Below are 57671 nucleotides of genomic sequence, written 5' to 3' on the forward strand. Positions count from 1 at the left end.
TTCAGCCACAGCTTTCGCGATCAAACCGATGCGCTTTCACCGATGGAACGCCAAGCCGCTTGGCGACATCGGATTGAGTGAGCCCGCCGGCGTAATGCAGCCAGGCGGCACGCACGGCAAGCGTGTCATCAGTGTCCGCCATGAGCAGTTCCCTTCTTGTCTTGTGGCCGGATCTTCTGCCGCGCCTTAGGAGGACGACTTTGTAAATCTCCGGATCAAATGTTCAAGTCGGCAACGCCAGTGTCGATGTGAGGCGCCCAGAATGCGACGCTCTCGGCGATTTGCGGAATGACCTCGCGGTCATTAGGCTCCCGCTCCTTGAACGAGAGTTCGAGGCAGATTTCGTTGTCGACGGCGCCGCCTTCGGCAAAGGCTTGAAGGAGGGGGGCGGGCTGAATGCGGCCCTTAGCGTTGAATGCAGCGGTGAGGGACGATGACCGCCCTTGTCCATGAGGCTCTGTTTGATGTGGATGATCGGCGATACCTTGGGAACCGCGCGCGCCCACGCATAGGGATCGTAATCGTCGGGGTTGGCGGAAGTGACGTCGCCGTGATCGACGTCGGCCATCATCCACATCGGAATTGCGAGGTTTGCGGCCGTCAGGCGCTCCTGCAGAGCCAGGCAGGCGGATATCGTCTCTCCGAACTCGCGTCCGATACTCATAGGTTCCCAGAAGACATAGGACAGACCGGCTGCGCGGGCGTGCTCGGCGACCTCTGCCCAGCAGTCGATGGCGATGCTGATCAGTTCTTCGCGGCGAACCGGATCATCGAAGTCCTTGTAGGTGAAGATTGCGAACTGCGTGCGTTCCGACGGACTGGCCGCCGAGGTCGCCGATGATATCGGCAAATGTCTTGAACCAGTCGATATAGTAGCGCCGGACATCCTTGTCCGGGTGGCCAAAGTGGTTGAGGCGACCATAGGGGCCAGTCATGCCGGAGGTCACACGGACGCCGGTTCGCTGGAGTGCTGCATCCATGCTGCGTGTCATTCGGCGAATGACTGGCGCCTGCCAGCTCGGATTGATGAATTCGTGGGTCAGTTGCAGGTCGCGCAGTCGCAGGTCGCGAGCCACTGTATCGATCAGGTCGTCCGGATCCGCAAAGCGATTCACGAGCGGATTGGTATTGAGCGAAAGCGTCAAAGGCATCGGTGTATCCTTCAGGCGGCAACAAGACGGGCCGAGGCAAACCATTCGGTGAAGGCCGCGCGTTCGGCTTCGGTCAAATGCAGATAATGCTTGGTGCGCCGGTACAGGATGTCTTCAGCCGTCTCTGCCCACTCGGTTGCGACCAGATAGCGGGCCTCTGCCTCATAAAGCTGGCCGCCGAAGTGCCTGCCGAGGCCTTCTGCGCTGGTTGCCCCGCGATCACGTTTTTCGCGCGGGCACCGTAAAGGCGACCGTAGTGGTGCACCAGCTTGCGTCCCATCCACGGATAGGCATCGCGCAGGCTGTTGGCGAAGGTCTCATAATCAGCGTTCGGGATTTCACCACCCGGCAGCGGAACACCCTGCGTCCAGTCCCCGCCCATGTTCGGGAAGATATGCTTGAGGCGCTGCAATCCGCGTTCTGCAAGTTCGCGGAACGTGGTGATCTTGCCTCCGAAGACGTTGAGGAGGGGTGCTCCGCCCGTCTCGTCGAGGTCGAACACATAGTCACGCGTCACGGCGGAGGGTTTGCCCTTGCCGTCGTCGAACAGCGGGCGCACACCGGAGAAGCTGTGCAACACGTCCTGCCTGCGGAGCTTCTCCTTGAAGTAACGATTGACGGCCTTCAGCAGGTAGTCGATTTCCTTCGTCGGCCGTGACGTCCTCGGCGCGGCCTTCGTAGGCGATATCGGTCGTTCCGATCAGCGCCTTGTCGCCCTCGTAGGGATTGATGAAAATGACGCGCTTGTCGTGGTTCTGTACCAGATAGGCATTCGAGCCGGCCCAGAACTTGGGCACGATGATATGACTGCCCTTGACGAGGCGCACGTTCCGGCTCGAGTTCGATCCGGCAACCCTATTGATGATATCCGTCACCCAGGGACCAGCGCAGTTGACGAGGCACTTGGCCCGGAACGTCCGCGTTTCACCTGTGCGGCTGTTCTTCGTCGTCACGATCCAGCCGCCGTTTTCACGCCGCGCCGAGGTCGCCGGAGAGCGAGTCAGCACGACCGCGCCTTTCTCCGCTGCGCCGACGGCATTCAGAGTCACGAGGCGGGCGTCATCCACCCAACAGTCGGAATATTCGAAGCCCTTGGCATACTGATCAAGGATCGGCGTGCCTTCCGGATCCCGCAATAGGTTGAGCGTGCGCGTGCCGGGCAGCTTCTTGCGGCCTCCGAGGTGGTCGTAGAGAAAGAGACCAAGCCTTACGAGCCATGCAGGGCGATCTGGCGGGCTGTGCGGCAGCACGAAACGCATTGGCCAGATGATGTGCGGCGCTGCATTCAGCAACACTTCGCGTTCGATGAGCGCTTCGCGCACGAGGCGGAATTCGTAATACTCGAGATAGCGCAGACCGCCATGCACCAGTTTCCCCGATCGCGAGGACGTGCCCTGTGCCAGATCGTCCTTTTCGCACAATACGACCTTCAACCCGCGCCGGCGGCATCGCGCGCGATACCGGCGCCGTTGATGCCGCCGCCGATGACGAAGAGATCCACTGCTAAATCAGTCATGCCATGCTCCTTCGATGCTCCAGCATCAAGACTTGGGTTCGTTGCTGGAAGGCGATGTCACTGCGGGCGACGCGAGTCTGTCCCAAACCGGTGGCATCGCGCGGCGGATATCGGTGTAGGCGCCATAGAGCTGATCGAAGCGAAGGGCCTCCTGGGCGTCTGGAACTTCAACATCGCCGAGCAACGGCGTAACCCAGCTTGCGATGCACTCGTCCATGCTCGGATAGGCACCGATTGCAACGGCAGCCATCATCGCAGCGCCGGCGGCGCCGGTTTCTTCGCGGCGCGACAGACGGATGGGCGCGTTGACAGCGGCAGAAAGAGAACGCCGCAGAGCCACCGAGCGGGTCGCGCCGCCCGTGATCCGAAGTTCGTCGGGTTTATCGCCCATCGCGGCGTAGCAGTCGCGCGTTGCAAGCCCCAGGCCTTCGATGACGCTGCGCAACAGGTCGGGAAAGCCGTGGCGGACCGAGAGGCCGCTAAAGCCGGCGCGCGCGTTGGCGTTGACGAACGGGCCACGTTCTCCGGCCTCCGAGATGTAGGGGTGGTAAACCACACCTCCAGGCTGGCTCTTTGCAAACCAGTCATCGACCCTCGAAACGAGTTCGGCGTGAGAGACGGGCTTGCCCGCTTCCGCCATCAGCGAGCCGGCGATCTCAAGCAGCCAGTCGATGTTTATCGTCGACCCCATATTGGTCTGCACCTGGGTAACGATTCCAGGGATCGGCAGCGCAATGACATAGCCGGTTCCCTCGGCATTCAGGTGTACGTCGCCGACGGATTTTGCGCGCAGATGCACGCCCGTCGATCCGATCGTCGAACAGGCAGCGTTGCGCCCGCCGTCACGCACGCCCGCGCCGAGTGCCGTCATCACCATGTCGACATAGCCGAGGCAGACCCGCGTGCCGGCGAGAAGGCCACAGGCATCGGCCGCTTCCTGCGTCAGCGCATGGCTGACTTCCGTGCCCTCGATGATTTCGGGCAGAAGGCCGCGCCTGCGGGTGAGGCCGAGCGCATCGATCACGACGGGATCATAGCTGCGCGTCCGAAAATTCCCGAAGGTGAAACTTGCTTCGGATGGATCCGTGGCGCGCACGCCGGTCAGATTGAGGTAGAGCCAGTCCTTGCAGTGCAGAGCCACTTCCGCGCGACTGACCAGTTCGGGAAAGTAACGGTCCATGTGCGCGAGCTGGGCGCCCTGCTGGCAGGTATTCAGGCCGGTGCCGGTGGCTTCGAAACGGGCACGATTTTGAGGCTGGTCGGCGAGCGCTGTAACCGTCGAGGCCGCACGAGCGTCAAGCCATAGCCAGGCGTCGGAGATCGGCTCGTTGCCGGCGCCGACAAGCCATGTTCCATCGCCTTGACCGGTGACGGAAATCGCGGCTGTGCGCGATGCGAGACCGTGGACTTTTGCGCTGAGACCCCGCAACGCGCTGACGCAGTCGCGCCACGTCTGGCTCAGCGACTGCGTGGCTGAGCCATCGTTCCCGGTTGAATAGGCGTTGCGGACCGACGAGATGGCAATCTGCGCGCCGGACAGATCAAAGGCGACCGCCTTGATGACCGAGGTTCCCGCATCGATTCCAATAATGATCTGATCGTTTTCAGCCATTGCGTGATTATCTCACCGCCATTCGAAGCGCGACAGTGCGCAAGCCGCTTGTCGTGGGCATCGAAACCTCCCCGGCGGCCGCCGCCGCCCTTTCCTCTTTGACCGAGAGCCTTTGGGTGAATGAAGCCGGTCGTCGGGCCTCCCAGTCAACTCGCCCAGAAATATAACATAAAGATACCATTTCGCCAGTAAATTTTTTCTATCAATGAAAAAATATTCAGGTAAGATTGAATGGTGGGGTCTTTCTGAAATTGGGCGCTCTTTACGTCGTTGAAGGCCACGGCGCCTCCCGACAAGAAATTGGTTGTTTGGAATATATATAGCTATATCCTATAGATAGCTATGATATCGAAATCCGCAAAATGTTGCGCGGCGTATAAGTGAGTACCCATTTTGTTGCATTGCAATGACTTCGATCGTCTCTCAAATTCCGGTTACCCACCCAAATTTGTGAGGAGTCTGCGTTGACAGCGTATGAAAATTATAACATCTTAACTGCAGTTAATACCACAATGCTATCACGAGCCCCAAGGCTGAATGGCGTAGTGGAGTCTGGGTATCGCGACCGGAGGAGATGGTCGCCTGCCTTGCCGAGGAGAGTTTCGTGGACACATTCATTCGTATGTCGAGCCTAGGCGAGCCGTCTGATCGGTCCCGGTTGCGGGGCGGTGATGCGTCCGTGCCCGGTGGTAGTTGCGCGCGACTTTCGATCAGTGTCGTGGCGACTTGCTCGCAACCCTCGAAGACATCCGACAAGTAAGTTCAAAGGCGCCCGGAAATGAGCACGCAAACCGAAACTTCCGCCACTCGCGCAACACGCAGCAATCTCAAGCCGATCCTCGGCGCCGCGCTCGCAATCATTGTCGTTGGCGCTATCGCGATTGATACCACGGTGGTTCGGATCGGCTCCGGGGACGATGTCCGGCAGCAGGCGTTTTCGCCCGAATCCTATGGCGCAGAGCAGTTTCCGAAGATCCAGGCTGCGGTGCAGCAAAAGGCGGTCGCGGCGACCGAACTCGCAAACGCGATTGCTGCCGACAAGAAGGCGGCGGGTGAGAAGTATGGCGTGGCGACGACCACCGGGCCCGTCCTTCCCGTCACACTCAACGGCGTCTTCGGCGAGAGGAAGTCCAATTACAACGAACTCAAGGTCGACGGATTGCCGGCGGATGTAACCGTCCGCGTTCAGACTGGCCCAGCCGTGAATGGTACGGACCTGCGTGATGCGACCGGGACGATCGAGTTCGGCCAGTTTACCAACCAGATCCAGTTTCAGGATGCCGGCTCGGCCATCAACAACGAGATGAAGAAATCCGTTCTGGCCAATCTGGATCCGGCGACACTGACAGGCAAGACGGCCTCGGTGGTCGGCGTTTTCAAGCTCGTGAATCCGAAGAACTGGCTCGTGACGCCGGTGAAGGTTGAAGTGAAATGAGCCAGCCGTCACAAATACCTCAGGCGCAGGGCGAAGTCGTCCTTGCTGCTCGCAACATCGCGAAGTCCTACGGCAGCGTCCACGCTCTGAAGGGTGTCAATTTCGACATTCATAAAGGCCAGGTGACGACCTTGTTCGGCGAAAACGGCGCCGGCAAGTCTACGCTCATGAAGATCCTTTCTGGCGTTGTTCAGCCGAGCTCGGGAGAAATCATTCTTGACGGCCAGCCGATCAGCTTCGCGTCGTCTACGCATGCTCGCGAGAATGGAATTTCGATCATTCACCAGGAGCTCAGCCTCGCACCCAACTTGAGTGTGCGCGACAACATCTTCATGGGCCGTGAGATCATCACCGGCGGGGTGGTCGACTTCGCAGAAGAGGAGCGCCAGACGCGCGCCTTGATGCAAGAGCTCGAAGAAGACATCGACCCATTGACGCCCGTTGAAGATCTTCGCCTGGGACAACAGCAGATCGTTGAGATCGCCCGTGCGCTGTCGGTAAACTCGCGCATTCTCATCATGGATGAGCCGACTTCGGCATTGAGCGCCGCCGAAGTGGAAGTTCTCTTCAAGGTCATCCACGATCTGAAGAGCCGCGGCGTCTCGATCGTCTATATCTCGCACCACCTCGAGGAAGCGCTTCAGATCACCAATCATGCCGTTGTCCTGCGCGACGGCAACATGACCGCCTACGCCGAGCGCAAGGACATCGATCTCGAATGGATCGTGCGCAACATGGTCGGCGACAATTTCGACCTCGGCAATCCGCCCGACGGATACGACTTCGGCAATGTCGCGCTCTCGATCGACAATCTGACCGTCCCCGGCCCATCGGGCGCCGCCTACAATGCGGTCGATCGGCTTTCGCTCAATGTGCGAGCCGGCGAGGTGGTGTGCATCTATGGTCTGATGGGAGCCGGCCGCACCGAACTGCTCGAATGCGTTGCCGGACGGCTGCACGCCCGCGGTGGCCATATTCTGCTCGACGGCCAGGATGTCAGACATTTGAGCATCGCAGACCGGATCGCCAGCGGCCTGGTGCTGGTTCCCGAAGATCGTCAGCGTGACGGCCTGGTCCAGACGATGACGGTCGGGTCCAACCTGTCACTTGCCAGCATTCGAACCTTCACGAAGGGTCTATTCACCTCCAGCCGGCGTGAACGTGAACTTGTCGGAGCCTCGATCCGCAAGGTGCATGTGAAGACGGATGGCGGCGATGCCGCGATCGGCTCGCTCTCTGGCGGCAACCAACAGAAGGTCGTCATCGGCAAGATGCTTGCGACCGAACCCAAGGTCATTCTGCTGGACGAGCCTAGCCGCGGTATCGACATCGGCGCCAAGGCTGAAGTCTTCAAGCTCTTGGCCGAGCGCGCCAAGCAAGGGCTTGCCGTCATCTACTCGACTTCGGAAGTCAATGAATGCCTCAGCATTGCGCATCGCATCATCGTCATGCGCCGCGGCAAGATCTCGGCCGAATTCGGTTCTGATGTCACCAAGGAAAAGATCATGGCCGCCTCGGGCGAAGCCGTGGTCGCGCACTAGCCGGAAACATGGAGTACTGATTATGTCAGTCACGAACGTCACAGAGAAAAAATCAGTATCCAACGGCCAGAAGCGCAACAACAATATCGTGCGCCTGATCCTGGAAGGACGAGCCTTCTTCGCGCTGATCGTCATCATCGCGGTATTCTCGTTCCTGTCGCCTTATTACTTCTCGCTCAGCAACTTCCTGATCATGGCGTCGCACGTCGCGATCTTCGGCATTCTCGCCATTGGCATGCTGCTGGTCATTCTCAATGGCGGCATTGACCTCTCCGTTGGATCGACGCTCGGCCTTGCCGGCTGCATCGCGGGCTTCCTGATGCAGGGCGTCACGCTCAATGCCTTCGGTGTCATCCTCTATCCGCCGGTCTGGGCCGTTGTCATTATCACCTGCGCTCTCGGTGCGCTCGTCGGCGCCGTGAATGGCGTGCTGATCGCCTACCTCAAGGTGCCGGCCTTCGTTGCCTCGCTCGGCGTGCTCTATGTCGCACGCGGCATTGCCCTCCTGATGACCAATGGTTTGACCTACAACAATCTCGGCGGCCGCCCGGAGTTGGGCAACACCGGCTTCGATTGGCTGGGCTTCAATCGACTGGCTGGTGTTCCGATCGGCGTCATCGTGCTTGCTGTCCTGGCAATCGTCTGCGGCATCGTCCTGAGCAAGACCGCGTTCGGTCGCTGGCTATACGCCTCGGGCGGTAACGAGCGCGCCGCTGATCTTTCGGGTGTTCCCGTCAAGCGCGTCAAGATCACAGTCTATGTCCTATCGGGCATCTGCGCAGCAATCGCCGGCCTGGTCCTGTCGTCACAGCTGACCTCCGCTGGTCCGACGGCCGGTACGACCTACGAACTTACGGCCATTGCTGCCGTCGTCATCGGCGGGGCAGCACTGACCGGCGGTCGCGGTACGGTTCGCGGGACAATGCTCGGCGCGTTCGTCATCGGCTTCCTCTCCGACGGTCTCGTGATCATCGGCGTGTCGGCCTACTGGCAGACGGTATTTACGGGCGCGGTCATTGTTCTCGCCGTCCTGATGAACAGCATTCAATACGGCCGCCGGGTCAAGACGTCCTGACGGCCTAGATCGAAACTTGTCCACGACGTCAGGCTGCATCGTGCAAAGCCGGTTGGGGAAAGCATGGCCGGTTGACCGGCAGATAACTGAGCTCACTAAAGGGAGAGAGACTATGTTTAAGAGAGGCATGCGCATTCTTCTGGCCGCCGCTGCAGTGGCACCGATCCTCGTCAGCACCGCTTGGGCAGCGGGCCAGATGACGATCATCGTCAACGATCCGTCCAACCCCTACTGGCTGACGGAAGGCAATGTCGCCAAGGCGACCGCGGAAAAGCTCGGCTACACCGCGTCGGTCAGCGCTCACAAGGGCGACACCAACACCGAAAGCAATCTGATCGACACGGCAATCACCAACAAGTCGGTTGCGATCATTCTCGATCCCGCCAACGCTGACGGTTCGGTCGGCGCGGTGAAGAAGGCGGTCGCTGCGGGTATTCCGGTCATTCTCGTCAACGCCGAGATTAACCAGGAAGGACTAGCCAAGGCACAGCTCGTTTCCAACAACGCGCAGGGTGCCGCGATCGGCGCGCAGCAGTGGGTCGAAGCCGTTGGCGACAAGGGCAAGTACGCAGAACTGTTCGGCGCACCATCCGACAACAATGCAGCTACTCGCTCCAACGGCTACGAGACCGTTCTGACGCAGTATCCGGACCTGCAGAAGGCAGCAAAGGAAGTGGCTAACTGGGATCGTACCCAGGGTCACAACAAGATGCAGTCGATGCTGCAGGCAAATCCTGACATCATCGGCGTGATCTCCGGCAATGACGAAATGGCGCTTGGCGCGATCGCAGCGCTCAAGGAAGCCGGCAAGCTCGCTAACGTCAAGGTTGGCGGCTTCGACGGTTCGCCGGATGCTGTTGCCGCTATCAAGGCAGGCGAATTGCAGTACACGGTGCTTCAGCCGGTCGCCATCTTCTCGGAAGAAGCTGTGAAGCAGGCTGATAACGTCATCAAGAATGGCAGCACGGGCGCCAAGAGCGAGAAGCAGCTGTTCGATTGCCTGCTGATCACCAAGGACAATGTCGACAAGTATACCGGTCCCTTTGTTCTCTCGCAGTAAGCCGTAAAGACGGTTCTCCCAAGCTGGAAGCGGGCAGGCAACTGCCCGTTTCCAATCGATTTTGCCTCGAATCCGCAATGGCTGTAGGAAGCTGATATCTGGAAATTTCAGCGACAGGGGTAACCCGTGACACAGAAGACAAGCCAAGGCGAAAACCTGTTGGACGAACTGACGAGCGACAGTCGGCAGACGCGCCAGATTGCGCGCCGCCGGATGATCGCAGAGGCGGTCATGAGTGAAGGCTCCATGCGGATCGAAGATCTGACGGATCGCTTCGGCATCAGCCTGATGACTGCGCATCGCGACGTGGACGAACTGGTCAGCCGTGGCCTGTTCCGGAAAACCCGCGGTATTGTCACCGCCGCCGCAACCAATCTCATCGAATCCAGCGATGTCTATCGAGCGAACCGTCAGGCCGCCGAGAAGAAACTGATCGCAGAAGCTGCCATGCAGTTCGTGGAGCCGGGCCAGGCGATCTTTTTCGACGACTCTACCACGGTTCTGCAGATGGTGCCGCATCTGCCTGCCAAGGTGCCGATTACCGCAATCACCAATTCCCTGACGCTGATGAACGCCTTGACCGGCATGCATGACGTAACGCTGATCGGTCTCGGAGGGCAATACTACAACTGGTGCAACGCATTCATGGGCCGCATGACGATCAACGAGATCAAGGCGCTCAGGGCCGATATCGCGTTGATCTCGATGTCGGCGATCAGCGACGGCACGGTGCTGCATCAGTCACCTGAAACCATCGACACGAAGCGAGCGATGTTCGATTGCTCGGTCAAGCGCATCCTGCTTGCCGATCACACCAAGTTCGAACGGCGAGCGCTTCACAGTTTTGCCGCGCTGGAGGACTTCGACGTCGTCATCGTCGACGACAAGATATCTCCAGTTCACATCGACCGGATGCGGTCGAGAGACATTAATGTTGTCATTGCTAGACCGAGTGGCGCGCGTTCATGACGAAGCGTGCGCTGTCGGTTCCAGCGGAAGTGAGAGTTTATGCCGAGTCTGCTTGGGATCGATAGCGGCCTGACCGTTACCAAGGCCGTCATCTTCGACATCGACGGAACGCCAATTGCCGTCGCGCGCCGCAAGGTCACGCAATTCATGCCGAAAGCGCGTCATGTCGAACGCGATATGGTCGAACTCTGGAACGCCACAGCTGACGCGATCCGGGAAGCGATCGCCCTCAGCGGTCGACCGGCTTCCGATATTCAGGCAATCGGCGCCACGGCGCATGGCGACGGCATCTATCTTCTTGATGGAAAGCACCGACCCCTTGGGCGCGGGATACTATCATTGGACAGCCGCGCCGGCGCTATTGTCGAAGCGTGGAACGAGAGCGATGTCGCGGAGTGTTCGATAGAGCTTACCGGTCAGGTTCCCCACGTGTCGGCGCCATCGGCGCTTCTTGCCTGGATCAGGAAGATGGAACCGGAGCGTTATGGCCGGATCGGTCACCTGATGAGCTGCAAGGACTGGCTGCGTTTCTGCCTGACGGGAGTTGCGGGGACGGATCGAACCGAGGCCAGCACCTCATTCACGGATGTCCGGACCCAGGAATATACCGGGGATGCACTGCGTATGTTTGGGCTTTCCGATCTTGACCACGCTTTGCCGCCGGCGGCTCGCTCGGACGAAGTCATCGGTGCTGTCAGCAGAGACGCGGCTTCATTGACCGGCCTTGTCGAAGGTACGCCTGTCGTTGCCGGACTGCACGATGTGACCGCGTCCGCATTGGGAGCAGGCGGCTATGCGGAGGGCGTTGTAGCCGTCATCGCCGGCACCTATTCGATTAACGAAACCTTGTCCTCAGAACCGCGCGTCGATCGCCGATGGTTCTGCCGCAACGGCATCACGCCCGGCACCTGGAACAACATGTCGATCTCGCCGGCATCGAGCGCAAACTACGAATGGTTCCTGGATCGCCTGTGTGCCGCCGAACAGACGACCGCTGCCTCGATCCATGCTTTGCTCGGACCGGAAATCGAGGCGGCGCTTTCCCGCCCGTCGACGGCGCTTTTCCATCCCTATCTGTTCGGCTCGCCTTACGGTTCTTCCGCCAGCGCCGGCTTCTTCGGCCTCGGCGGCTGGCATGATCGCGGAGATTTGCTGCGCGCCGTGCTTGAGGGTATCGCGTTCAATCACCGCATTCATGTAGACGCGCTCAAGGACGGCTTCAGCTTTTCGCAGGTCAGGCTGGCCGGCGGTGTTTCCCGCAACCCGTCCGTCGTCCAGATCTTTGCTGATGTGCTTGGAATGCCGGTAACGACGTCCCAGACCGATGAGGCCGCCGCCTGGGGCGCAGCGCTTTGCGCCGGTCGTGGCGTCGGGATCTTTGCCGACCTCCAGAGCGACCAGGGCACTGCGGCGGCGACGCAGGTTTATCACCCCGATCCAGCCCGCAGGGCGCAGTACGAGAAGCGCTTTGAGGTTTTCCGCGAGATTGCAGAGGCGATGAAGCCGCTGTGGCCGAAAATCGCCGATCTCGCATCCTCGCCCGAACATTGATTGTGAAAGACCCGCAGCGTATCGCGGGACATAGGAAGACATGACGATGACTGCCGACATGAAACAACGCCTTTCGACAATCGAAGATGGTGAGACTGACGTCCTCATCATAGGGGCAGGTATCAACGGCGCCGGGCTGTTTCGGGATTTGTCGGCGCAGGGCATCAATTGCGTTATCGTCGACAAGGCCGACTTCGGCTCCGGCACCAGCGCCGCACCTTCTCGTCTTATTCATGGTGGCTTGAAATATCTGGAGACAGGGGAGTTCGGCCTTGTCTCGCAGTCGACGCTCGAGCGGAATCTTTTGCTCAAGAACGCGCCGCATTGCGTCGAAGCTTTGCCGACGTTCATTCCGGTATTTTCATGGACGCGCGGCATATGGGCCGCGTTGCGCACGCTGTTCGGCTCGAAGACCGCGCCGAGAAGCCGCGGCGCCGTGCTCATCAAGATTGGTCTTGCGCTTTATGATTTCTTCGGTTCTCGGGATTGCACGATGCCGCGCCATCGGTTCATCCTGAAGGGTCGTGCCCGCCGGGAGATGCCGCACGTGACGTCGGCGATCGTTGCCGGAGGAATTTATTACGACGCCAAGATCAGCCGTCCCGAGCGTCTTGTCTACGAGCTTATCAGCGATGGACTTCAGACCAACCAGCGAAGCTTCGCCACCAATTTCTCGACGCTGATCTCCAGCGACGGTCGGATAGTGATTTTCAAGCAGGCGGATGGATCCGAATTTTCCGTGTCTCCGAAAATCGTTGTCAACGCGGCAGGGCCATGGATCGACAATGTCAACGAGGCGCTTGGCGCTCCATCCCGCTTGATCGGCGGTACGAAGGGATCGCATATCCTGCTCGATCATCCCGAGCTCGTCCGCAGCCTCAATGGCCACATGATCTATTTCGAGGCCGACGACGGGCGCATCTGCCTCGTCTACAGCTATCTCGGCCTCGCGCTGGTGGGATCGACCGACATTCCATCGAACGATCCCGACGGTGTGCGATGCGAGGAGCCCGAGCTACAGTACTTCCTTGATAGTCTGCGTTCGCTCCTGCCGACCCTTCGCTTCGATCGCGATCAAATCGTCTATAGCTATAGTGGCATCCGGCCTCTTCCGGCCTCCGATTCGACGGCGCCAGGGCTGATCAGCCGCGATCATTCGGCCCCAGTCAATGAACCTGCGGGTGACCGGCTATTCCCGATCATTTCGCTGGTGGGCGGCAAGTGGACGACGTTCCGCGGCTTCGCCGAAGAGATCGCCGATACGGTTCTCTCGCGTCTCGGCCGGTCGCGTGCGGTATCCACCCGCTATCTCGCGATCGGCGGCGGGCGTGAGTTTCCGGTGGATTCCAAGCAGCGGCAGGGTTGGGTCGACAAGACAGCAAGGGCAACAGCGACCGATCCAGCGCGGGTCGACGAACTTCTCGGTCGCTATGGCACCACTGCTGCAGCGATCGTGAAGTTTGAATCTCGCTATAGCGACGCGGAGCGTTTGGAGGGTGCGCCGGATTACAGTCGCAAGGAGATCGACTGGATCGCGAGGCAGGAGCTGGTCGTGCATCTCTCCGACATTGTCTTGCGGCGTACCACGCTTGCGATCGAGGGACGCCTTACAATGAAAGCCCTGCGCGCGATAGCCGACGTTGCACACCAGGCGCTTGGCTGGGACGCGGATCGGACTGCAACCGAGATCGCCGACGTCGTTACGGTGCTGCGCGATTTTCATGGCCAGGCGCTGACCGACGATGCCGCGTCCAAAAGGGGATCCACTGCTTACCCGGCAGCCAGTTAGGCGGCGCTTCAATGGCTGGTTGGCCGATAGCGATCGCCCAACCCTGAGGTGGTCGATGGAGCTAGCACCTCGCCTTCGATGTCGCCCAAACTCGCATTTACGAGTACCGTAGCGGTCATGCCTTATCCCACATTCGCATCAGTCGCGACGGGACATGTTGCGCTGCGTTGATCGTCTCCAATTGCTACCCACCGCGGCACCGCAGATATTCGATCTCCTGTCGACAAAAAATATATTATTTGAAGTCAAAAGCGGATTCCGCTACCAATTTAGGTCGCCGATGACGGCAAAACGACTTGAAACGAACGGGATTGCTGGCGTGGACAAGAGAGACAAGCAACTGACGCATAAGCGGGGGTTTGGCGTTTCGACCGTCTATGAGACGCTGCGAAACGAGATCATCGAACTCAAGCTGGCGCCGGGCAGCGCCATCGATGAACAGCAGCTGTCGGATCGGTTTGCCCTGTCGCGCACACCCATTCGCGAAGCGCTCGTTCGCCTTGCGGCCGAGGGGTTGATCATGACCCTGACCAACCGCGCGACGATCGTATCCAATATCGACTTTCTCCGGCTGCCAGAGTTTTTTGATGCATTGACCCTGATGTACCGGGTGACCACAAGGCTGGCGGCTGCCAACCATATGCCTGATGACATCGAAAAGATCCGCTTGCTACAGAAGGCCTTCGAAGCGGCGGTTGATCGGCGCGATGTGCTGGGGATGATTTCGACCAACCGTGACTTCCACGTTGCGATCGCCCAAGCCGGGCGGAACCGCTACTACGTGGAATTGTTCACCCGCCTGCTCGACGAGGGGCGCCGCATTCTTCGCCTCTATTACTCGTCATTCAATGACGTCCTGCCCCGGCAGTATGTCAGTGAACACGAGGATATGATCCGGGCAATCATCAACCGCGACTTGTTGCAGGCCGATGCCCTGGCGGCCGCGCATGCGGACCAGATCGTCAGTCAGATTCGTTCCTACATCAGCACGGACTCGCGTCAGAGCAGCGATCTCAGCCTCTAATCGAGACTTGAAAAGCATTGCCGACACCCATGATTGCGCTGCCTGTTCACGATCACTCCTGACGGGAGCCGTCTGCCGGCCGCCGACGCGCGTTTATGTGGACGACCTCGGCTCGGCTCGCCGCCGGTGCAGGGCTGCGAGCACGGATCGCTCGGATTGGACGAGATAGTGATCGAGCAACGACAAGGCTTCGGCGGTTCGACCCTCCAGAAGCAACTTGCACAGAGACGCGTTGAGCTCGACATAGGGCTCGTGCAGGTGGCCGGTATCGGTCAATTGACCGAACACAAGCCGAAGCTCGGCCATAACAAGATCGAAACAGGCACTCAGCCGAGAGCTGTCGCAGAACTCGACCATTGCGCGATGAAAATCCATGTTGAGTGTGCCGACGGCTTGCCAGTTGCCGGCGTCGCGCATGTTCTCGGCTTCGGCAATAAGCGCCTGCATTCTAGCAAGCGCTGGGTGGCCGAGCGCAGCGGCATGCACGGCACCTCGCTGGATGACGCGACGGGTGCGATAGATATCGATGACGGCGGCCTCGTCGGGTGCCGCGACAAAGGCGCCGCGATTGGGAACATGGATCAGCAGGCCCTGGCTGGCGAGGATCCGAAACACCTCCCGCAACGTGTTTCGCGAAATACCGAGTTGGCTTGCGACCTGTATTTCCGAAAGCTTCTCTCCCGGTCCGAAGTGTCCTTCGATCAGCATGTTGCGGATCTGAGCCGCCGCCTTGGAGGTGAGGGAGCCTTCTTCAATTTCGGCAAGCATGACTATCGGGAGGCTCCTTGCAAAAAGATATTGTTCAACAATCTATATTGAGTTATTGAACAATTCAATGGCCATCCGGCAAGGAGACGTTGATATGCCAAGCATCGATCTCAACAGTGATCTCGGCGAAAGCTTCGGCCCGTGGCCCATGGGAAACGACGCTGCCATGCTCGAGCTTGTCACGAGCGCCAACATTGCGTGCGGCTTCCACGCGGGTGATCCGGCCGGCATCCTGAATGTGCTGAAAATCGCGGCGAGCCGAAATGTCGTGATCGGCGCGCATGTCGGCTACCGTGATCTGGTCGGCTTCGGTCGGCGCAATATGGATCCGTCCAGCGCCGAACTGGTCGCGGACACGATCTATCAGGTCGGCGCCTTGCAGGCGCTTGCTGCCGCGGCCGGCACCAGCGTCCGGTACGTCAAGCCGCATGGAGCGCTCTACAACACGATCGCCAACGATCCGCGGCAAGCAGCCGATGTCATTGCCGCGATCAAAGCGGTCGACCCCTCCCTGACGCTGATGGCGCTAGCCGGTGCGCCGATCGTGGCACGGGCGCGCGATGCGGGGCTAACGGTGGTCTGCGAAGCATTTGCTGACCGTTCCTACAATGCCGACGGCAGCCTCGTTGATCGCCGGCTGGCCGGGGCCGTCATTCACGATCCCGAGGAAATTTCCAAGCGAATGGTGCGAATGGTTCGCGATAAGCGGATCACGACGATCGATGGAGCCGAAATCGAGTTGGATGCGCAATCCATCTGCATTCATGGCGATACGCCGACGGCGGTTGCTATCGCACAGGGTCTGCGTCGCGCGCTCGACGCGGAAGGCGTGACGCTGCAATCCTTCGTCGGCGCGTTTCATGGTTGATCGGGCAAGGATTCTGCCGGCCGGTAGCGATGCCTTTCTCGTTGAGCTCGAGGATCTGGACGCCACCCTTTCGCTGATGGATTCCCTGCTCGCACGTCAACCTGTGGGCGTGTTGGAGCTGATCCCGGGCGCTCGAACGGTCATGGTGCGTTTCGATCCCTTCAGCACCTCCCGCTTGGAACTGACCGACTTTATCCGTGGTCTCGACCTGTCGCGGGGCAGCGCTCGCGCCGGAAAATCCATCGATATTCCCGTCGTCTATGATGGCGAGGACCTGCAGGACGTGGCGGATCTGCTTGGCTGGTCGATCGACGAGCTTGTCCGCCGTCACACCGAGGCAACCTACACCGTCGCCTTTACCGGCTTCGCCCCGGGCTTCGCCTACATGACATGCGATGACCCGGAAATAGAGGTGCCTCGCCGCAAGAGCCCGCGCGTGAAGATACCGGCGGGATCGGTCGCCATAGCCGGAAAATTCGGCGGAATTTATCCGTCGGACAGCCCCGGCGGCTGGCAGTTGCTGGGCCGTACGCCGCTCGCAATGTGGGACACGACGCGCAACCCGGCTGCGCTGCTTTCGCCAGGCGATACGGTGCGATTTCGGCGCGCTGAGGCTGGCACCCACACAACGAGGGCCGCAAAGGTAGCGCCGCCCGTGCCGGCAATCTCCGCGCCTGTTATGACCGTGCTTCGCTCGGACCGGCCGGCTTCGTATCAGGATCTCGGGCGACCGAACGTGGCGAGCCAGGGAGTTGCACGGTCAGGTGCGCTTGATCGTGACGCACTGCTGTCAGCCAATCGCTGCGTCGGCAACGCCCGCGATGCCGCAGCAATCGAGATCGCCTTCGGCGGGTTGGGCGTCAGGGCAGACATGCCGGTCACTGTGGCAGTCACCGGTGCGCGTTGCCCGCTGAACATCCGCACCGCAGACGGCCGCGAGATCCCGGCGCCGTTCGCCCTGCCGTTCGCTCTCGATGCAGGCGATGAATTGACATTGGGAATGCCAACCGATGGCATGGTGAGCTATCTGGCATTGCGGGGCTGCTATGCCGTGGCTCCGGTGCTTGGGTCAGCGGCGACGGATATTCTTGCAAAGATAGGACCCGCGCAGATCGAGGCTGGGTCCGTTCTGGGTACGGCGGGCTCGGCCTCGTCTGCGGTCGACCCGTGGGGACGGGCGTTGCGGCACCTGCCGACCTCGAAGGAGATCGTCACTCTGGACGTCGTCCTCGGTCCCCGCTTTGATTGGTTTACGTCGAAAGGTGCGGAGACCTTCTGCAGTCAGGAATGGCGCGTTACCCCGCAATCCAGTCGGGTCGGAATAAGGCTGTCGGGGCAGGAGGCGATCGAACGCTCTATTTCGGCCGAACTACCCTCCGAGGGGACATTGCAGGGCGCGATCCAGGTGCCGGCGGACGGGCAGCCGGTTCTCTTCCTGGCGGATCATCCTGTCACAGGCGGCTATCCGGTGATTGCGTCGGTGGCCGAACACCACCTCGATCTCGCTGGCCAGATTCCGATTGGCGCACGCATCCGCTTCCGGCCGATCACGCCATTTGACGGGGAAGCGATCGAACTCAACGCACGCGGTGCCGTATAATTTCAGAGAAGGAAGGCCGGTCCGATGAAGAAACTCCTGATCGCAAACCGTGGCGAGATCGCCATACGCATCATTCGCGCCGCACGTGACTATGGCGTGTCGAGCGTTGCTATCTACGCCGATCCGGACGCATCGTCGCTTCATGCCGCAATGGCGGACGAGGCTTTTGGCCTTGGCCCTGGTCGGCCAAGTGAGACCTATCTCGACATTGAGAAGATCATCGACATTGCACGACGCGCGGGAGCTGACGCTGTTCACCCGGGCTATGGGTTCCTGTCGGAGCGGGCGGAATTCGCAGAAGCCGTCATCAAGGCGGGGTTGACATGGGTAGGCCCGCGCCCGGAGGTGATCCGGATGCTTGGCGACAAGGTCGAGGCGAGGCGGATTGCGCAAAAAGTTGGAGCGCCTTTGGTCAAGGGGTCCGACGGCCCGCTCGGATCGGCTGCCGAGGCCGTTGCCTTCGCTCGCACGGCCGGCCTTCCGATTGCGATCAAGGCCGCCTTCGGTGGCGGTGGACGCGGCATGAAGGTCGCTTATCAGCTCGACGAAGTCGGTGAGCTCTTCTCTTCGGCGGTGCGCGAGGCAACCGAAGCTTTCGGGCGCGGCGATTGTTACGCCGAGCAGTTCTTGAGCAGGCCGCGCCATATCGAGGCGCAGGTCATGGCTGACACCCACGGCAACATCGTTGTGCTTGGCACGCGCGATTGCACGCTTCAGCGCCGAAACCAGAAGCTTGTGGAAGAAGCACCCGCTCCCTTCCTGACTGAGGACCAATCGGACGCCATTCACACCGCGGCGCGAGCAATATGCCAGGAAGCCGGCTACACGGGCGCCGGCACCGTCGAGTTTCTGATGTCGGACGATGGCCTCATCTCGTTCCTTGAGGTCAACACCCGCCTCCAAGTGGAACATCCAGTGACGGAGGAGACAACCGGCGTCGACATCGTCATCGAGCAGCTTCGTGTTGCCGACGGTCTTCCGCTGTCTGTCAGCGACACACCGGTCGCGCGAGGCCACGCGTTCGAGTTTCGCATCAACGCTGAAGATCCCGGACGCGGCTTCCTGCCGTCGCCCGGCAAGATTTTGAGCTTTCGTCCGCCTTCGGGTCCGGGAGTGCGAATTGATAGCGGTGTGGAGTCCGGATCCGTTGTACCTGGCCTCTACGACTCGATGATGGCGAAGCTGATCGTGACGGGTGCCACCCGCCAGCAGGCCTTAGTGCGCGCGCGCCGCGCGCTTGCGGAGTTCAACATCGAGGGCGTCGCCTCGGTGCTGTCCTTCCACCGCGCAGTCGTCGATGAGCCGGCTTTCGCATCGGAGGACCGGCTGGGTGTCTACACCACCTGGATCGAGCAGGAGTTTGCAGGCATTCCCCCGGCTCCGCGGACCGAGCCTGCCGATGCCGAGTATGTTCGCGGCTTTATCGAGATCGATGGCAAACGGCATACTGTCGCCATTCCGGCAAGCTTCCTAACGCTGGCACCGGCTTCGTCCATGAAGGTAACGGGTCTGTCAGCGGCCGAAAGCAACGCGTTGAGAGCGCCGATTGCCGGCGTCCTCCGTCAGTGGCTGGTGGACGATGGTGCTGAAGTCGCCAAGGGCGACCCAGTGGCGGTCATCGAAGCCATGAAGATGGAGACACGGATCATCGCGGAGCGCTCGGGGCGGATCAGCCTGCTGGCGGAGGTCGGAGCCTTCGTCGAACCGGACGCCGATTTGGCGATGATCCAATAAGCGCTCATCGAACCCTAGTACGAGTGGAGAAACAGATTTGAAGCCGCAAGCCATAACGCCGACCCCGATTGACGCGGATGCCCGCAAGTCTATCGCACCGGTTATCTGCTACCCGGTCGAGACGCTGCCGCGTCCTGACCTGCGCGCCTATCAGGCCGTTCGCGACGATCTCGAGCTCGTCGACCGTGTTACGGTTCCTGCTCGCGATGCCGCAACCTGGATCGTTCCGGCCGGCCATTTCTGCCGGCTTCGATGCGAGGAAGGGCCGCAGGTCGGCGATCTCAACCTGTTCAACGCGAACGATATCAGCGAGCGCCTCTACACCGGCAAAACGCGGGCCCTGAACGGCACGCATGTCGGGCTAGGCGACCAGCTTTTCTCCAATTTCCCCTATATGCGACCGATCGCGACCATTACCCACGATACGCTCGATTGGTACGGCTTCGACGAGTTCGGCGGTTCCGTCCATGATGTAATCGGTACGCGCTGCGACCCCTATACCCATAATTTGCTCAGCCATGGTGGTCAGTATCATCATTGCTGCCACTCAAATCTCACGCGCGCAGTTGCGCGACACCTGGACATGCCGCTGACGCAGGCGGAACAGCATGTTCACGACGTCCTGAACGTCTTCATGTGCACCGGTTTCACGCGCGATACCGGGCAATACTTCATGAAGGCAAGCCCTGTTCGGCCGGGAGACTACCTGGAGTTCTTTGCCGAGATAGACCTGCTGGGTTGCATGTCCGCGTGCCCGGGCGGCGACTGCTCCGCGCAGCATTCGTCCGATGTGGCGCAATGCTACCCACTTGAGGTCGAAGTGCTCCGCCCCCGCCGCGTGCCCGAAGGCTGGGCTCCGCCCGCGATTAACGGCTATGACCGGACCCATGGCGCCTAACGCCCATGCTGCCACGCGATTTCCGTATGGTTTGAGGCTAGCCAAGGAAAGAGAATGAATCACACTTAGGTATAGGTGCGATTGCTCCATCGAGCGGATAAGGTCTCGCCAAAATAGACTGGGGGAACAATGTCTATAACGGCAACCATATTTCGCTCACGCGATATCGACGGTGGAGCCCACCATCGCGCATTCGGCCTGGTGGCGATTGTGCTCGCGATGGCGGTTTTCTACGTCGATACCTATACTGACATCGAAGGCGCTATTGCCGTTCTATACGTCGTTACGATGCTGCTTGCCGCGCAGGCCACAACCCGCATTGGCTTGATTGGGCTCGCTTCCGTGTGCGCGGCATTGACCCTGATATCATACGGCATGACGCATGGTGACGACGCGGACCTTCAGTCCACGGTCCGCCTCGTCGTCGCCCTAGCTGCTCTGGGTGTCACGACCGTGCTCCTGTTGAAGACGGAGGCAGCGCGGCTGACGCTCCTGTCGGCAAACTCGGCCCTCAAGGAGAGCGAGGCGAGATATCGATCGATCTTCGACCGCACGCGCGTTGCCCTTTGGGAGCGCGATTACTCGAAGCTGCGAAGCTATCTGATGGATGTCCGGGCGCAGGGTATCACGGACCTCAAGGCCTACGGGCGAACCAATCCCGCCATGGTTGACTACTGCGTGGGACTGATCCGCGTCGTCGCTGCCAACGAAGCGGCTCGCGAGATGCTGGGGCGCGGATCCGTGGGTGTCGGGGCTTTGAGCCGCTCGATCATACCCGGGCAGGAGCGTTTCCTGGAAGTCTTGCAGGCGATCATGGACGGAGCCCCGGTCTTTGAAGACAAGGTAGAGATTCGGGCCGACAATGGCGAAGAGAAGCTTGTTCTTCTCAGCATCAGCTTTCCCGAAGATCCCGCAGCCTTCAACCGCGTCGTCGTGAGCATGGTCGATGTGACCCAACGTGAAATGGAACTGAAGGCACTGGCCGAAGCGCAGGCCGAGTTGACCAAGGCCTCGAAGGCGGCAACCGTCGGTGCCATGTCCGCATCGCTCGCACACGAACTCAACCAGCCGCTCGGTGCGATCGTCGTCAATTCGCAAACGCTGCTGAGGTGGCTCGACCGCGACCCTCCGGACCTGGCGGCTGTCCGGCGTTCGGCTGAACGCATGATCCGCGACAGCCAGCGTGCGAGCGAGATCATCCAGAACACGCGAAACCTGCTTTCGCCGTCCAACAACAAGCTTGAGGATGTCAGCGTCGAAGGGCTCATCGATGAGACCATGGCGTTGATGGAACACGAGCTCCAGCGGAGTGGTACAACGCTGTTGATGGAGACATCCTCTCGTCTGCCCTCCGTCTCTGCCGTGAAAATCGAGCTGCAACAGGTGCTTATCAACCTGATCACCAACGCCATTCAGGCGATGGACGAAGCGGCAAGTCCGGAACGCACGATCACCATCGCCGCGGAGCGTCCCGATGTCGAGCATGTCTGCGTGGCGGTGCGTGACACCGGGCCAGGCATCACCGATGATGCCAAGGAAAAGCTGTTCGCGCCGTTCTTCACGACTAAGGAAACAGGAATGGGCATGGGTCTGTCCATTTGCCGCACGACTTTGGAAGCGCGTGGCGGAACGCTGGATGGAAACAATCATCCCGAGGGTGGCGCGGTCTTCGAAATGCGCCTGCTGATCAAGCCGGAGGTGGAATATGCCTGACATACGCAAACAGACTAAGGAGCCGCCTGCGCCTGTCGTTTTCATCGTCGATGACGATCTGTCCATGCGCGAGGCTCTCACGGATCTTTTCCGTTCCATGCGGTTCGACGCCGAAGCATTCGAAAGCGCGACAGCCTTCATGGAGACGGCAAACTTCAATCGCCCGGGCTGCATCCTCCTCGACGTTCGGCTGCCGGGTGTCAGCGGTCTCGATTTCCAGGTCCAGCTGGAGCGGATTGGCAGCAGGATGCCGATCATCTTCATGACGGGCTTTGGCGACATCCCGATGAGTGTCAGGGCAATGAAGGCGGGCGCGGTCGATTTCCTCACCAAGCCTTTCAAAGACCAAGACATTCTCGATGCCGTGTCCGCGGCGATGGAGCGCGACAGCGCGCGCCGGCAGCAGACGGCTCAAAGCGAAGCCGTAGCCTCCCTTGCAGACAGCCTAACGCCGCGCGAGCGCGAAGTGATGGGCGCGGTGGTCAAGGGGCTGATGAACAAGCAGATCGCCTTCGAACTTGGCATCAGCGAAGTTACCGTGAAGCTTCATCGCGGCAACGTCATGCGCAAGATGGAAGTTCGCTCGGTCGCGGAACTCGTCAGGAAAGCCGAGATGCTCGGCGACGGGGTGCGGCTACCTGTCTCTTAGTATGGTATCTTTGATCTGGGCGCAGGCGCATAAGAACGTTAGAAAACAAGCAGAAAAGGTCATCGCATTGCCCCCCGTTCCCACCATAGCCGTCGTCGACGACGACCAGGCGATCCGTGAAGCCATGGACGACCTTGTCAAATCGTGTGGCTACGAATGCCGCCTGTTTGCGTCGGCGGAAGAATTTCTGGCATTCGAGCCGCGATCGGCGATTGATTGCATGCTGGTCGATGTCAAAATGCCCGGCCTCAGCGGTATCGAGCTGCAGGCCGAGCTGAACAAGCGCTCCGATCGCCCGCCAATGATCTTTGTCACATCATACCGGGACGATCGCACGCGCAACAACGCCATGAACGGCGGCGCAGTTGCCTTCCTGGGGAAGCCTGTCGATATCGAGAAGCTGATCGGCTGCCTGGAATCTGCACTCGATCGTTAAGCGTCGCGACATGCACTGTCTCGACGTGAGAGGCGTTCAAAGGTGGCTCTTTTGCTATCCGGCAATACGCCTGTTTCGAAATGCCGGTTTCACGCAGCCGCGCGCCTGACATTGCGGCAGGCAGGCTTAGCGATGCATCGAACCGCCGTCAGGGGAACGGCGGCCGAGTTTACATCAGCTGAATCTATGCCGTCTTCTTTCGTAGCGGCTCTTCACCGATCTCAACTTCGCCGTAGGGCGCCGGGCGACCGAACAGGAAGCCTTGGAGTTCATCGCAGCCCTCGGCTGTCAGCACCCGCATTTGCTCTTCCGTCTCGACGCCTTCCGCCAGGACCGATACCTCAAGGCTCTTGCCAAGCGCTACGATCGCCCGCACGAAGGCTTTCGACTGCCTGCTGTTCTCCAGATCGGTTGTGAAACTACGGTCGAGCTTGATCTTGTCGAACGGGAAGGAGCGAAGCGTCTCAAGTGACGAATAACCCGTTCCGAAATCATCGATCGCAACCGTAACGCCGAGTGCCTTGATCTGCCGCAGGATGTGCAGAGCGCGCGCCTTGTCGCCGATGATGGCGCTCTCCGTCACTTCCAGTTCAAGCCGTGACGCCGGCAAGCCGGTCTTCAAGAGAACTGTGCGCACCTTGTCGACCAGCGCGGTATTACCGAGCTGAAGCGGAGACAGGTTGACGGCTATCTTGTCCTTGTTTGTCCAGAGGGCGGCTTCCGCGCATGCGTGCTCCAATACCCAGTCTCCGATCGCGGAAATCGCGCCACATTCTTCGGCGACCGGAATGAAAGTGGACGGAGGGACAAGCCCGCGTTCAGGATGTTGCCAACGCAGCAGAACTTCGTAACCCGTGATCGCGCCCGAGCGCGCGTCCTTCTGGACCTGGTAGGCCAGGAAGAACTGTTTTTCGCTCAGTGCGGTCCAGACATCGCGCGCAAGGGATCGCCGCTCGCGAGCCGCTTCATCCATTCCAGCCTCGTAGAAGCTGATCCTCTCGTCCGGACTTTCCTTCGAGCGGTACATTGCCATGTCGGCGTTGCTGAGCAACTTTTCCCTGTCGGTCGCATCGGCGGGGTAGACGGCGATGCCAAGGCTTGCGCCCGGCAAGATATCGAATGAACCGATCTCCGCCTTTGTGGTAAGCGCACCCATCAGGCGGTCGGCGAAGTCGCCGAGCTCGGCATCTTCGTTGAACGATTTGAAGCCTACAAACTCATCGCCGCCGAAACGTGCAACGAATTCGCCGTCGTTGGTCGCGGCGGACATGCGAGTGGAAAGCACCTTCAGCAACTCGTCGCCGACGGCGTGGCCAAAACTGTCGTTGACGTCCTTGAAGCGATCGAGATCGATGCAGATCGCCGCCACGCGGGTCTGTGTGGTTTCCGCGCGAGCAAGCACGGCATCCAGGCGCTCTTCGAAATGAGCCCGGTTTGGGAGGCCCGTCAGGGAATCGTGGCTCGCCAGATGGTTGATCTTCGATTCCGATTGGACCCGCTCGGTGATGTCTTCGATTGTCGAAACCCAGGATCCGTCGCCGATCGGTCGATGAATCGTGCGAACGGTGGTGCCGTTCTTCAGTTGTCTGGTGAGTTCGCCGCCGTCTCTATTGGTAAACAGCGAGCGGTTTTGCGCGTAGAAGCTTTCGACTTCCGCGATGGTTTCGAGGCCATGGCATGCGCGGTATTCGCAAAGTTCGCGGAAGGACTTTCCGACCAGTGGCGTGCCTTCGGGGATGTCGAAGATCTCGAGGAGGCGCTTGTTGTGGAGGACAAGCCGTTCTTCGGTATCATAGAGGCATATGCCATTCGCCATGTTGGCGAGCGCGAGCGACAGGTTGTCCGATGCCGCCTTGAGACGTGCGGCAGCTTCCATCTGCTCGGTGCGGTCGCGCGTTATCTTCGCAAAGCCGATATGGCCCTTCCGCTCGTCGTAGATCGCGTCGATGACGACATGCGCCCAGAAGCGGCTTCCGTCCTTTCGAAGACGCCACCCTTCCGACTCAAACTTACCGTCCCGTAGCGCCGTTTCGAGGCCACGCTCGGGCAGACCGGCCACGCGGTCCTCATGTGGATAGAACTCTGAGAAGTGCTTTCCGACGATTTCGGAAGCTACGTAGCCCTTGGCACGCTGAGCGCCTGCGTTCCAGTTGGCAACGCGACCGTCACGGTCGAGCATGTAGATCGCGTAGTCGGTGACGCCCTGGACGAGCAGCCGGAAACTCTTCTCTCCGGCAGCCACGGCCTTTTCCGATCGGATCGCAAAGAGCGCTGCCGTAAGGCCGGCTGCGAGCAGCGAGAGGGAGACGGTGGCAATCGTGACGATCATGATGGTCGGCGACAGGGCGGACGCCGGGAAGGCCTCTGCAGGGCCGGGCACGACTGTCACCGCGCCCATTGCAGTAAAGTGCATGAGGACAATGCCGAGCGTCAGCACGACGCTTGGGATGATGAGCCCCATCTGTCTCCGCCCCCGCCCGCAGGCAAGATGGAAAGCCGGGATCGCAAGGGCGACCGCAATGACGATGGCGCAGATCACCAAGGTTCGGTCGAATGCGATATCGCCCGGAAACTCGATCGCAGCCATCCCGGTGAAATGCATGCTCGAAATGCCGAGACCGAAAAGCAGACCTGCGGCGACATAGGCGCGCTGGCCAAGGAAGGTCGCGCACGCCGTTGCCGCCGTGGTTGCTGCCATCGCAAGCGCGAGCGAAGAGAGTGTCCGGCCCAGCTCATATTGGAAGACCGTACCGGCGTCATACGCCAGCATGGCCACGAAATGTGTTGCCCAGATGCCGAAACCTCCGGCCGCGCCGCCTGTCGCCAGCCAGGTCCATTGCGCCGCGCCTGAGGACTGCAGCGCGCGCCGCAACAGCATGACGGCCACGAAGCACGACAGCATGCAGAGCGTACCCGCAAGAACGACGAGGCGCAGGTCGTGGCTGAGAAACAGGCAGGAGATGACTTTGGACATGGATTTCTGCTGGCTGGAGGGAACCGCAACCTATGTCTACGACTATTGATCGTCGCTTAATGAAAAAACGGCATCGTTAGACGTGGTTAACGCAAGATTCCTTGGTGGCTGAACAGGGTTATCCCGACCGAGATTCTTCCGTTCGAGCAGTGCAACTCCAGGTCTGTCAAAATGGGAGGCATCGTTTTGATGGAGCGTCGAAGCCCATCTCTTTAAACGGCACTCGAAAGATACCGAATGCCATGTCTAAAGAACCCGATCCACTCCGCGAATACATGCGTGTCGTCCGCATGCTTACGATCTGCAAATCCCGATTGCTGTTGCTCGAGGCCAAGATCGAGAGCTCCATCGGCGCCGGGCGTGCATTGGCCACCAACCGTGCCAGGGCTACTGAGGCGGAGATCGAATTCCTGCTCGACGAGGGAGATCGGCATCTGGGGGATTTGCGTAAACGCTGGCAGAGGCTTCGAACCTCCGAGTGATCATTCCCCTTCGATCTGTAGTCGAAGCGAGGCGAGCGCCCGCTGGGTCTCTTCGATCTCCTTGAGGACGACGGCCTGATTGCGATGGTCAAGCCCGCCGCCTGCGATCGAGGCGTCGACGATCTCGAGTACGTCGGCAGCGCCCACGACCACCCGCGTCGCTCCTCTTTGTATCGATGTGGCCGTTTCTCGAGGTTCGGGACGCTTCGATGAAGTGAGAGCCGTCAAGAAGATAGGAGACGAGGCGTGGATCGGGAACAGCCCTGACAAGGTCGCGGATTTCGTCGGCCGAGAAGCTTGTTCTGCCGATCAGTCGCGAATGCAGTGTAGAGTAGTTCATCCCGAGAAGTCGCGCCGCAGCCTTCACCCCCGGACGCCTGTCGACGACAAGCACGGTGTAGGCGATGCTGGCGAACTCCTTGCCTCTATCTCCCATTCATCCCTCCTGGGCTCGACGCCAGCCTCGATTCAGTCGCGGCGCTTGTTCGCAATGCTCAGAGCGCGCCTGGGGCGGCCACCTGTAAGCTCTTGAAGCTATCTGCCCGCAATTCCGGAGGCGTCCAACATTTCGTCCACCGCAGCGTTCAAAATCTGCAATCAAAGCTTACCGACATCATCTTGTGCCATGCGGCGTGGCCTTGGCTCAAGGGAGGAGGGGCTGGAAGAACCGCGGGCGGGTCGGCACTGGTAGCCGTCTTGGACGGTGCCGCGCGACCCGCTCGGATGCCGTGCTTTAGGCGGTCTTCGACGGCATCATCGCTTCTGTGTTTTTGGCCGTCTTGGCAAAGCCATATCGGCTTATGGCGAGTCCACTGGCCTCGATCTCCGTCCGCCGGCCACTGACGAGGTCGGCGATCACCCGGGCGGACCCGCTGCTCATTGTCCAACCAAGTGTTCCATGGCCAGTGTTCAGGTAGAGGCCCGCGATCTTCGTCGGGCCGATAACAGGGGTGCCATCCGGAGTCATCGGCCGAAGACCGGACCAGAAGGTCGCCTTCGAGACGTCACCACCGGGGAAAAGATCGGTGACGGAGTATTCGAGTGTGCGCCTGCGAGCCTGGCCGAGGTCGTTGGTATATCCGGAGATCTCCGCCATTCCCCGACCCGGATACGATCGCCAAGGCGCGTAATGGCGATCTTGTAGGTCTCGTCCATGACCGTCGATTCAGGAGCGCGAGACGCATCCGTGATTGGAATGGTCAGAGAGTACCCCTTGACCGGATAGACGGGCAGCTTGATGCCGAACGGTTTGACCAAGAGCGGCGAGTAGCTGCCCATGGCGACGACCACGGCGTCGACAGCAACGTTCCCGGCGTCCGTCAGGACACCGCGAATCCGTCCGGCCTCCACGTCCAGACCGCGGATATCAGTGCCGTACGAGAAACGCACGCCGAGTTCTTCGGCCTTCTTGGCAAGGGCGTTCGTGAACTTGAAGCAGTCCCCTGTTTCGTCCTTGGGCGTCAGCAGGCCGCCGACGATCTTGTCGCGAACATGCGCCAGGGCCGGTTCGTAGCGAATGCAGCCGTCGCGATCGAGCACTTCATGCGGAATGCCATCCGCTGCAAGCGCTTTCACATCCTTTGCCGATGCGTCGAGCTGAGCCTGCGTGCGGAAGAGCTGCAGCGTGCCCTGCATGCGCTCGTCATATGCAATGCCCGTCTCGTTCCGCAGGTCTGCCAGCGCATGGCGGCTATAGTCGGCCAGCCGTAGCATGCGGCTCTTGTTCAGCGCGTAGCGTTCGGATGTGCAGTTTGCCAGCATCCGCGTCATCCACGAAAGCATGGCTGCATCGAACTTCGGGCGAAGGATCAGCGGGGCGTGCTCCATAAAGACCCATTTCAGGGCCTTTTGAGGGATGCCGGGGGCAGCCCATGGAGAGCAGTAGCCAAAGGACACTTCGCCGGCATTGGCAAAGCTGGTTTCCAGCGCAGGGCCGGTCTGGCGATCGATGACCACAACGTCATGCCCGGCCTTCGCCAACTGGTACGCGGAAGTAACGCCGATAATGCCTGCGCCTAGAACTGCGACTTTCATGATGCCCTCATTGGACGTGGCTCTTTCGGCCACTAGCAATACTACGATATTGACGATGATAGCGATGACCGAGCGCGGTCAAGATTTCATATGAGATCGTCCCAGCGTCCCGGGCGACATCCTCGAGTGTTTGGTTGGGACCGAGCAGCTCAACGAGAGAGCCCAGGCCGATCGCGCCTTCGGGCAAAGCGCTGATGTCGATCGTGATGCTGTCCATGGAGACACGACCGACGATCGGCAGGCGGATGCCGCCAAAATAGACCGCGCCGCGGTCGCTGAGGGACCGGGGCAAGCCATCCGCATAGCCCGCGGAAATGGTAGCGAGACGGGTCTGCTTGGATGTGACATGCACGCCGCCGTAGCCCACCTTTGCTCCCGCCGGCACGGTGCGCGTTTGAATCACGGCCACGTCGAGGCGCACGACTGCTTCCATCGGGCTTGGCTGTCCGGACGGAGCGCCGTAAAGTGCGATACCGGGGCGAGCAAGGCCGACGTTAAAGGCATCGCCAAGGAATAATCCGCCCGAATTCGCGAAGGACAGCTTGTAGCCCGGAAATTCCTTGGTGATGGCGCGGAGTTCTTCCAGTTGTTCCCAGTTCTGCGCGTTTTCCCCGTCGTCGGCGGAAGCGAGGTGGCTCATCAGGAACAGGATTTCGACGTCCGGCTGTTCGGCAATCTCCTGGGCAAGCAGGGGCCGCTCCTCGGGAGAAAGTCCCAGACGCGACATTCCGGTATCGAACTGCACGACAACAGGCAGCCGGCGTCCGAGCTTGCGCGCCGTTCTTGCCCAGTTACGCCATTGCGGAATCGAATTGATGACCGGGATGATGTTTTCGTACGCGCAGATGTCTTCACTGCCCGGCTGCAATCCGTTGAGGACGAAGATTTGCGCGTCCCGGGGCAGGGCGGGGCGCAATTTGCTCGCCTCCGCGAACTGCGCGACGAAAAAGTATCGGCAGCCGCGCTGATAGACGGTCTCCGCGACGCGTTCGGCCCCCAGGCCGTATGCGTCGGCCTTAACGACGGCTGCGGCACCCGCAGGCCCAGCCTTATGTGCGAGAGCCTCGTAGTTGCGCCCGAGCGCCTCGAGATCGATGGTGAGATAGCCGGAGGCACCCTCAGCGCCTCCCACTTCGTCTATACGCAGCTCGCCCAATCTCACGGTTTGCAAGTGTTGATCCTCCACGCTCGGAACATGGTGGAATCATATTGAAACGATCGTCGAATTTCTCATCAAAGAGTATTCGATCGTTCGAAAAACATATAAGAAGAAGAGGAATCGATTAAGTTTTAGAGGAATTCACGATGCCGTCCCTGGATGCTATCGACCGCAATATCATCCGGCTTCTCCGCCTTAACGCTCGCACGCCGAATGCGAAGCTTGCCGAGGAAGTCGGGTTGTCGCCTTCGGCTTGCATGCGCAGGATACGGATCATGGAGGAATCTGGCGTGATCCGCGGCTACACGGCGCTGGTGGATACCTCCAACGTCGAGTCGTCGATTGCGGTTATCATCAACATCACACTGGAGCGCCAGACGGAGGAAGACCTCGATCGCTTCGAGGCCGCCGCCAAGAGATACCCCGAGATCCGCGAGTGTTTTTTGATGACGGGAGGCTACGACTACCTCCTGCGTGTCGAGGTCGCGAACGCGGGCGACTTCGAACGGATCCACAAGGAAATCCTATCGACGCTGCCGGGCGTGCTGCGGATACACTCGAGCTTCTCGATCCGGAACGTCCTGGCGACGAAGCCAAAACGCAACTAGTAGGTCCTTTAGCCAGACACGCCCTACCGGGTGGCCTTCAGTGGACCAAGAGCAAACCTCGCGGTGCAGAGCGAGCATTTTCCGATTGAATTAGCAAGGATCGCTCGCTAGGGAAAGGTGACTATTCGAATCCACTTTTAATCCCGCCCCTGATGCATCGCCCTTCCACGTTCGTTTTTCAATGACTGCCGATATCGCGCGTCTCGACGAAGCATTCTTCGCCGTGCGGCTGGCATTGCACCAACGCGTCCTGCGCATCGTTCGCGACGGGGCGGTGGCCGATGAACTGACACAAGAGACCTACCTCAGAGCTCGCCGGGCAATAGCGTCGACCGTGCCAAACAATATGGAAGCGTTTCTCTGGCAAACGGCGCGTAACCTCGCGCTCGACCATATCAGGTGGTCAAAGGTACGTGCTGGCGTCCAGCCTATCGACGCGCTGGACGATAGGACCGCAGCGATCGCCGATCCACAGCCCTCCATCGAGGAAAAGCTCGTCCACCGAGACGACCTTCGCGCGTTGAGCGAGGCACTTCGAAAGCTGCCGGCAAGAGCCCAGCGTGTGTGGATCTTAAGCCGGGTCGAAGGCTGGCCATATCCTCGTATTGCCCAACACCTGGGCGTTTCGCCCAACACTGTGTTCAACGACATCAAGATGGTGATTGCCGTGCTCTACGACCTCCGAAGGAAGGATTCCCTATGACGGCATCGTGCCCTATGAGGATGACCGTGATCTGTTCGTTGCGCTGTCCGCAAACTTTATTTGTGAGAAACGCCGGCGTCGAACGTCTACATCGATGCGGCAGCCTTGCAACTCGAAGCGCGGACAAACTCGATGCGTGAAAGCTCGCGTGACGAGGACGAAATCTATCAATACGCGGACCCCATCGTCGATGAGGCCTTGAATTGGCTCGTCCGTATGGAAGCTGGCGGCACGGTCGAAGCGAGCGAGCGTGCTGAGTTCGAAGTCTGGTTGAATGCGGATGCGGCACACCGAACCGCATGGAACGAGGTACGCGATGTGTGGAGTTCGCCAGAGGTGGTCACTGCCTCGCGGCAACTCGATGCTGCCACGCCCGTAACCTCCGTCATGTCGATCCGCCGTGCCCGCCCAGGCAGATTGAAGACTTGGGCGTTGCCCCTTGCGGCCTCGCTTGCTCTCATAGTCGGGGCCTCGCATTTCGCTATGCAGCTCTTTCCGCGCATCTCCTCCGACTATTCGACGGCTGCCGGCGAACGTCGCGAAGTGACACTGCCCGATGGTTCGCTGATGGTCCTGAACACGGGCACGGCGGTCGATCTCGACTTCTCCTCTGGCCGCCGTGGCGTTCGGATCATCCAGGGCGAAGCGTGGTTCGACGTCGTGCATGACGCCGCGCATCCCTTTCACGTCGTCGGAGACTACGGTGAAGTTCAAGTGAAAGGTACGGCGTTTTCCGTCGAGGTCGAGGGGGATTCCGATACGGCGGCGCTGCAACGCGGTTCGGTCGATGTCGTTCACAGATCGGTAGAGGGACAGACCGCCCGCCTCGTTCCCGGAGAAATGGTCATCGCGTCAAAGCAATCGCTGTCGCCGGTGAGCGAATTCGATGTGGATGATCGGTTCGCCTGGCTTCAGGGTCGCATCGTCATCGAATCCCAGCCGTTCGATGCTGCGATAGCCAAGCTTGAGCGCTACTTCGGCGGCAGGGTGCTTGTTCTCAACAATCGCCTTCGAAATATCGTGGTGAGCGGCGACTACAGGACGGATCGCGCGGAGACGGCGATCGACGGTCTTACCGCTGCGGCCGGTGGAACCGTGACACGACTTCCTGGCGGCATACTGGTGATCCATTGAGAGCCAACCACGACGTAATTTTGTGAGTGGAAGTCGGCCGCTCGCCGCCCCGCATTCCGCCGCCGCGAAAATTATGACAATTATTATCAACTTTATTTGTGAGATCCAGGCGGGTCGAACGTCAAGCACTACGGGAAGGCCATCAGGAAACTGTCGGCCGGGCGGGCAGGGAGGGCTCGTCGACGTGTTCAGGTAGTGCGATCGCCGCAAGGCGAGGCGTTCAGGAGTTGAAAATGGCAGTGCAGGCAGGACCTCAACGCGCAATCAGACGCGGATGGAGGTTGGCAATTCTTTTGGCTTCGTCGACCCTGATTGCGTTCCATCCCATCTCGTCGATGGCGCAGGCGCCGATATCCTCAGTGACGGCGCAGGATATCGAGTTCTCCATTCCGGCACAGTCTCTTGCAAGCGCCATCAAGCTCTTCATCCGCATCACAGGATGGCAGGTCGGTTATCCTTCTGCTCTGGTCGACGGTCTTCAGTCGCGCCCGGTGTCCGGTCGTCTGTCTCCCCAGGCGGCCTTGGCAACGATGCTTGCCGGCACGGGGGTGAGCGTGCAGGTGACCGGACCTGAGACCGCGACGCTGGTCGGGGGCGGGTCCGAGAGCGGTTCCGCCGAGGAGGACGGTTTCGTCCTCAATCCCATTATTGTCAAAGGCGTCACCAAAGGGGTTCGTCTCGGATCGGACAGTGTCGCGGATACCGGCACGACCACGATCAGCGGCGGCCAGATCGAAGCTCGTTCGATCGGCAACGACGCCAACGACATCCTTCGCGACATGCCGAACGTCCAATATCAGAACGACATCGATGACGATGCGGGAATTACCGACCAGAGCGTGATAGATTTAAAACCGCGCGAGGTCCGTATCTCCGGAGCGCGCGTATATGAGAACAACTTCATCCTTGATGGAATGCCCATCAATACGCTTACCGGTACTGCGGAGAGCGCCAACAAGGAACTTGAGGACAGCTACACTCCCCCCGATCAGGATCAGATCTTCGGCCTTCATTCGCAGTCCGTCTACGTGCCCACGGATTTCGTCGAGAGCGCGACCCTCATCGACAGCAATGCTTCGGCGAGCTACGGCAATTTCCAGGGCGGCGTCGTTTCCTACAAACTGCGCGAGGCGGCCAACGATCGCTGGCACGGCAGCGTCTCCACCGACTTCACCACGAGCGACTGGGCGGGCTACCATATCGGAACGGAGGACGGGCTCAATCCGAACAACGTCCAGCGCCAGGACTATCTGAAGCGGCGCACAGCCTACGAAATCACGGGTCCGATCACCGACAATATCGCAGTTCTCGGGCAGTACAGCACTCAAAGCGCGTCGACCACGAAGGACAAATATTATCGGTACACCGAGACAGATAGCGTTCGAGAAGATTCCAAGAACAAGTTCTACCGCGCGCAGGTGAAGGCCGAGACCGACATCGGCGACTTCACCCTGGAAGGCGCCTATACCGATTACGATCAGGTTTGGGAGAATGCCGGCTGGCGCAACATGCAGGTCAATCAGGCCGCACGCGGCCTGACCTCGAAGCTTGAGCATAACTATGATTTCGCCGACGGCAGCCTGGGCGGTGTCGAGTTCTCGAATATCAAACTGAACTCGAAACTCACTTATGGGAGTTCCAGAAGCCTCAACGACGTCAACGGCAATATCGGCCGCGCCTACAAGCAGTCGGTGGTGAAGAGCAAGGTCGTGACATGGGAGGCGACTGAGCTATCCGATTGGTGCCGGACCGATCCGTCCGTCACGATTAACACCATCTGCTACGAGGGTGCGACCGGCGACAAGGACCAGGGGCAGAACCAGGTGAGCTGGTCGCAGGAACTGACCGCCGATGTCTGGCAAGGCAGCCTGAAGCTCGGAGCCTCCTACACTTACACCGACGCGTATCGTCGTCGCTCCGAGGACGCGATCTACTACGGCGTCTATACGACCTTGGGCGATGTAACCGGCATATCCGCATTCAACTGCAACACGCAGGATGAATGCAGCAACGAGATGTTCGCGAGCAACAAGGCCGTCTACAAGGCCTATAACATTCATGCCTATCTGAACGAGTTCTCCACGTATGGGGAGCTTGAGCAGACCTGGGACTGGTTCAATATCCGCGCCGGCACCCGTCTATCCTACGACGACTACATGAAGAACCTCGATATTTCTCCACGCGTCGTCGCGACCATCACTCCATGGGACGACTTCTCGATCTCCGTCGGCGCCAACCGCTACTACAACGCACAGAGCCTGGCTTACGCGATCCGCGACCAGAGGCCGCGGTCCCAATCCTATACTCGAACCCAGACCAGCGGCACCGTGAATGACTGGAAGATGGCCGTGGTGACGGGCAATCTCGGAGACAGCGCGTCGGGTCTCAATACGCCCTATACCGACGAACTCGCTTTCAGCATATCCGGCGTAGAGTCCCTGTTTGACGGCGAATGGAGGATCCGCTTCCTCGATCGCCGGTCGAAAGACCAATATGCCTCCACGAAGACCGGCAATAACTATACGCTGAGCAACGATGGCACCGGAGCCTATCAGTCGGTATCGGCCGAGTACTCGAAGGACCTGGAAGCGCCTGATGTCGCCGGTCTCGAAAACCTTCGCTTCAATGCTTCGGCGACCTGGTCTCGCAGCGAGGTTTCCAACGACAGCTACTTCGAGGATTCCCTTGAGGACGACTACATCTGGTACAAGGGCAAGTCCTACACCCGTGCCGGCTTCAGCGTCGTGACCGGAAACATGGACATTCCGATCCGCCTGCAAGCCGGTCTTTCCAGCTCTTGGCTGGAGGACGCGCTCACCGTCGATGTCGCTGCAAACTACAATCTCGGCTACACCGGTGCCAAATACACCGACGAGAACGTCACCGTCGACGGCAAGAGCCACGAGATCTACGAGGACTTCGATTTCGACGCCTTCGTCACGTTCAATCTTTCCGCCAGCTACCAGGTGTACAAGTCTGATATGGCCGGCCTCAGCCTCAATGTTCGTGTCGACAACCTGTTCGACAATCTCGGCAACGCCACGGCATCGACGACCAATCCCTGGCTTATCGGTCGCACCGTGTGGGTCGGCGCAAAGGCAACCTTCTGATGATAGGCTTCATTATTCGTGCGGTTTTTGCCGCTCTCATCCTCCTTTCCGTTTCTTGCGCCATGGCGGATGACGCCCAATGGGATCCAAAGCTGACCAGGGGAACGCTGGACAACGGTCTGAACTACGTCCTCTACGACAGTGGTCGTCCTGAGGACCCTTTCAACATTCGCCTCATCGTGCATGCAGGATCCGTCGATGAGGACCAGCCTAGTGGCATCGCCCATATGCTGGAGCATATGGTGTTCCAGACGACCGAAGCGCATCCGGAAGGCATGCACCGCTATATCCAGTCGATCGGCTGGCGACAGGGCGTGCAGGTCAACGCGGTCACCCGCGAAAGCGAGACGCAGTACATGGTCCGAACGCGCCCCCACGACGCGCTCGACCTTGTCGGGTCGCTGGCATTCACCGCTGACCTTGCGTTCGGCGCGGAACTTCGTGCCGACGACTGGTCGCGGGAGCGTTCGATCATTCTCGAAGAACTTCGACAGGGAGATAGCGTCGCGGATCGTATCAGCCGGCGGAAGAAGGCGGCGCTCAGAGTCGGCTCACGCTACGTGGAGCGCTCGACGATCGGAACACGTCAGAGCATCGAGACCGCGTCCATCAAGGACATTCGCGCCTTCTACGATCGCTTTTACGTCGCGTCGAACATGACGTTGATCGTATCCGGACACATCGACAAAGCTTCGGCGGAAGCCGCCATCAAGCGTTTGTTTGGAACCGCTCCGAAACGGCCGAAGCCGGATCGATCCTATGTCGACCTTCCGTTGAAAAACGGCCTCAGCGTCGGCATGGTACAAGATTCTGCAGGAACATCGTCACAGACCACCTTCGCCTTCCGCATGGCCATGCCGGATCGAACCAGTGAGGACGGGCAGTTCGCATACTTGCAGAAGTACCTGCTGACACGCCTCATTCGCGATGCCATACGGGATCAGGAGCCACACTATGCCAAAGCGGTGAAGAGCATGGGTTTCGTCGCGCAGGAAACCACCGAGCATCGGCTCATCCTGGCTTTCAGTGCTGGCGGCCAGGAGCATGATTCCGCGCTGAAGGTCGTGCTCGAAGTAATCGAACGCCTGCGGCGAAACGGTATCGATGCCGACCGGTTCGAAAAGGAACTCGCTGCGGCGCGGCGCGTCAATGAGTCGAACATCGCGGCCGCAGCCAATCGGACCTACGCCGAATGGGAGGATCGGATCGCGTCGGCCGTCCTTATCGGCTCTGTCGTCGATGATCCCGCCGCGCGGTCGGCGCGCACCCGCAAACTGCTTGATTGCATGAGATTGGCTGATCTCGAGCGCCGTATGCGCGAAATGCTCAGCACGCCGGACCAGGTTCTGTTCTACCAGGCTCCCGGCAGCGTCCAGCTCACATTGCCTACGGTTGCAAAGGTTGAGGAAATGCGTGACGCGCTATCAGGCATGGAGAAACTTCCAGCGCTTCCGCCAGTTGAGAAGATCGTGGAGGCTCCTGAGGCTCCAGCTCCACGCTTGCCTTCGACCGCGGTCGTTGCGAACTCCGGGTCAATTATCTCCGAACGCCGCTTGAAGGATCCGGAGATCATCGAATGGTCGTTGTCCAACAGCGATCGCGTCGTCTGGCTGGTGCGAGATACACCCGATCACAAGGTCTATTTGTCGGGCCAAACGCAGGCGGGCTTCGACAACGCCGAATTCGGCAGCCTTGTCTCGCAGACCGCCATTCAACTGTGGACGCAGAGCGGCTATCGCTTCTGGACGCAGGACGAATACGAGCGTTGGAAGAAGGCCCAGCCCGCCGGTTTGGCGTGGAGCTACGCGCTGAACTCCAGCGTGCTCAATGTTGCCGGTGTGGCAAGCCCGGAGATGCTGCCTGAGCTATTCAAGCGGTACGCGATGGATGTCGCGTTCGGCGATGTGCGCGAGGAAGCGATGGAAGAGGTCCGTGATGACCTCGTTTCGCTCGACCATCGGCCCGATGATTTTTCCCGGTTGCTTTATGGGGAGGTCGAGAAGCCGGGAGCGGAGCAGTTGGCGTCCATGACGGCGGATCGGCTCAGTGTTGCTGCAAGGGCGCTGTTGGCGCAGCCCGTCCATTGGTTCGTCGTCGGCCCGGCGCCGACAGACGAGACACGCGGTGCTTTCGCGCAAAGGATCGGCTCGGTCGCGCGGGCGCATGCGCTGACCCCGGCTCCGGCTTTGCAGAGGCAGGGGTATCGGGTCGAGCGCGTCAGCTCCGATCGACCCGATCGGTCGCAGGTGCGGATCTCCTTCTTCACCCCTCTGGATTGGACACCCGAGGCGAGCTTTCTCGCTTCCGCGCTGACGCCCGTGACGCAGCAGGCGCTGAAGAACGAACTCCGCTACGAGCTCGGTGGTGTCTACACCCTGAAGTTCGAACTGGAATTGGACGCAGCGACAAACCGGGCCATCGGCACTCTGTCCTTCTACTGTGCACCGGGGCGGGAAGAGGAACTAGCGGATGCGGCAGTGAAAGTCCTGGCGGGGATGCCCGGTATTGCTGCCGGCACGGATACAGCGCGCATCAAGGCGGACATAGACTTTGCCGAAACCGGGCGCCTTGCGGATCCGAATACCTGGTTGCGGCGGTTGGCGTTGAGTTATCGCAGATATGGCGATGCCGAGTATCTGCAACGGATGCACGGATTGTCTCGCCAGCTGACGAACGCTGTGTTTGCCGCGCAGGCAAAGGAGATATTCAAGACCTCAAATCTGGCCCTGTCCATCGCTTCGCCGGGCGGCGATGCGCAGGAGCCGTAAGAGGCTTCTATTGCCTGCAGGCATGCCGGTTAGCATTTGCGTCGCGGCCAGAAGCGCTCAGGCGGCATGGATTTCCTCGCTAGTCGAGGGGCGGCGCGATGCCGCCCCTCGACGGTTAGACCTGAGCCTGGCCGCCATCCGCGAACAGTTCCGCACCGTTGACGAAACTGGAGTCGTCGGATGCGAGGAAGAGGGCGGCCTTTGCGATTTCCTCCGGTTCGCCAACGCGACCGAGCGGGATACGCGAAGCGAGGTAATCGAGGAGGCCCTGCTGCTGTGCCTTGTCGTCACCGGCCAGCTCGACCAGGCCGGGCGTGCGTGTCGCACCGGGCGAGATCACGTTGACGCGGACGCCGGTGTCCTTGAGGTCAAGCGCCCACGAGCGAGCAAGGTTGCGGACGGCTGCCTTGGAGGCGGAGTAGACGCTGAAGGCGGCAGTGCCTTCGGTGCCGGCCGTCGAACCGGTCAATACGACCGAAGCCCCCTTGCCGAGGAGCGGCAATGCCTTCTGAACCGTGAAGATTACTGCCTTCACGTTGCGACCGAAGGTGTCATCGATCTGCTCTTCGGTGATCTGACCGAGGGGAAGCATTGTGCCGCCGCCGGCATTGACGAAAAGCACATCCAGTCGGCCTTGCTCTGCTTTTACCTGTGCGAAAAGCTTGTCGAGGTCCTGGTTGTTGCTGGAGTCTGCCTGAACGCCGATGGCAGCGTGGCCGATCTCGGCGGCAGCCTTGTCGAGGGCGTCCTTGCGCCGACCGGTGATATAGACGCGGGCGCCTTCAGCCGCGAAAAGTTTGGCGGTTGCGAGCCCGATGCCGCTGGTTGCACCGGTGACGACGGCGATCTTGTTTTCAAGGCGGTTGGTCATGTTGGTCTCCTGTTGTTGGACGTGTTTGAGGGTTCGTCCGAGCACGCGCGGACGGTTGGGGTTTCAAATCTGTTCGGTATGGGGCGATGGCCTGAACTCTTAGCCGCTTCGTCGCCGTCCGATGACTAGGAAATATGCCGTCAGGGCGGGGGTGAGAAGTCGCCGGCCATGGAGAGATTATCCATGGGTATGGATGATCTCCAACGTCTTCGGGACGCGTGAGTCATATGCCTCGAAGATGCCAGCGGCCCAGTCGGAAAAGGCTCTCAGCCTTGGGTTCGGAAATCTGTCGGCCGGGTAAACGAGATGCAGCACGTGGTTCGCGGGCTTCCATTCGGGCAGCAGCTCGATAAGCGTACCGTCCTTGAAGTGCGGACGGGCGAGAAAACCGAAGGTCTGCCCGATCCCGAGGCCAGCAAGCAGCGCGCTGAGATGCGCCGTGCTTTCGTTTACCGCAACCCCCGCAGTCGCCAGCAGCTCGTTGCTCTCTTCCGATTTCTGAAAGCGAAGCGGAAAGCGTTTCCCGCTTGATGCGGAAAAATAACTGACGACCCTGTGTTCCTCGACGTCGCGCGGGTGTGAGGGCCGCTGTCTCGATTGAAGATAAGACGGTGCGGCGCATAACACGTAATCGAGTTCGCAGAGCCGTTTTGCCTTGAGGGACGAGTCAGCCATCTCGCCACCTCGGATGACGCAATCTATGCCTTCTCCGATCAAATCCGCGGAACGATCGCTTACCCCAAGCAGAAGGTCGATTTGCGGAAACCTTGCCTGGAACTCGTCCAGCGCCGGTATAAGGATCTGGTTTGCAAGAACCGATCCGATATCGACACGAAGACGTCCCTTTGGCGTGCTGTGCGATCCTGCTGTCGCCCCATCCATGTCATCGAGGTCCGCCAGCAGGCGAAGCGCCCGTTCATGGTAGGCGACGCCTTCCTGCGTCATCGTCACCGCGCGCGTTGTACGTGTGACGAGTTTCGTCCCGAGATGCGCTTCCAGATCCTGCAGCATTTTGCTAACCGAGGACCGAGGAAGGTTCATCGTGTCGGCCGCCTTGGCAAATGATCCTGCTTCGGCAATGCGAACGAACGCACGTATGGCAAGTAGCTGATCCAACGAAAAATCCTGTGCATGTTCGACTGGGGTTGAAACAAGCGGCAGCGCCACAAATCCCACGCTAACCTCTCTTAGCCAGGTTTCCCATGCAAGTTCTTGTGCGGGATTAACGCTGCCTTTGTTCAATCAGCCGATCGCCGGAAAGGCCATCAATGGGGATGCGTTCGTAGGCGAGGGGCAGGCCGCTCTGATGACCGCGGCCTGCCCGGTGATTGGTTCTACTCAGCTGCGCGGCGTTCACCGCCAGCTGTACGAATGCTCCTTTGGAAACGGTTCGGTCGCAACCAGAAAAATAGAGGAAGAGCGACAGTAGCCCTTGCTCTTGTGTTTTGAAGCAGTAGAGGAGACCGTAACCGCCGACGTGACGGAACCTCTGGCTGCCGAACTGGACCCTGTCCGGGCGAAAATCATGCCTGAACGCCTGCTTGTGTTGCGATGACAGGCGCCACCGTTTCAATCATGTTGCAATGGCAGCAGCGCCGCAGTTTGCCAGGTCAAACACCTTTGCGCTTTCCCTTTGGCTTGAAATCCACCAGCAGTGATTTGAGTTCCAACTCGCGCACCCTCCGAGCAGCTTCGCCAGGCTCGACCCAAGCTATCCGGCGCTGTCCCTTCTCCTTGAACGCGTCCTTCTGTTCCGCGACCTCGATCTGGAATAGGTCGACGATCGTTGGAACAACATCACCGTTGTCGAGAAACTTGAGGTAAGTATACCGACCTATGGCGGTCTTATGCACGGCACCCTTGACGCCAGCTTCCTCCCAAGCCTCGATCGCTGCCGCCTCGTAGGGCTTTTTCTTTTTCATCGGCCAGCCTTTGGGCACAATCCAACGGCCAGTGTCTCGCGACGAGATGACGAGGATCTCAATCTTCGATGACCCGCCCACGTAGCGAAAACAGACCGCACCATATTGCTGCCGGAAAGCGCCGGAGAACAACTTCTCCGGCTCGTCAGCGAGTTGCGCTAGCAAGGAGGGCCGCGTCTTCTTTCCTGGCATAAGCATCATCCATGAACCGCCAGGACAAAATCCGCAGGATCGGAAGTACGATGGCGGTTTGGTGGAGACGAAAACTGCGTGATTCTTGATTTTCCTCAGGGTTGGCGTTCGTAGCCGACACTGTCTGTGAAAGCCGCCTCTTATGCGCTGCGATATATCAGATCCGGTGAAACGATCCATTCGCCCTGACACAGCGCCGTAACATCAAGGCGACCTCCGTGGTCGCGCCTCGCAATGCCCACAAAGCGGTATCGACGTCCACGTCGATCGATGACGGCTTCTCGGACCGAGCGGTCTCCTAGCTGCGCGATCACCGGTCCGCTATGGTTTGCGACGTCGAGCACGAAATACTCGTGCGGCATGCTACGACTGACCATCAGGTGCGAGCCTTCGCTTTGAGCGCTTCGCGTTTTGATTGGCCATAAACGCGGTTCTCCCCTTTCTTGATCACCTTACGTTTCTTCCTAATTTCGACGACAAACTGTCTGGCTTGGGTATTCATCATTCGTCCTTTTATGACTGAATTGGGCGAAGGTTTGGCCGTACCGAAACCCGTGGTGACAACTGTGTGAGAAGATGCGCAATAGCGCATAGGCGTTCCATTCGATGGGACGCTTGCGGAGATTAAAATCTCATAGGCAAACGCTGGCTTGTCGCGCTTGACAGAGTAGTCAGGCTTTGAGAACTTTGCGTCATGGGGCAGCGATCGCCCCACGAGGCTACGGCCGAAGAATCGCGTCCTGTAAACCCGCTTCAACGGAGGACGCGCCATCATGCCGTCATTTCTTGAAATCACATCAGATAAACTCAGCCGCATCGTCGGAACGCCCGGCGCCCCGACGCTTGTCGACGTCCGGATCGGCGAGGACTTCAATGCCGATCCGCGCCTTCTTCCCGGATCGATACGCCGCGACTACCGCACTGTGGAGGAATGGGGGGCGTCGATTGGCGACCCTGCAGTCATTATCTGCCAGCAGGGCCGCAAGCTGAGCCATGGCGTTGCCGCCCATCTCCGACACGCCGGTATCGGCGCCGAAGTGCTTGAGGGTGGCTTCGAGGCCTGGCGGCACGCGGAGGGACTGCTTGTTCCGGAAGACAAGCTGCCGCGTCGCGACGGTCGGGGCCGCACTGTCTGGGTGACGCGCTCGCGTCCGAAGATCGACAGGATCGCTTGCCCATGGTTGATCCGACGCTTTGTCGATCCGAATGCAGTCTTCCTCTTCGTTCCTGCCTCCGAGGTATCTCTGGTCGGCGAACGCTTCGGCGCGGCTCCCTTCGACATCGAGGACGTGTTTTGGTCCCACCGGGGCGAACTCTGCACCTTTGACGTAATGCTTGAGGAATTCGGGTTGAAGTCCCGGCCTCTCCTGCATCTGGCCGCTATCGTACGGGGCGCGGACACCGGACGGCCCGATCTGGCCCCTGAAGTTGCCGGACTGCTTGCGGCCTCGCTTGGTCTGTCTCGCATGTACAACGACGATCTGGAGCAGTTGGAAGCGGGCCTGACATTCTACGACGCCTTCTATCGGTGGTGCCGGGACGCGACCAGCGAAACCCATAACTGGCCCAATGCCAAGGCGGGCCAGTGACATGGCGACGATCATCAACGAAGGCGCGGGGACGCCCGACACGGACGAACATGCACTGCCGTTTTCCGAAGCGCTGAAGGTCTGGGTAAGGGTAGCAGCACTGAGCTTCGGCGGACCAGCTGGCCAGATCGCTATCATGCACAGGATCCTCGTCGAGGAGAAGCGTTGGATCGGCGAGGAGCGGTTTCTCCACGCCCTGAACTACTGCACGCTTCTACCCGGCCCCGAGGCGCAGCAACTGGCCATCTACATCGGCTGGCTTCTGCACAAGACCAAGGGTGGCATCGTCGCCGGAACGCTGTTCGTTCTTCCCGGCGCGGTCGCAATCATGGCGCTGAGTTGGATCTACGCCGTTTTCGGAAACGTCGGCGCGGTGCAGGCGCTGTTCTTCGGACTGAAGGCGGCGGTCCTTGCCATCGTACTCGGGGCAGTTCTCCGTATCGGCAGCCGTTCGTTGAAGAACAGGGTCATGATCGGGCTTGCCGCCGCTGCCTTCGTTGCCCTCTGGCTCTTCCAGGCACCGTTCCCTTTGGTGGTTGTAGTGGCGGGCGTGATCGGCTTCATCGGCGGCAAGATGGGTTGGGCTGCGTTTTCCGCGGGCGGAGGTCATGGGAAGATCGGCGGCAAGCAGGTCGCCGATGCCGACAGCTTGCTTGGCGAGAGCGTGCCTGCCCATACGCGTCCGAATGCCGTCTGGTTGCTGAAGGTAGCAGTCTTCGGTGTGATCTTATGGTTTGGACCCATCATTTTCTTGTTCGCGTTCCTCGGTTCCCACAACGTCTTCTCCGACATAGCAGTGTTCTTCTCGAAGATGGCGATGGTGACCTTCGGTGGCGCCTATGCGGTCCTCTCCTACGTGGCGCAGGAGGCGGTCAACCACTATGGCTGGCTGAGGCCTGGCGAGATGCTCGACGGCCTCGGCCTTGCGGAGACGACGCCCGGCCCGCTGATCATGGTGACGCAATTCGTCGGGTTTATGGGCGCCTACCGTGCGCCCGGCGGTCTCTCGCCATTGCTCGCCGGAACGCTCGGTGGCCTACTGACAACGTGGGTCACCTTCGTCCCTTGCTTCCTGTGGATTCTGCTGGGCGCTCCGTTCATGGAGACATTGCGCCGGAACAAAGCTCTGTCGGCAGCGCTCGCGGCCATCACCGCGGCTGTGGTGGGGATCATCCTGAATCTGGCCGTTTGGTTTTCGCTCCATGTCCTGTTCTCCGACGTCAGGAAGGTGAACGGCTTCGGAATGACGCTCGACGTACCCGTGCTGAGTTCCGTCAATCTGCCTTCATTGATCCTCACGCTTGCGGCCGTCGTCGCCGTCTTCCGATTCAAAGTCGGAATGCTGACGGTATTGGCTGCAAGCGCGCTTATCGGGCTGGCCTATGGCCTGACGTTCGGCGGTCATGCCTAACCGTTGACATATTGTGGGCTTGGAAGTGACTGGAAATCCATTGGGCAGTTCATCGCCGAGATAGAGATGGCTGATATGTCGCGACGACGCCACCACGCTGGCCCGCGATTGGGTCGCCACCGGCTTTATCTTCCATTTCGAGCGTGAGGTATTCGCCGATGGTTGGCCTGATCGCACGAGAAGCGACAGCATCAACGCGGCGGCAATCAACACGGCTCCCAACGGCACTGGTACGTCCCAGGGATGACGCGGCGCCCACATGGCCCGATCGGCACGATGAGCTAACATTCGTGCCGATTGGTTGCTGTCGAGCTTAATGAGCTCCGGCTCCACCGCCTGCCTTCGGCTTCTGCGTGAAGAGCAAGGCGATGGCCGCCGTGGCAAGCACGATACCGATCACCGCGAAGGTGTCGCTGAAGGCGATGATCAGGGCCTGGCGCTTGACGATCTTGCCGAGCGCCACGACCGCCTGGGCGGCAGCCTTGGTTTGGTCGGAAAGGCCATGCGACAGGAAGTATCCCGTAAGCTGATCGAGACGCGCCTTCACCTCTTCCCGGCCGACCGACACCGATTGGCCGATGATGTTCGAGTGAAACTGCTCGCGCTTCGTCAGGACCGTACCGAGCGTTGCGGTGCCGACGGCGCCACCGAGGTTTCGCAGCATGTTCGTGAGACCTGAGGCGGCTGCGGCGTCGGAAGGTGCGATGCCAGCGGTGGTGATGGCAGTGATCGGCGTCAGCACAAGTGCCTGACCGATGGCGCGCACAATGTTCGGGATCCAGAACTGGTCGCCGGCATTGTCCGCGGAGAGCATCACGTTCATGAAGCAGCTGACGGCAAAGATACTGATGCCGAGGAAGCCAATGTAACGGGCGTCGAACCGTTTCATCATGATCGGCACGAGCGGGATCAACAGAAGCTGCGGCAGGCCGGTCCAGGCAAGCACGTTGCCGATCTGCTCGGCATTGTAGCGCTGCACCTGGCCGAGATATTGCGGCAGGATATAGACGGTGCCGAAGAGCGCCACGCCCACCAACACGTTGACCAGAACGCCGATGCCGAAGTTGCGTTGCTTCAGCAGTCGCAGCTTGACGAGCGGCTTTTCGACCGTCAGCTCGATCCAGATGAAGGCAGCCAGGAATGCAATTGCGACAATGCTGAGCTTGAGGATGAAGGGCGACGAGAACCAGTCGTCCTTGTTGCCCTCTTCCAGGACCGTCTGCAGTGCCGACAGGCCGATCGCCATTGTCACGATACCCGCCCAGTCGCCTTCGCGCAGCAGCTTCAGTTGCATCGGCTGTTTCTCGAGCGTGGCGGCGAGTGCGATCGCCATGATCGCGCTCGGGATCGTGTTGATGAAGAAGATGGTTTGCCAGCCGTAATTCTCGGTCAGGTAGCCGCCGATCGTCGGGCCGATTGCCGGCGCGAAGGTGACGGACAGTGCAAAGATCGCAAGACCTGTCGGCTGCTGTGCCTTCGGCAGCTTGGTAAGCACCATGGTAAAGGCCATTGGGATGAGCACGCCGCCAGCAAAGCCCTGCAGCCCGCGCAGCACGATCATGGAATTCAGGTCATGCGCGAAGGCACAGGCCATCGAAAACAGCGGGAACAGGATCGTGTTCACGAGCATGTAACGACGGAACGAGAAGACCGAGCTGAAATAGGCCGTCAAGGGAATGACGATGATTTCACCGATAAGATAAGAGGTTGAAATCCAGGCGCCGTTGTCGACGCCGGTACCGATGCCGCCCTCGATGTCGAGAAGCGAGGCATTGGTGATCTGGATGTTGAGGATCGCCATGAAGGCGCCGATCATGCCGGCGAGTACGGCGATCCATTCTCTGGTCCCGGCCTTTGGCGAGACAGCGATCGGCCTTGCGGTCGCAGGTATTGTGGCAACGGTGGACATGACACGGCCCTCCTGGCCATTCGCGATCAGCGATCGCGGTTGTCGTTTGCCTATTTCGTATCGATGCTCGGCTGAACTGACATGCCGGGCCTCAGGTCGCCGGAAGCGGTGCTGTCGGCATCGAGTACGATCCGAACCGGAATACGTTGCACGACCTTGGTGAAGTTGCCGGTGGCGTTGTCAGGCGGCAGCAGGGCAAATTCCTGGCCACTTGCCGGAGCGATGCTGTCAACGCGACCGTGGTAGGTGCGGCCCGGATACATGTCGACGTCGATATCGACAGGCTGGCCGGGACGAACGTCCGTCAGCTGCGTTTCCTTGTAGTTCGCGACAACATAGGCCGCGCTGGTCGGAACAACCGTCATCAACTGGGTACCGGCCTGTACATACTGGCCGACCCGCAAGGTACGATTGCCGACGACGCCGTCGATCGGCGCAACGATGCGCGTATAGGAAAGGTTGAGCTCTGCTTGGCGGGCCACGGCTTCGACGCGTGTGACCATGGCTTTAGCCTGCGCCAGTTCGGCGGTGAGCAGATCGAGCTGCTTCGTCGCACCTTCAAGAGAGGCAGTATCGCGGGCAGTGGTCGCACGGATCGCGGCGATCTGCGAAGCGGCCTGTTCGGCTGCCTGCACGGCAGCATAGCCGTTGACGGCAAGACGCGAATAACGCTTGTCGTTCTGCTCCGCGAAGGCCTAGTTGGCGGCATCGATATCGATCGAGGCCTTGGCTGCGACAATCACCGACTTCTGCGTTTCGAGGGCTGCAGCCTTTGCCTGCACGGTCGCCTTGGCTGCATCGACGTCGGCGCGAGCCTGATCGACTGCCGCCTGATAGTCCCTGTCGTCTATCGTCGCCAGCACCTGCCCTGCTTTGACGGCCTGGTTATCGCCGATCGCGACGTTGGAGAGGTATCCGGAAACCTTGGGGGCGATCGCGCTGCTATCGGCCTTGATATACGCGTCATCGGTTGAGACATGGAAGCGCCCGACTGTCCAGTAATCGTGACCGTAATAGGCCCGGCGGCGATGACACCGAGCGCAACGGCACCGAGAAGCGCCGTCTTGAAACCAGATCTGCGCTTTTCGCCAGTCGCCGGCGAAGGAAGCGTGGGCGCTTCGGTGGTTGCTGGCTGTCTCGCTTCGAGGCTCTCTGGCAGCTTCTCGGCGGTAGGCGCCGTGCGCTCCGTCTTGGTCGTGAGGGTGACGACGTTCTCGTCCATTTTCGTGTGCTCCGATGTGCGTGGCGGCCATTCGTCACGATTAGGAAAACTATTCTTTTCCAAAATACGCCGAGTTTTGGAGGCGTCAACACATTTTGGAAAATAATCGTCTTCCTATTTTGACGAATCCGTGAATGCAGCGTTCGAAATTTTGGAAACTTGATATTTTCCGAATATGCCGTACGCTCTGCAGAACGAAAGCGGATGTGAGAAGCGATGCAGGACGCAGGTACGGAAAAGCGCCCGAGAGGCAGGCCGCAGGTCAGATGCGACGACGATACCCGGCGCGTCATCATCGAGGCTGCCAATGACCAGTTCAGAAAGGCTGGCTATGCTTCGGCAAGTATCAGCGCCATCGCACAGACTGCCGGCGTCTCCACGAAAACGCTTTATCGCCTCTTTCCGGCAAAGGCTGATCTGTTCTCGGCGCTTATTTCAAGTCGGATCGATGGATACTTCCTTGGCCTGGATCACGACACGCTTTCCGGCCTCGGCCTTGAGGAGGGGCTGGAGCGTTTGATCCTTGCCTATGGCCGCCTGACACTTTCCACAGACACCATCACGATAACGCGCCTGGTTCTCGGCGAATCCGACCGCTTCCCGGAGTTGGCCAAGGTGTTCTACGAAAAGGCCATGATGCGCACCAGCCATGTGATGGAGGCTTGGCTTGCGCTGCAGGTCGAGCGCAATCTGATCCACCTGGACGATCCAGCAGCAGCCACCGGTATGCTGCGTGGCATGATGACCATGGAACCGCAGCGCGCCGCGATGATCGGCATGATCGACATTATATCGGACCAACAGATCGTCCAACGGGCACGCGACTGTGCCACGCTTTTCCTAAAAGGGTGTGTGGTCAAGCGCCAGATCGTGAACGAGTAAAGTCTTGAGGGCTGAAAGAGGTCGCTGGTCGACCTTTTGAAACCGCTCAAGCTGAACGGTTTCGCAAGAGCCACATGAGGCCTGGTATAGAGCACGACCTCGCCCAACAGGCTGTTGAGCCAGACGTTCATACCCTTCAGACCATCGCGAACTGCAAGATGCAGAACGAGAAGCCGGCGCGACTTCGCCCCGGCGTTTTATCTTCGATCTCTGTTAGGCTGGACGGACGTTCTCGGCCTTGGACTTTCCGGTCTTGCGATCCTGACCCAGGTCGTAGCTGACATTTTGGCCATCGCGTAGCGATCCGCCCTGGACTGCAGAGATATGCACGAAGACGTCTGGGCCGCCATTGTCCGGCGTAATGAAGCCGAAGCCCTTGTCCTGATTAAAAAACTTTACAGTGCCATTTGCCAAGAGCTGCTCCCAAGGTTTGGTTTTTTGGAGGCGCAGTCATAGACCGAAGGGTGATCGCAGGCAAGCGGCGCTGCCGTCTGCTCGATGGAGCGCGCGATATGCTGGCGCTCTTGTCGGCCACTGCCGAGAAAAATCTCGACGCGGACAACACGCACGCCGATCCGATGCTTGCGATCTTCATTTCCGTTGCGCAATGTCCTAGCTCATCCACCTGCGATGCTCGGCAAAACGATCCGCCAGCAGATCGATGAACAGACGGACCTTCGTCGGCAGATGGCTTCTGTTCGGATAGACGGCGCTAATCGTGAACTCCACGCCCCGGTAATCCGGGAGCAGGGGGACAAGACGGCCTTCGGCCAGATCGTCGGACACCAGGAAGCTCGGCGCGAGGCTCATGGCACGGCCGTTGACCGCAAGGTGGCGTAGGGTTTCGGCGCTGTTCGTTACCACCGATCCGCTTACTTTCACCCGGCTTCGCTCGCCCGCCTCGTTCTCGAACGTCCAGTCGTCGCCGTAGGGATAGTAGGTGTAGCGCGTGCAGTCGTGCCCGGCGAGATCGGCGAGCGTCGTGGGTGCCTTGTGCTTTTCGAGGTAGTCGGGCGAGCAGACGAGGATGTGCCGCCACGGCGTGAGCTTGCGCGCGATGAGGCTGTTGTCGGCGAGCGGAACGGTCCGGATGGCAAGGTCGTAGCCGTCCTCGACCATGTCGACCATCCGCTCGCTGATGCCAAGGTCCAGCGTTACCGATGGATAAAGCAGCAGGAACTCGTCCAAAACCGGAAGCAGAAATCTGACGATCGCAGCCGTGGAGTTGAGCTTGAGGATACCCCGTGGCGTCGTCGTCAGCGCGCCAGCCGCCAGGTCTGCTTCCTCGAGATCCGCAAGGATCTGGGCAGAACGGTCGTAGTAGAACTTGCCCGTCTCGGTCAGGCTTACCTTGCGGGTCGTGCGGTTGAGGAGCCGGACGCCGAGGCGTTCTTCCAGCGACTGGACATGGGTGGCAACCATGGTCACCGACATGTTCAGGCGACGGGCTGCCGCGGTGAAACCGCCGTATTCGACTACTTTGCCGAAGACCGAAAGACTTGTGAGCCGATCCATGCTCGCCCCCTGATTATCCGCTCTGAGCGTATGATGCTTACCGATATAAGCGGATTATCAATCGATGAACAGCGGGGCATCTTTACTCCATCGGAACAGACTCGCGCCCCACGCGCAAAACCCTAGGAGAATTCGAAATGGTCGAACTGCCCCGCAAGGAAGTGTTCGAAACGTCTGCCGAAGCAGATCGCAAGATCAACGACGTTCCGCCAGCTCCCGCTGAAACTCCTACAAAACCTACTCCGGCTGCCCCCGGACAATCTAGCAAGGCGGGCCTCAAGAAGGGCGTGCTCGCTCTTGGTCTCCTGGCAGGCGCTGCTTACGGCGTGCACTTCGGTCACGATTACTGGACGGCAGGCCGCTTCATCGAAGGCACCGACGACGCCTATGTGAAGGCCGACTATACGACTATTGCGCCGAAGGTAGGAGGCTACATCAAGCAGGTCCTCGTCAACGACAATGACGCGGTCAAAGCAGGGCAGATTCTTGCGCGTATCGATGACCGCGACTTTCAGGCCGCCCTCAACCAGGCACGTGCCGACGTAAAGGCTGCCGAAGCAGCCATCACCAACATCGATGCTCAGATCGAGCTTCAGCAGTCGGTGATCGATCAATCCAAGGCCGCGGTAAACGCCTCGAACGCCTCGCTCGTCTTCGCGAAGTCGGAGGCCGCCAGAAACGCCCGGCTGATCGTCAGCGGTGCGGGTAGCCAATCCAAGGCCGAGCAAACGCAATCGCTGATGGACCAAGCCTCTGCCGCCGTGGAACGCGACCAGGCCGCGCTCGTGACCGCAAAAAACAAGGTTCCGGTCCTCAAGACCCAGCGTGACCAGTCTGTCGCCCAACGCGACCGCGCGGCGGCAGCTGCAAGCCAGGCGGAGCTGAACCTCTCCTACACAAACATCGTCGCCGCGGTCGACGGCACGGTCGGCGCGCGCTCCATCCGCGTTGGCCAGTACGTCACGTCAGGGACGCAGCTGATGGCCGTCGTTCCCCTGCATTCCGTCTATGTGGTTGCCAACTTCAAGGAAACCCAGCTGACCTACATAAAGCCCGGCCAGTCGGTCGAAGTGAAGGTGGACAGCTTCCCCGATTTGGAAGTTAAGGGGCACGTCGACAGCATCTCGCCCGCAAGTGGCCTCGAGTTTTCACTGCTGCCGCCGGACAATGCGACTGGCAACTTCACCAAGATCGTCCAGCGCATCCCGGTGAAGATCGTCATCGACAACGACGAGATTGCCGGCAGCCTGCGCTCCGGCATGTCCGTCGAACCAGAGATCGACACCAAGGACGAACAGCAGTCGGCAAAGAGGTGAGGATTATCCGGTCCTAGCGGACAGTCCTCCCGATCCTTTCCCGATTATCGGCAATGCACCGTCATGAGAGATTCCGGTCAACCCGGAAGGAGATAAGTCATGGCTACTCTTCAGCTAGCAGTGAATAACGACAAGCCTGAGCCGAGGCCGGCTCCACAAGCCCTCGCGAAATCCGAGATGAGCGCGTTGCGCATGTGGTGTGCGGTTGTTGGATCCACGCTCGGGGCCTTCATGGCCGTCCTCAACATCCAGATCGTCAATGCCTCGTTGGCCGACATCCAGGGCGCGATCGGCGCGGGCAAGGACGACGGCGGCTGGATTTCCACCTCGTATCTGATCGCGGAAATCGTGGTGATCCCTCTCAGCGGCTGGCTTGCACGGGTGTTCTCGGTCCGCAGCTACCTGCTCTTGAACGCGATCCTGTTCCTCGTGTTCTCAATAGCCTGTGCGTTCGCCGTGAACCTGCAGCAGATGATCGTGTTGCGCGCCATCCAGGGCTTCTCCGGCGGCGTGCTGATTCCGATGGCCTTCACCATCATCATCACGCTGCTTCCCAAGCCGAAACAGCCGATTGGTCTCGCGCTGTTCGCTCTATCGGCGACTTTCGCTCCGGCCATCGGCCCGACCATCGGCGGATACCTCACCGAAAACTATGGCTGGGAGTTCATCTTCTACGTCAACCTCGTACCCGGCTCCATCATGGTTGCCATGCTCTGGGCATCGCTTGACCGCTCACCGATGAACCTTGGCCTTCTTGCCAAGGGCGACTGGCCGGGCATCGTGACCATGGCGATCGGCCTCGCAGCGCTTCAAACGGTGCTCGAGGAAGGCAACAAGGAAGATTGGTTCGGCTCCGATTTCATCGTCCGCTTGTCCGTCATCGCAGCCGTATCCCTGACGCTTTTCCTTATAGTCGAGCTGAGGGCCGCCCATCCGCTGTTGAACCTGCGCCTGATGCTCCGCCGGAATTTCGGTTTCGGCATCGTCGCGAATTTCCTGCTCGGCATCGCGCTTTATGGTTCGGCCTTCGTCCTGCCGATCTATCTCTCCCGCATCCAGGGCTACAATTCCGAGCAGATCGGCATGGTGCTGGCGTGGACGGGGATCCCGCAGCTCCTCCTGATCCCGCTGGTGCCCCGGCTGATGAAACGCTTCGACGTCCGCCTGTTGATCATCGTCGGCTTCGCCCTTTTCGCTGCCTCGAACTTCATGAATGTTCACATGACGGGCGATTATGCCAGTGACCAGCTCTTCTGGCCGAACGTCGTGCGTGCTGTCGGCCAGGCCTTGGTGTTCACGCCACTGTCGGCGATCGCCACGGCTGGCATCGAACAAGAGAACGCGGGATCGGCTTCGGCGCTCTTCAACATGATGCGCAACCTCGGTGGCGCGGTGGGCATCGCCTCGCTCCAGACCTTCATCTCGAAGCGCGAGCAGTTCCACTCGAATATACTGACCAACTCGATCAGTGTGTTCGAGGAGGCAACCCGGCTCCGTGTCGCCAGACTGACGAACTACTTCGTGACTCACGGCGTCAGCGATCAAGCTGTCGCCACCCGTAAGGCGGTCGTTGCTATTGCGGGCAGTGTCCGCAAGCAGGCCAACATCATGGCGTTCAGCGACACGTTCTTCCTGCTCGGCGTGGCACTTGTGGTGGCCCTTCTTGCGACGCTTCTTCTGAAGAAGCCCGGCCACGTTTCCGGCGCGGGCGCTCACTGAGGAGTTCGGCGATGACCATATCGAAACAGGAACCGATCGCACGCACAGAACATGGCCCGCGTGGGCAGGGCGCTGATGCATCGTCCATTCTCTCCGTGCTTGAATGGCTGGCTGGCGACGAATGCCACTCCATCGACGAGGCCGGCCTTCTTGCCGGTCTCGGAAAGCGACTTCGACAGATCGGACTGCCGGTCGACAGGCTGACACTCCACCTGATGACGTTGCATCCCGAAATCCTGGGGCGCACGCTCGCATGGGCGCCGGGCGAGCCGATCGAAGTGCACGACAGGGAGCACGGCATGAAGATGGCTTACGCCACGAGCCCACTCCGCAAGGTCATGGATTCCCGCGAACCGATGATTGTTGACGCAAACGACAAGATGTGGCCCTGGCAGCATATCGACGTGTTCGAGGGCAGGGGACTGGTCCAGCTCATGATCGCGCCCTTGTGCAACGCCGACGGGCCGGTGAGCGCAGCCGTGTTCGGAACCCGGCGTCCATCGGGCTTCACGCTTTCCGAAATCCACGTCATCGAACGGATACTGCCAGCGCTTCGCAACACGTGTGAGATGCGCGTCATGCGACAGGCCGAATTGTCCCTCCTTGACGTCTATATCGGCCCAATGACGGCGCAGCGCATTCTGGCTGGACGGATCAGGCAAGGGGAGATCGAGACGATGGAAGCAGCGCTTTTGCTCTGCGACCTGCGCGGCTTTACCGAGTTGTCGAACCGTTTGCCGGACGAAAAGGTGCTCGAACTTCTGAATGCCTATTTCGACGTCGTGGTGCCGGCCATCACCAGCCAGGGCGGCGAGGTCCTCAAGTTCATGGGCGACGCTGTGCTGGCGTTCTTCCCAAATTCCGACGCGGCCACCGCATGCGAACAGGCGCTGGCGGCGACCGGCGAAATTCTTGAGGAGCTCTCCCGGTTCGTGCTGGATGGTGTCCGTATCGATGCGGCAGTCGCGCTCCACTACGGCCGCGTCAGCTACGGCAATATCGGATCAGGCCGACGGCTGGATTTCACCGTGATCGGTGCGGACGTAAACCTTCTTAGCCGCATCCAGACGGCATGCGGTACACTCGGGAAGGCAATCCTCATGTCGGACGCCTTCCGCCGGCACTCGGGGAGCGAGAGCGTCGTGAGCACCCAACTCCACCATTTGAAGGGTTTCCAGGATCCTGTCGAACTTTTCACGACCTCGAATTCCCGGGGGAAGCACCGGACGCTGCTATGAGGCTGCTTCACATACTCGACCGCTGGAGGCGGCTATCCCTCAGGAGGGAGTGGCCGCCGTCTGTGCGGGTTCATCCACGATTGTCGGTGGTCAGGAGCGGCTGATCCTTCCAAAGTTTCGGAAAAAGCTTGTTTAGGGCATCCACTTTTGGCTGTTCGACAAACGCAACGTATGGCTGGGTCGGGTTGTGAACCAGGTAGTCTTGATGGAAAGCCTCGGCTGCGAAAAACGCTTTACCCGGCTCGATCGTTGTGACGATTTTCGACTGAAACGACTTGTCGGCGTCCAGCTGCTCTATGTAGCTCTTGGCCACTTTGGCTTGGTCAGGGGTCTGGGGAAAAATTGCAGATCGATACTGTGTTCCGACGTCTGAGCCTTGCTTGTTGAGTTGCGTCGGGTCGTGAGCTACCGAGAAAAATACCTGCAGCAACTTGCCGTAGGTGATTTTCCGGGAATCGTACACGATCTGGACCGCTTCAGCGTGTTGTGTTGTGCCGGTTTCCGTAAGCTCGTAGGTTGCGGTTTCTGCCGTGCCACCTGCATATCCCGCTTTTGTCGAGACGATTCCGGTTACATGCTGGAAGATGCCTTGAGTTCCCCAAAAGCAGCCGCCGGCGAAGACTGCAGTTTGCAGCGGCGCGCGGTCGATCACATCATGGACCGGCGTTGCCAACACCTTTGGCTGCTCGGCCGCGGCGGTTCCGTGCGTCAACCAGTATGCATAGAAGGCTCCCAGCAGCCCTCCGGCGAAAATAAGCGGTCGGACTGGTCCCGCCCGGCGAGCACATGACATCAGAGTACGCAATTTTTCTCTCCTCAGCGAGATGGATGTTAGGACGCGCTCTGGAACAGCGCTCGTTCGCTGAGAACTCACACTGTTGATGTATCGTTGATGTGTTGAGCCTTCCGACGTTTTGTAATCCAACCCTTTCGATGGCTAGCCAGATACAATAGGCGACAATTCACCCGCGCGCTTGCCTCAATAATCGGTCGTCAATCTGGCGGGCTGATCGCCCTGCTGCCCTTGCTCCGGCAGCCCCTGACATTTGTCCATTTGATTGGTGGAGCCGCAGGCTGGCAACACTGAAACTGCTGTGTAATCCACTGTAATATCGTCGTGGCAAGACATCTGCCGATACAATTCGTCAAACTTCAGCACACATCCGAGATACATCCATCTCGCACACCGTGGGGGTACATTTTCAAACCCCATACGGAGTTTTCCGATGACGTCCTTCTCTCTCAATATTAACCGGCGCAATTTCATGGCGACAGCGGCGATTGCCGGCGCAGCTACTGTGCTCAAGCCCGCGATGTCTTTTGCGACGGCTGCTGCATCAGATGAAATCCGCCCGTTCAAGGTGAATGTGCCGGACAGCGCTATCCAAGACCTGAAGCAGCGCATCGCGAACACGCGCTGGCCCGCGAAGGAAAATGTGTCTGATGACTCCCAGGGTCTTCAGCTTGAACGCCTGCGGAACCTCGTTGACTACTGGGGCACCGATTACGATTGGAGGAAAATCGAGGCCAAATTGAACTCACTCCCGATGTTCATTACCGAGATTGACGGTTTGGACATTCATTTCATCCACGTTCGGTCCAAGCATGAGAATGCCCTGCCGCTTATCATGACGCACGGATGGCCGGGCTCCGTCCTTGAAATGCTCAAGGTTATCGATCCGCTGACAAATCCGACCGCGCATGGCGGTACCGAGGAAGATGCGTTCCATCTGGTTGTCCCGTCGATCCCGGGATTCGGCTTCTCCGGCAAGCCGGCTGTACGTGGCTGGGGATCCGACCATATCGGCCGCGCATGGGCGACGCTGATGCAACGGCTTGGATATGAGAAGTATGTTTCCCAGGGCGGTGACTGCGGATCGGTCATTTCCGAGCGCATGGCGCACCAGAACGTCCCAGGATTGCTCGGCATTCACCTCAATATGCCAGCGGTGGTTCCCAAGGAGATCGTCCGTATTCTCGCGGTCGGCGATCCGGCCCCTGCTACCCTCGATGGCAAGGAGAAGGCGGCGTTCGACAAGCTGGCGGAGTTCTACAGGGATAACGCAGGCTACGCACAAATGATGGTCACGCGTCCTCAGACCATCGGCTACTCGCTGGACGACACGCCGGTCGGAATGGCTGCCTGGATGTACGACAAGTTCGTTACCTGGACCTATAGCAACAAGCAGCCCGAGAAAGTCCTGACCAGGGACGAGATGCTCGACGACATCTCTCTCTACTGGTTCACCCAGACAGGGACATCTGCCGCTCAGATCTACTGGGAAGACAAGACGAACAATTTCAATGCTCTCGGCACCATCCCCTCCGTTCCAGTGGCCGTCAGCGTCTTTCCGGGTGAAATCTTCCAGGCGCCCAAGTCCTGGACCGAACGCGCATTTGGGAACCTGATCTACTTCAACGAAGTGAACGACGGCGGACACTTCGCCGCCTGGGAGGCCCCGGATCTATTCACCAAGGAAGTCCGTGCGGCGTTCCGCTCGCTGCGCTCTGCCTAACCGGATGGCCGCCCTTTTGCGGCGGCCAACCACTTCACACCAACAAGTTGCCTGCGGGAAGCTATCAGCTGTCGACCGCCAATTCCCCGAGGCATCGACGTCAACCGTTGGTCATTGCGCATTCTGCTGGCGAGGCATCGGGCAAGGCAGCTGTCTAGCACCGATTGGCGGCCTCTAACCGGCCGAGGGTCTTGTGGTTGACCACGCATAAGATGTTCAGGCGATTGTTCATATCGTGCACAAGCGCGGTGGCCACGCACACATTCCCACAGAGAAGGATCGCAAGGACACCCATCGACCTCTTGACGCGTCTCCATCTTTGAGAAATGCTAAGATGTCAGACCAATTTAAGAGTCCGGCTGCCTATAAAAATCTGGGGAACCATGAAGGCATCAATCAGCGACAGGCCGCTTATCCGGCCGCTTCCGGCAATGGATCGGGCACGCCAGGTGACCGATGCACTGGCCGAGTATGTGCAGAGCGCGCAGCTGAAGGCAGGCGATCGGCTGCCGGCGGAGCGTGAGCTGATGGCGGCGCTGGTGGTTGGCCGTTCGACGATCCGCGAAGCGATCCGTCATTTCCAGGCGCTCGGCGTCATCGAGACACGCAAGGGCAGCGGCACCTATCTGCTGAAGCCGGTTTCGAAGGCGACGATTCACATGCCGCTGTCGCTCGATACCGGTCATCTGCGCGACGTTCTGCTGCAAACTCTCGAGGTCCGCCGAGGGATCGAGTGCGAGGCCTGCATGGTCGCTGCGCGCAAGCGTACCGACAAGGATCTCATCCTGATCGAGCAGAATCTCAACGAGATGGAGCGCGTCCACATCGAGAAGGGTACGTCGGGCCCGGAAGACCTCGCCTTCCATCTGGCGATCTATGACGCCACCCACAATCCGCTTTTTCGCCAGCTTCTCGAGCAGATGCGCGAGACGTTCTGGCAATTCTGGGAGCACCCGTTCGAGCGCGAGGATTTCGCCCGCCGCTCCTTCCCCTTTCACCGCACGCTCT

At 59.8% G+C, this 57671-nt stretch carries 42 protein-coding genes and 5 pseudogenes (1 of these 47 running past the window's edge); 29 read left to right on the forward strand and 18 right to left on the reverse strand.

The annotated features are described in order from the left end of the window. The 4 genes and pseudogenes from FZ934_RS18970 to FZ934_RS18985 all read right to left on the reverse strand — a co-directional run. Positions 1 to 142, reverse strand: a pseudogene (locus tag FZ934_RS18970) (sugar-binding transcriptional regulator); the annotation flags it as partial. 73 nt (positions 143 to 215) lie between these two features. Continuing rightward, a pseudogene (locus FZ934_RS18975) lies at positions 216 to 1151 on the reverse strand (sugar phosphate isomerase/epimerase family protein). Positions 1152 to 1162: 11 nt separating this feature from the next. Beyond that, positions 1163 to 2667 (reverse strand): annotated as a pseudogene (locus FZ934_RS18980) (glycerol-3-phosphate dehydrogenase). 25 nt (positions 2668 to 2692) lie between these two features. Beyond that, positions 2693 to 4279, reverse strand: a complete 1587-nt coding sequence (locus tag FZ934_RS18985; RefSeq protein ID WP_153272499.1) for an FGGY-family carbohydrate kinase — start codon at positions 4277 to 4279, stop codon at positions 2693 to 2695. A 778-nt stretch (positions 4280 to 5057) separates the two neighbouring features. Here FZ934_RS18985 and FZ934_RS18990 point away from each other — a divergent pair. The 8 genes from FZ934_RS18990 to FZ934_RS19025 all read left to right on the forward strand — a co-directional run bounded on the left by FZ934_RS18990 (position 5058) and on the right by FZ934_RS19025 (position 14723). Continuing rightward, positions 5058 to 5714, forward strand: a complete 657-nt coding sequence (locus FZ934_RS18990; protein WP_153272500.1) for a DUF2291 family protein — start codon at positions 5058 to 5060, stop codon at positions 5712 to 5714. Beyond that, positions 5711 to 7255: a sugar ABC transporter ATP-binding protein gene (locus FZ934_RS18995; RefSeq protein WP_153272501.1), complete on the forward strand. Its 1545-nt coding sequence runs from the start codon at positions 5711 to 5713 to the stop codon at positions 7253 to 7255. Before FZ934_RS18990 ends, FZ934_RS18995 begins: the two co-directional genes overlap by 4 nt. Before the next feature lie 22 nt (positions 7256 to 7277). Next, positions 7278 to 8330 carry an ABC transporter permease gene (locus FZ934_RS19000; protein ID WP_153272502.1) on the forward strand — a complete coding sequence of 351 codons (1053 nt, stop codon included), beginning with the start codon at positions 7278 to 7280 and terminating at the stop codon, positions 8328 to 8330. Between the two features lie 112 nt (positions 8331 to 8442). Beyond that, positions 8443 to 9390, forward strand: coding sequence for a D-ribose ABC transporter substrate-binding protein (locus tag FZ934_RS19005; protein ID WP_153272503.1), 948 nt, complete (start codon positions 8443 to 8445; stop codon positions 9388 to 9390). Positions 9391 to 9516: 126 nt separating this feature from the next. Next, a complete protein-coding gene (locus tag FZ934_RS19010; RefSeq protein WP_153272504.1) occupies positions 9517 to 10359 on the forward strand; it encodes a DeoR/GlpR family DNA-binding transcription regulator in 843 nt (280 codons plus the stop codon). 39 nt (positions 10360 to 10398) lie between these two features. Beyond that, positions 10399 to 11910, forward strand: coding sequence for an FGGY-family carbohydrate kinase (locus tag FZ934_RS19015; protein ID WP_153272505.1), 1512 nt, complete (start codon positions 10399 to 10401; stop codon positions 11908 to 11910). Between the two features lie 40 nt (positions 11911 to 11950). Then, the gene (locus tag FZ934_RS19020) at positions 11951 to 13699 is read left to right on the forward strand and encodes a glycerol-3-phosphate dehydrogenase/oxidase (RefSeq protein WP_153272506.1); all 1749 of its coding nucleotides are present in this window, start codon (positions 11951 to 11953) and stop codon (positions 13697 to 13699) included. A gap of 280 nt (positions 13700 to 13979) precedes the next feature. Next, on the forward strand, positions 13980 to 14723 hold the full coding sequence (locus FZ934_RS19025) for a GntR family transcriptional regulator (RefSeq protein WP_153273944.1): 744 nt from the start codon (positions 13980 to 13982) through the stop codon (positions 14721 to 14723). A gap of 93 nt (positions 14724 to 14816) precedes the next feature. On the opposite strand, the gene FZ934_RS19030 is transcribed toward FZ934_RS19025, so the two are convergent. Further along, complete coding sequence (locus tag FZ934_RS19030) at positions 14817 to 15491, reverse strand: GntR family transcriptional regulator (RefSeq protein WP_153272507.1); 675 nt, start codon at positions 15489 to 15491, stop codon at positions 14817 to 14819. A gap of 94 nt (positions 15492 to 15585) precedes the next feature. On the opposite strand from FZ934_RS19030, the gene FZ934_RS19035 reads away from it, so the two are divergent. From FZ934_RS19035 to FZ934_RS19065, 7 genes are all read left to right on the forward strand, one after another. After that, positions 15586 to 16359, forward strand: a complete 774-nt coding sequence (locus tag FZ934_RS19035; RefSeq protein ID WP_153272508.1) for a LamB/YcsF family protein — start codon at positions 15586 to 15588, stop codon at positions 16357 to 16359. Continuing rightward, positions 16352 to 17959, forward strand: a complete 1608-nt coding sequence (locus tag FZ934_RS19040; RefSeq protein WP_153272509.1) for a carboxyltransferase domain-containing protein — start codon at positions 16352 to 16354, stop codon at positions 17957 to 17959. The genes FZ934_RS19035 and FZ934_RS19040 overlap by 8 nt, the downstream gene beginning before the upstream one ends. Before the next feature lie 24 nt (positions 17960 to 17983). After that, positions 17984 to 19693: an acetyl/propionyl/methylcrotonyl-CoA carboxylase subunit alpha gene (locus FZ934_RS19045; RefSeq protein ID WP_153272510.1), complete on the forward strand. Its 1710-nt coding sequence runs from the start codon at positions 17984 to 17986 to the stop codon at positions 19691 to 19693. Positions 19694 to 19730: 37 nt separating this feature from the next. Further along, complete coding sequence (locus FZ934_RS19050) at positions 19731 to 20591, forward strand: urea carboxylase-associated family protein (RefSeq protein WP_153272511.1); 861 nt, start codon at positions 19731 to 19733, stop codon at positions 20589 to 20591. Between the two features lie 129 nt (positions 20592 to 20720). Continuing rightward, positions 20721 to 22304 (forward strand): sensor histidine kinase, encoded by a 1584-nt coding sequence (locus FZ934_RS19055; RefSeq protein WP_153272512.1) that lies wholly within the window; start codon positions 20721 to 20723, stop codon positions 22302 to 22304. Beyond that, on the forward strand, positions 22297 to 22953 hold the full coding sequence (locus tag FZ934_RS19060; RefSeq protein WP_153272513.1) for a response regulator transcription factor: 657 nt from the start codon (positions 22297 to 22299) through the stop codon (positions 22951 to 22953). The genes FZ934_RS19055 and FZ934_RS19060 overlap by 8 nt, the downstream gene beginning before the upstream one ends. A 67-nt stretch (positions 22954 to 23020) precedes the next feature. Continuing rightward, on the forward strand, positions 23021 to 23389 hold the full coding sequence (locus FZ934_RS19065) for a response regulator transcription factor (RefSeq protein WP_153272514.1): 369 nt from the start codon (positions 23021 to 23023) through the stop codon (positions 23387 to 23389). A 184-nt stretch (positions 23390 to 23573) separates the two neighbouring features. Here the strand turns inward: FZ934_RS19065 and FZ934_RS19070 are convergent, their stop codons facing one another. Continuing rightward, the gene (locus tag FZ934_RS19070; protein ID WP_153272515.1) at positions 23574 to 26363 is read right to left on the reverse strand and encodes a bifunctional diguanylate cyclase/phosphodiesterase; all 2790 of its coding nucleotides are present in this window, start codon (positions 26361 to 26363) and stop codon (positions 23574 to 23576) included. A 242-nt stretch (positions 26364 to 26605) separates the two neighbouring features. Here FZ934_RS19070 and FZ934_RS19075 point away from each other — a divergent pair, with 242 nt between their 5' ends. Further along, positions 26606 to 26845: a hypothetical protein gene (locus FZ934_RS19075; protein WP_153272516.1), complete on the forward strand. Its 240-nt coding sequence runs from the start codon at positions 26606 to 26608 to the stop codon at positions 26843 to 26845. 88 nt (positions 26846 to 26933) lie between these two features. On the opposite strand, the gene FZ934_RS19085 is transcribed toward FZ934_RS19075, so the two are convergent. The 3 genes and pseudogenes from FZ934_RS19085 to alr form a co-directional block, all read right to left on the reverse strand. Then, positions 26934 to 27281 carry a hypothetical protein gene (locus FZ934_RS19085; protein ID WP_153272518.1) on the reverse strand — a complete coding sequence of 116 codons (348 nt, stop codon included), beginning with the start codon at positions 27279 to 27281 and terminating at the stop codon, positions 26934 to 26936. A gap of 297 nt (positions 27282 to 27578) precedes the next feature. Next, positions 27579 to 28879, reverse strand: a pseudogene (locus FZ934_RS19090) (D-amino acid dehydrogenase). Positions 28880 to 28886: 7 nt separating this feature from the next. Beyond that, positions 28887 to 30041, reverse strand: a complete 1155-nt coding sequence (alr, locus tag FZ934_RS19095) for an alanine racemase (protein ID WP_153273945.1) — start codon at positions 30039 to 30041, stop codon at positions 28887 to 28889. Between the two features lie 143 nt (positions 30042 to 30184). Here alr and FZ934_RS19100 point away from each other — a divergent pair, with 143 nt between their 5' ends. From FZ934_RS19100 to FZ934_RS19120, 5 genes are all read left to right on the forward strand, one after another. Further along, positions 30185 to 30646, forward strand: coding sequence for an Lrp/AsnC family transcriptional regulator (locus tag FZ934_RS19100; RefSeq protein ID WP_153272519.1), 462 nt, complete (start codon positions 30185 to 30187; stop codon positions 30644 to 30646). A gap of 181 nt (positions 30647 to 30827) precedes the next feature. After that, the gene (locus tag FZ934_RS19105) at positions 30828 to 31349 is read left to right on the forward strand and encodes an RNA polymerase sigma factor (RefSeq protein ID WP_153272520.1); all 522 of its coding nucleotides are present in this window, start codon (positions 30828 to 30830) and stop codon (positions 31347 to 31349) included. Between the two features lie 132 nt (positions 31350 to 31481). Then, entirely contained in the window at positions 31482 to 32483 is a 1002-nt protein-coding gene (locus FZ934_RS19110) for a FecR family protein (RefSeq protein ID WP_153272521.1), read from the forward strand. Positions 32484 to 32764: 281 nt separating this feature from the next. Then, positions 32765 to 35593: a secretin and TonB N-terminal domain-containing protein gene (locus FZ934_RS19115; protein ID WP_194273848.1), complete on the forward strand. Its 2829-nt coding sequence runs from the start codon at positions 32765 to 32767 to the stop codon at positions 35591 to 35593. Continuing rightward, complete coding sequence (locus FZ934_RS19120) at positions 35593 to 38361, forward strand: M16 family metallopeptidase (RefSeq protein ID WP_153272523.1); 2769 nt, start codon at positions 35593 to 35595, stop codon at positions 38359 to 38361. Before FZ934_RS19115 ends, FZ934_RS19120 begins: the two co-directional genes overlap by 1 nt. Before the next feature lie 115 nt (positions 38362 to 38476). Here the strand turns inward: FZ934_RS19120 and FZ934_RS19125 are convergent, their stop codons facing one another. The 4 genes from FZ934_RS19125 to FZ934_RS19140 form a co-directional block, all read right to left on the reverse strand. Beyond that, the gene (locus FZ934_RS19125) at positions 38477 to 39232 is read right to left on the reverse strand and encodes an SDR family NAD(P)-dependent oxidoreductase (RefSeq protein WP_153272524.1); all 756 of its coding nucleotides are present in this window, start codon (positions 39230 to 39232) and stop codon (positions 38477 to 38479) included. A gap of 177 nt (positions 39233 to 39409) precedes the next feature. Next, entirely contained in the window at positions 39410 to 40348 is a 939-nt protein-coding gene (locus FZ934_RS19130; RefSeq protein ID WP_153272525.1) for a LysR family transcriptional regulator, read from the reverse strand. A gap of 494 nt (positions 40349 to 40842) precedes the next feature. Beyond that, positions 40843 to 41346, reverse strand: coding sequence for an NUDIX hydrolase (locus FZ934_RS19135; RefSeq protein ID WP_246737973.1), 504 nt, complete (start codon positions 41344 to 41346; stop codon positions 40843 to 40845). A 376-nt stretch (positions 41347 to 41722) separates the two neighbouring features. Then, on the reverse strand, positions 41723 to 42121 hold the full coding sequence (locus FZ934_RS19140; RefSeq protein ID WP_153272526.1) for a hypothetical protein: 399 nt from the start codon (positions 42119 to 42121) through the stop codon (positions 41723 to 41725). Here FZ934_RS19140 and FZ934_RS19145 point away from each other — a divergent pair. Then, complete coding sequence (locus FZ934_RS19145) at positions 42120 to 42935, forward strand: chromate resistance protein ChrB domain-containing protein (protein WP_153272527.1); 816 nt, start codon at positions 42120 to 42122, stop codon at positions 42933 to 42935. The two genes, FZ934_RS19140 and FZ934_RS19145, sit on opposite strands and share 2 nt — an antisense overlap. Position 42936: 1 nt before the next feature. Next, a complete protein-coding gene (gene chrA, locus FZ934_RS19150; protein ID WP_246737974.1) occupies positions 42937 to 44346 on the forward strand; it encodes a chromate efflux transporter in 1410 nt (469 codons plus the stop codon). Positions 44347 to 44659: 313 nt separating this feature from the next. On the opposite strand, the gene FZ934_RS19155 is transcribed toward chrA, so the two are convergent. Both FZ934_RS19155 and FZ934_RS19160 read right to left on the reverse strand, forming a co-directional pair. After that, positions 44660 to 46255: a DHA2 family efflux MFS transporter permease subunit gene (locus FZ934_RS19155; protein ID WP_153272529.1), complete on the reverse strand. Its 1596-nt coding sequence runs from the start codon at positions 46253 to 46255 to the stop codon at positions 44660 to 44662. 50 nt (positions 46256 to 46305) lie between these two features. Then, positions 46306 to 47477 (reverse strand): annotated as a pseudogene (locus tag FZ934_RS19160) (HlyD family secretion protein). A gap of 216 nt (positions 47478 to 47693) precedes the next feature. On the opposite strand from FZ934_RS19160, the gene FZ934_RS19165 reads away from it, so the two are divergent. Then, a complete protein-coding gene (locus FZ934_RS19165) occupies positions 47694 to 48359 on the forward strand; it encodes a TetR/AcrR family transcriptional regulator (RefSeq protein WP_153272530.1) in 666 nt (221 codons plus the stop codon). A 213-nt stretch (positions 48360 to 48572) separates the two neighbouring features. Here FZ934_RS19165 and FZ934_RS19170 read toward each other — a convergent pair whose 3' ends face one another. Together FZ934_RS19170 and FZ934_RS19175 are read right to left on the reverse strand one after the other, a co-directional pair. Then, complete coding sequence (locus tag FZ934_RS19170; RefSeq protein WP_153272531.1) at positions 48573 to 48773, reverse strand: cold-shock protein; 201 nt, start codon at positions 48771 to 48773, stop codon at positions 48573 to 48575. A 198-nt stretch (positions 48774 to 48971) separates the two neighbouring features. Further along, on the reverse strand, positions 48972 to 49874 hold the full coding sequence (locus tag FZ934_RS19175) for a LysR family transcriptional regulator (protein WP_153272532.1): 903 nt from the start codon (positions 49872 to 49874) through the stop codon (positions 48972 to 48974). Between the two features lie 137 nt (positions 49875 to 50011). Here FZ934_RS19175 and FZ934_RS19180 point away from each other — a divergent pair, with 137 nt between their 5' ends. The 3 genes from FZ934_RS19180 to FZ934_RS19190 all read left to right on the forward strand — a co-directional run bounded on the left by FZ934_RS19180 (position 50012) and on the right by FZ934_RS19190 (position 54147). After that, positions 50012 to 51190, forward strand: coding sequence for an HlyD family secretion protein (locus FZ934_RS19180; protein WP_153272533.1), 1179 nt, complete (start codon positions 50012 to 50014; stop codon positions 51188 to 51190). 99 nt (positions 51191 to 51289) lie between these two features. Further along, entirely contained in the window at positions 51290 to 52909 is a 1620-nt protein-coding gene (locus FZ934_RS19185) for an MDR family MFS transporter (RefSeq protein ID WP_153272534.1), read from the forward strand. Positions 52910 to 52920: 11 nt separating this feature from the next. Beyond that, on the forward strand, positions 52921 to 54147 hold the full coding sequence (locus tag FZ934_RS19190) for an adenylate/guanylate cyclase domain-containing protein (RefSeq protein ID WP_153272535.1): 1227 nt from the start codon (positions 52921 to 52923) through the stop codon (positions 54145 to 54147). A gap of 70 nt (positions 54148 to 54217) precedes the next feature. Here the strand turns inward: FZ934_RS19190 and msrA are convergent, their stop codons facing one another. Then, positions 54218 to 54952: a peptide-methionine (S)-S-oxide reductase MsrA gene (gene msrA / locus FZ934_RS19195; protein ID WP_246737975.1), complete on the reverse strand. Its 735-nt coding sequence runs from the start codon at positions 54950 to 54952 to the stop codon at positions 54218 to 54220. 421 nt (positions 54953 to 55373) lie between these two features. Here msrA and FZ934_RS19200 point away from each other — a divergent pair, with 421 nt between their 5' ends. Next, positions 55374 to 56663, forward strand: coding sequence for an epoxide hydrolase family protein (locus tag FZ934_RS19200; RefSeq protein WP_153272536.1), 1290 nt, complete (start codon positions 55374 to 55376; stop codon positions 56661 to 56663). A gap of 383 nt (positions 56664 to 57046) precedes the next feature. Next, positions 57047 to 57671: the 5' portion of a FadR/GntR family transcriptional regulator gene (locus FZ934_RS19205; protein WP_153272537.1), read on the forward strand. 98 nt of this gene lie beyond the right edge of the window; 625 of the gene's 723 nt are visible here — the first part of the coding sequence; its start codon is at positions 57047 to 57049; the stop codon falls past the right edge of the window.

The organism is Rhizobium grahamii, from assembly GCF_009498215.1.
In the GTDB taxonomy this organism is placed as follows: domain Bacteria; phylum Pseudomonadota; class Alphaproteobacteria; order Rhizobiales; family Rhizobiaceae; genus Rhizobium; species Rhizobium grahamii_A.

Bases quoted from the DNA above. Each gene is read 5' to 3' on its own strand.
- FZ934_RS18985 (WP_153272499.1), bottom strand. From the start codon at position 4,279: ATGGCTGAAAACGATCAGATCATTATTGGAATCGATGCGGGAACCTCG.
- FZ934_RS18990 (WP_153272500.1), top strand. From the start codon at position 5,058: ATGAGCACGCAAACCGAAACTTCCGCCACTCGCGCAACACGCAGCAAT.
- FZ934_RS18995 (WP_153272501.1), top strand. From the start codon at position 5,711: ATGAGCCAGCCGTCACAAATACCTCAGGCGCAGGGCGAAGTCGTCCTT.
- FZ934_RS19000 (WP_153272502.1), top strand. From the start codon at position 7,278: ATGTCAGTCACGAACGTCACAGAGAAAAAATCAGTATCCAACGGCCAG.
- FZ934_RS19005 (WP_153272503.1), top strand. From the start codon at position 8,443: ATGTTTAAGAGAGGCATGCGCATTCTTCTGGCCGCCGCTGCAGTGGCA.
- FZ934_RS19015 (WP_153272505.1), top strand. From the start codon at position 10,399: ATGCCGAGTCTGCTTGGGATCGATAGCGGCCTGACCGTTACCAAGGCC.
- FZ934_RS19020 (WP_153272506.1), top strand. From the start codon at position 11,951: ATGACGATGACTGCCGACATGAAACAACGCCTTTCGACAATCGAAGAT.
- FZ934_RS19025 (WP_153273944.1), top strand. From the start codon at position 13,980: ATGACGGCAAAACGACTTGAAACGAACGGGATTGCTGGCGTGGACAAG.
- FZ934_RS19030 (WP_153272507.1), bottom strand. From the start codon at position 15,491: ATGCTTGCCGAAATTGAAGAAGGCTCCCTCACCTCCAAGGCGGCGGCT.
- FZ934_RS19035 (WP_153272508.1), top strand. From the start codon at position 15,586: ATGCCAAGCATCGATCTCAACAGTGATCTCGGCGAAAGCTTCGGCCCG.
- FZ934_RS19040 (WP_153272509.1), top strand. From the start codon at position 16,352: ATGGTTGATCGGGCAAGGATTCTGCCGGCCGGTAGCGATGCCTTTCTC.
- FZ934_RS19045 (WP_153272510.1), top strand. From the start codon at position 17,984: ATGAAGAAACTCCTGATCGCAAACCGTGGCGAGATCGCCATACGCATC.
- FZ934_RS19055 (WP_153272512.1), top strand. From the start codon at position 20,721: ATGTCTATAACGGCAACCATATTTCGCTCACGCGATATCGACGGTGGA.
- FZ934_RS19060 (WP_153272513.1), top strand. From the start codon at position 22,297: ATGCCTGACATACGCAAACAGACTAAGGAGCCGCCTGCGCCTGTCGTT.
- FZ934_RS19070 (WP_153272515.1), bottom strand. From the start codon at position 26,363: ATGTCCAAAGTCATCTCCTGCCTGTTTCTCAGCCACGACCTGCGCCTC.
- FZ934_RS19075 (WP_153272516.1), top strand. From the start codon at position 26,606: ATGTCTAAAGAACCCGATCCACTCCGCGAATACATGCGTGTCGTCCGC.
- FZ934_RS19085 (WP_153272518.1), bottom strand. From the start codon at position 27,281: ATGGGAGATAGAGGCAAGGAGTTCGCCAGCATCGCCTACACCGTGCTT.
- FZ934_RS19100 (WP_153272519.1), top strand. From the start codon at position 30,185: ATGCCGTCCCTGGATGCTATCGACCGCAATATCATCCGGCTTCTCCGC.
- FZ934_RS19105 (WP_153272520.1), top strand. From the start codon at position 30,828: ATGACTGCCGATATCGCGCGTCTCGACGAAGCATTCTTCGCCGTGCGG.
- FZ934_RS19110 (WP_153272521.1), top strand. From the start codon at position 31,482: ATGCGTGAAAGCTCGCGTGACGAGGACGAAATCTATCAATACGCGGAC.
- FZ934_RS19120 (WP_153272523.1), top strand. From the start codon at position 35,593: ATGATAGGCTTCATTATTCGTGCGGTTTTTGCCGCTCTCATCCTCCTT.
- FZ934_RS19125 (WP_153272524.1), bottom strand. From the start codon at position 39,232: ATGACCAACCGCCTTGAAAACAAGATCGCCGTCGTCACCGGTGCAACC.
- FZ934_RS19135 (WP_246737973.1), bottom strand. From the start codon at position 41,346: ATGCCAGGAAAGAAGACGCGGCCCTCCTTGCTAGCGCAACTCGCTGAC.
- FZ934_RS19145 (WP_153272527.1), top strand. From the start codon at position 42,120: ATGCCGTCATTTCTTGAAATCACATCAGATAAACTCAGCCGCATCGTC.
- FZ934_RS19140 (WP_153272526.1), bottom strand. From the start codon at position 42,121: ATGATGGCGCGTCCTCCGTTGAAGCGGGTTTACAGGACGCGATTCTTC.
- chrA (WP_246737974.1), top strand. From the start codon at position 42,937: ATGGCGACGATCATCAACGAAGGCGCGGGGACGCCCGACACGGACGAA.
- FZ934_RS19155 (WP_153272529.1), bottom strand. From the start codon at position 46,255: ATGTCCACCGTTGCCACAATACCTGCGACCGCAAGGCCGATCGCTGTC.
- FZ934_RS19165 (WP_153272530.1), top strand. From the start codon at position 47,694: ATGCAGGACGCAGGTACGGAAAAGCGCCCGAGAGGCAGGCCGCAGGTC.
- FZ934_RS19175 (WP_153272532.1), bottom strand. From the start codon at position 49,874: ATGGATCGGCTCACAAGTCTTTCGGTCTTCGGCAAAGTAGTCGAATAC.
- FZ934_RS19180 (WP_153272533.1), top strand. From the start codon at position 50,012: ATGGTCGAACTGCCCCGCAAGGAAGTGTTCGAAACGTCTGCCGAAGCA.
- FZ934_RS19185 (WP_153272534.1), top strand. From the start codon at position 51,290: ATGGCTACTCTTCAGCTAGCAGTGAATAACGACAAGCCTGAGCCGAGG.
- FZ934_RS19190 (WP_153272535.1), top strand. From the start codon at position 52,921: ATGACCATATCGAAACAGGAACCGATCGCACGCACAGAACATGGCCCG.
- FZ934_RS19200 (WP_153272536.1), top strand. From the start codon at position 55,374: ATGACGTCCTTCTCTCTCAATATTAACCGGCGCAATTTCATGGCGACA.